Annotated in this window: 48 protein-coding genes (1 of these 48 only partly in view); 20 read left to right on the top strand and 28 right to left on the bottom strand. The window is 48.2% G+C overall.

Features of this window, described 5'->3' with window-relative positions; translation table 11 throughout:
- Window positions 1–2750, top strand: partial view of a translocation/assembly module TamB domain-containing protein gene (locus tag ACLR2L_RS01285; RefSeq protein WP_413365031.1) — the 3' portion only. The gene continues 937 nt to the left of window position 1, outside the view; only the last 2750 of its 3687 coding nucleotides appear in the window; its start codon lies beyond the left edge, outside the window; its stop codon occupies window positions 2748–2750.
- 11 nt (window positions 2751–2761) lie between these two features.
- Here ACLR2L_RS01285 and can read toward each other — a convergent pair whose 3' ends face one another.
- The 3 genes from can to ACLR2L_RS01300 are packed head-to-tail and all read right to left on the bottom strand — an operon-like array spanning window position 2762 to window position 4465.
- Window positions 2762–3349, bottom strand: a complete 588-nt coding sequence (gene can, locus ACLR2L_RS01290) for a carbonate dehydratase (RefSeq protein ID WP_413365033.1) — start codon at window positions 3347–3349, stop codon at window positions 2762–2764.
- Window positions 3350–3402: 53 nt separating this feature from the next.
- A complete protein-coding gene (locus ACLR2L_RS01295; protein WP_413365035.1) occupies window positions 3403–3969 on the bottom strand; it encodes a hypothetical protein in 567 nt (188 codons plus the stop codon).
- Window positions 3962–4465: an RNA polymerase sigma factor gene (locus tag ACLR2L_RS01300; protein WP_140957914.1), complete on the bottom strand. Its 504-nt coding sequence runs from the start codon at window positions 4463–4465 to the stop codon at window positions 3962–3964. Before ACLR2L_RS01300 ends, ACLR2L_RS01295 begins: the two co-directional genes overlap by 8 nt.
- Window positions 4466–4599: 134 nt before the next feature.
- Between ACLR2L_RS01300 and ACLR2L_RS01305 the strand changes: the two genes are divergently transcribed.
- On the top strand, window positions 4600–4878 hold the full coding sequence (locus tag ACLR2L_RS01305; protein ID WP_140957915.1) for a hypothetical protein: 279 nt from the start codon (window positions 4600–4602) through the stop codon (window positions 4876–4878).
- A 29-nt stretch (window positions 4879–4907) separates the two neighbouring features.
- Here the strand turns inward: ACLR2L_RS01305 and ACLR2L_RS01310 are convergent, their stop codons facing one another.
- The 4 genes from ACLR2L_RS01310 to proB all read right to left on the bottom strand — a co-directional run bounded on the left by ACLR2L_RS01310 (window position 4908) and on the right by proB (window position 8729).
- Window positions 4908–5852 (bottom strand): D-2-hydroxyacid dehydrogenase, encoded by a 945-nt coding sequence (locus ACLR2L_RS01310; protein WP_413365038.1) that lies wholly within the window; start codon window positions 5850–5852, stop codon window positions 4908–4910.
- Window positions 5852–6289 carry an acyl-CoA thioesterase gene (locus ACLR2L_RS01315; RefSeq protein WP_140957917.1) on the bottom strand — a complete coding sequence of 146 codons (438 nt, stop codon included), beginning with the start codon at window positions 6287–6289 and terminating at the stop codon, window positions 5852–5854. Before ACLR2L_RS01315 ends, ACLR2L_RS01310 begins: the two co-directional genes overlap by 1 nt.
- A 78-nt stretch (window positions 6290–6367) precedes the next feature.
- Window positions 6368–7618 carry a glutamate-5-semialdehyde dehydrogenase gene (locus ACLR2L_RS01320; RefSeq protein ID WP_140957918.1) on the bottom strand — a complete coding sequence of 417 codons (1251 nt, stop codon included), beginning with the start codon at window positions 7616–7618 and terminating at the stop codon, window positions 6368–6370.
- A 10-nt stretch (window positions 7619–7628) separates the two neighbouring features.
- Complete coding sequence (proB, locus tag ACLR2L_RS01325) at window positions 7629–8729, bottom strand: glutamate 5-kinase (RefSeq protein WP_413365041.1); 1101 nt, start codon at window positions 8727–8729, stop codon at window positions 7629–7631.
- Between the two features lie 222 nt (window positions 8730–8951).
- Here proB and ACLR2L_RS01330 point away from each other — a divergent pair, with 222 nt between their 5' ends.
- The 4 genes from ACLR2L_RS01330 to ACLR2L_RS01345 all read left to right on the top strand — a co-directional run bounded on the left by ACLR2L_RS01330 (window position 8952) and on the right by ACLR2L_RS01345 (window position 13692).
- A complete protein-coding gene (locus tag ACLR2L_RS01330) occupies window positions 8952–11426 on the top strand; it encodes a M1 family metallopeptidase (RefSeq protein WP_413365096.1) in 2475 nt (824 codons plus the stop codon).
- A complete protein-coding gene (locus tag ACLR2L_RS01335; RefSeq protein ID WP_181405117.1) occupies window positions 11416–11937 on the top strand; it encodes a DUF6702 family protein in 522 nt (173 codons plus the stop codon). The genes ACLR2L_RS01330 and ACLR2L_RS01335 overlap by 11 nt, the downstream gene beginning before the upstream one ends.
- Before the next feature lie 156 nt (window positions 11938–12093).
- A complete protein-coding gene (locus tag ACLR2L_RS01340) occupies window positions 12094–12372 on the top strand; it encodes a hypothetical protein (RefSeq protein WP_140957920.1) in 279 nt (92 codons plus the stop codon).
- A 6-nt stretch (window positions 12373–12378) separates the two neighbouring features.
- Window positions 12379–13692 (top strand): ABC1 kinase family protein, encoded by a 1314-nt coding sequence (locus ACLR2L_RS01345; protein WP_413365044.1) that lies wholly within the window; start codon window positions 12379–12381, stop codon window positions 13690–13692.
- A 3-nt stretch (window positions 13693–13695) separates the two neighbouring features.
- On the opposite strand, the gene ACLR2L_RS01350 is transcribed toward ACLR2L_RS01345, so the two are convergent.
- Window positions 13696–14004, bottom strand: a complete 309-nt coding sequence (locus ACLR2L_RS01350; RefSeq protein WP_413365046.1) for a DUF6482 family protein — start codon at window positions 14002–14004, stop codon at window positions 13696–13698.
- Between the two features lie 243 nt (window positions 14005–14247).
- On the opposite strand from ACLR2L_RS01350, the gene ACLR2L_RS01355 reads away from it, so the two are divergent.
- From ACLR2L_RS01355 to ACLR2L_RS01375, 5 genes are all read left to right on the top strand, one after another.
- On the top strand, window positions 14248–15093 hold the full coding sequence (locus ACLR2L_RS01355; RefSeq protein ID WP_140957923.1) for a DUF3014 domain-containing protein: 846 nt from the start codon (window positions 14248–14250) through the stop codon (window positions 15091–15093).
- A 459-nt stretch (window positions 15094–15552) separates the two neighbouring features.
- Window positions 15553–16842, top strand: a complete 1290-nt coding sequence (locus ACLR2L_RS01360; RefSeq protein WP_413365048.1) for an amidohydrolase family protein — start codon at window positions 15553–15555, stop codon at window positions 16840–16842.
- 56 nt (window positions 16843–16898) lie between these two features.
- Window positions 16899–17438, top strand: a complete 540-nt coding sequence (locus ACLR2L_RS01365; RefSeq protein ID WP_413365098.1) for a YqaA family protein — start codon at window positions 16899–16901, stop codon at window positions 17436–17438.
- Window positions 17439–17592: 154 nt separating this feature from the next.
- The gene (locus ACLR2L_RS01370; RefSeq protein ID WP_413365050.1) at window positions 17593–18054 is read left to right on the top strand and encodes a hypothetical protein; all 462 of its coding nucleotides are present in this window, start codon (window positions 17593–17595) and stop codon (window positions 18052–18054) included.
- A gap of 23 nt (window positions 18055–18077) precedes the next feature.
- Window positions 18078–18245 (top strand): hypothetical protein, encoded by a 168-nt coding sequence (locus ACLR2L_RS01375; RefSeq protein ID WP_181405118.1) that lies wholly within the window; start codon window positions 18078–18080, stop codon window positions 18243–18245.
- A 3-nt stretch (window positions 18246–18248) separates the two neighbouring features.
- Here ACLR2L_RS01375 and tusA read toward each other — a convergent pair whose 3' ends face one another.
- From tusA to rph, 3 genes are read right to left on the bottom strand one after another with little or no spacing between them, the layout of a single operon-like run.
- Window positions 18249–18500, bottom strand: coding sequence for a sulfurtransferase TusA (gene tusA / locus ACLR2L_RS01380; protein ID WP_413365052.1), 252 nt, complete (start codon window positions 18498–18500; stop codon window positions 18249–18251).
- Window positions 18490–19131: an orotate phosphoribosyltransferase gene (pyrE, locus tag ACLR2L_RS01385; protein WP_413365054.1), complete on the bottom strand. Its 642-nt coding sequence runs from the start codon at window positions 19129–19131 to the stop codon at window positions 18490–18492. The genes tusA and pyrE overlap by 11 nt, the downstream gene beginning before the upstream one ends.
- Before the next feature lie 14 nt (window positions 19132–19145).
- A complete protein-coding gene (rph, locus tag ACLR2L_RS01390) occupies window positions 19146–19859 on the bottom strand; it encodes a ribonuclease PH (protein ID WP_413365056.1) in 714 nt (237 codons plus the stop codon).
- A 200-nt stretch (window positions 19860–20059) separates the two neighbouring features.
- On the opposite strand from rph, the gene ACLR2L_RS01395 reads away from it, so the two are divergent.
- From ACLR2L_RS01395 to ACLR2L_RS01410, 4 genes are all read left to right on the top strand, one after another.
- Window positions 20060–20923 (top strand): YicC/YloC family endoribonuclease, encoded by an 864-nt coding sequence (locus tag ACLR2L_RS01395; protein WP_140957929.1) that lies wholly within the window; start codon window positions 20060–20062, stop codon window positions 20921–20923.
- A gap of 302 nt (window positions 20924–21225) precedes the next feature.
- Entirely contained in the window at window positions 21226–21531 is a 306-nt protein-coding gene (locus ACLR2L_RS01400; protein ID WP_255052178.1) for a helix-turn-helix domain-containing protein, read from the top strand.
- A 5-nt stretch (window positions 21532–21536) separates the two neighbouring features.
- Window positions 21537–22895 carry a HipA domain-containing protein gene (locus tag ACLR2L_RS01405; RefSeq protein ID WP_413365058.1) on the top strand — a complete coding sequence of 453 codons (1359 nt, stop codon included), beginning with the start codon at window positions 21537–21539 and terminating at the stop codon, window positions 22893–22895.
- Between the two features lie 175 nt (window positions 22896–23070).
- Window positions 23071–25701, top strand: a complete 2631-nt coding sequence (locus ACLR2L_RS01410; RefSeq protein ID WP_413365060.1) for a DUF2339 domain-containing protein — start codon at window positions 23071–23073, stop codon at window positions 25699–25701.
- Between the two features lie 35 nt (window positions 25702–25736).
- Here ACLR2L_RS01410 and ACLR2L_RS01415 read toward each other — a convergent pair whose 3' ends face one another.
- From ACLR2L_RS01415 to ACLR2L_RS01430, 4 genes are all read right to left on the bottom strand, one after another.
- Window positions 25737–26213: a GNAT family N-acetyltransferase gene (locus ACLR2L_RS01415; protein ID WP_413365062.1), complete on the bottom strand. Its 477-nt coding sequence runs from the start codon at window positions 26211–26213 to the stop codon at window positions 25737–25739.
- 78 nt (window positions 26214–26291) lie between these two features.
- On the bottom strand, window positions 26292–27788 hold the full coding sequence (locus ACLR2L_RS01420) for a tryptophan halogenase family protein (protein WP_413365064.1): 1497 nt from the start codon (window positions 27786–27788) through the stop codon (window positions 26292–26294).
- Window positions 27785–29362, bottom strand: coding sequence for a tryptophan halogenase family protein (locus ACLR2L_RS01425; RefSeq protein ID WP_413365066.1), 1578 nt, complete (start codon window positions 29360–29362; stop codon window positions 27785–27787). The genes ACLR2L_RS01420 and ACLR2L_RS01425 overlap by 4 nt, the downstream gene beginning before the upstream one ends.
- A gap of 113 nt (window positions 29363–29475) precedes the next feature.
- Window positions 29476–32475 carry a TonB-dependent receptor gene (locus ACLR2L_RS01430; RefSeq protein ID WP_413365068.1) on the bottom strand — a complete coding sequence of 1000 codons (3000 nt, stop codon included), beginning with the start codon at window positions 32473–32475 and terminating at the stop codon, window positions 29476–29478.
- A gap of 456 nt (window positions 32476–32931) precedes the next feature.
- On the opposite strand from ACLR2L_RS01430, the gene ACLR2L_RS01435 reads away from it, so the two are divergent.
- The 3 genes from ACLR2L_RS01435 to ACLR2L_RS01445 all read left to right on the top strand — a co-directional run bounded on the left by ACLR2L_RS01435 (window position 32932) and on the right by ACLR2L_RS01445 (window position 36945).
- Window positions 32932–34269, top strand: coding sequence for a GH1 family beta-glucosidase (locus tag ACLR2L_RS01435; protein WP_413365070.1), 1338 nt, complete (start codon window positions 32932–32934; stop codon window positions 34267–34269).
- A 13-nt stretch (window positions 34270–34282) separates the two neighbouring features.
- A complete protein-coding gene (locus ACLR2L_RS01440; RefSeq protein WP_413365072.1) occupies window positions 34283–35842 on the top strand; it encodes an MFS transporter in 1560 nt (519 codons plus the stop codon).
- Window positions 35843–35943: 101 nt separating this feature from the next.
- Window positions 35944–36945, top strand: coding sequence for a LacI family DNA-binding transcriptional regulator (locus tag ACLR2L_RS01445; protein WP_140957938.1), 1002 nt, complete (start codon window positions 35944–35946; stop codon window positions 36943–36945).
- 61 nt (window positions 36946–37006) lie between these two features.
- Here ACLR2L_RS01445 and ACLR2L_RS01450 read toward each other — a convergent pair whose 3' ends face one another.
- From ACLR2L_RS01450 to ACLR2L_RS01460, 3 genes are all read right to left on the bottom strand, one after another.
- Entirely contained in the window at window positions 37007–37417 is a 411-nt protein-coding gene (locus tag ACLR2L_RS01450; RefSeq protein WP_413365074.1) for a phosphate ABC transporter substrate-binding protein, read from the bottom strand.
- Between the two features lie 9 nt (window positions 37418–37426).
- Window positions 37427–38545: a hypothetical protein gene (locus ACLR2L_RS01455; RefSeq protein ID WP_413365076.1), complete on the bottom strand. Its 1119-nt coding sequence runs from the start codon at window positions 38543–38545 to the stop codon at window positions 37427–37429.
- Window positions 38546–38642: 97 nt separating this feature from the next.
- Entirely contained in the window at window positions 38643–40262 is a 1620-nt protein-coding gene (locus tag ACLR2L_RS01460; RefSeq protein WP_140957941.1) for a methyl-accepting chemotaxis protein, read from the bottom strand.
- 243 nt (window positions 40263–40505) lie between these two features.
- On the opposite strand from ACLR2L_RS01460, the gene ACLR2L_RS01465 reads away from it, so the two are divergent.
- Window positions 40506–40979, top strand: a complete 474-nt coding sequence (locus ACLR2L_RS01465) for a nuclear transport factor 2 family protein (RefSeq protein ID WP_140957942.1) — start codon at window positions 40506–40508, stop codon at window positions 40977–40979.
- On the opposite strand, the gene ACLR2L_RS01470 is transcribed toward ACLR2L_RS01465, so the two are convergent.
- From ACLR2L_RS01470 to ACLR2L_RS01480, 3 genes are all read right to left on the bottom strand, one after another.
- Window positions 40976–41605: an OmpA family protein gene (locus ACLR2L_RS01470; RefSeq protein WP_140957943.1), complete on the bottom strand. Its 630-nt coding sequence runs from the start codon at window positions 41603–41605 to the stop codon at window positions 40976–40978. The two genes, ACLR2L_RS01465 and ACLR2L_RS01470, sit on opposite strands and share 4 nt — an antisense overlap.
- Window positions 41606–41902: 297 nt before the next feature.
- Window positions 41903–43081: an HD-GYP domain-containing protein gene (locus ACLR2L_RS01475; protein WP_413365079.1), complete on the bottom strand. Its 1179-nt coding sequence runs from the start codon at window positions 43079–43081 to the stop codon at window positions 41903–41905.
- A gap of 134 nt (window positions 43082–43215) precedes the next feature.
- The gene (locus tag ACLR2L_RS01480; protein WP_413365081.1) at window positions 43216–43560 is read right to left on the bottom strand and encodes an MGMT family protein; all 345 of its coding nucleotides are present in this window, start codon (window positions 43558–43560) and stop codon (window positions 43216–43218) included.
- Window positions 43561–43582: 22 nt separating this feature from the next.
- On the opposite strand from ACLR2L_RS01480, the gene ACLR2L_RS01485 reads away from it, so the two are divergent.
- Complete coding sequence (locus ACLR2L_RS01485; RefSeq protein ID WP_413365083.1) at window positions 43583–44161, top strand: tRNA-uridine aminocarboxypropyltransferase; 579 nt, start codon at window positions 43583–43585, stop codon at window positions 44159–44161.
- Between the two features lie 12 nt (window positions 44162–44173).
- On the opposite strand, the gene ACLR2L_RS01490 is transcribed toward ACLR2L_RS01485, so the two are convergent.
- The 7 genes from ACLR2L_RS01490 to atpG form a co-directional block, all read right to left on the bottom strand.
- Window positions 44174–44779 carry a glutathione S-transferase family protein gene (locus tag ACLR2L_RS01490; RefSeq protein WP_140957947.1) on the bottom strand — a complete coding sequence of 202 codons (606 nt, stop codon included), beginning with the start codon at window positions 44777–44779 and terminating at the stop codon, window positions 44174–44176.
- 10 nt (window positions 44780–44789) lie between these two features.
- A complete protein-coding gene (locus ACLR2L_RS01495; RefSeq protein ID WP_413365086.1) occupies window positions 44790–45662 on the bottom strand; it encodes a hypothetical protein in 873 nt (290 codons plus the stop codon).
- Window positions 45663–45863: 201 nt separating this feature from the next.
- On the bottom strand, window positions 45864–46217 hold the full coding sequence (locus ACLR2L_RS01500) for a VOC family protein (protein WP_413365088.1): 354 nt from the start codon (window positions 46215–46217) through the stop codon (window positions 45864–45866).
- Window positions 46214–46639: a GFA family protein gene (locus tag ACLR2L_RS01505; protein ID WP_140957950.1), complete on the bottom strand. Its 426-nt coding sequence runs from the start codon at window positions 46637–46639 to the stop codon at window positions 46214–46216. Before ACLR2L_RS01505 ends, ACLR2L_RS01500 begins: the two co-directional genes overlap by 4 nt.
- A 205-nt stretch (window positions 46640–46844) precedes the next feature.
- Window positions 46845–47261: a F0F1 ATP synthase subunit epsilon gene (locus ACLR2L_RS01510; protein ID WP_140957951.1), complete on the bottom strand. Its 417-nt coding sequence runs from the start codon at window positions 47259–47261 to the stop codon at window positions 46845–46847.
- Between the two features lie 58 nt (window positions 47262–47319).
- Window positions 47320–48708, bottom strand: a complete 1389-nt coding sequence (gene atpD, locus ACLR2L_RS01515) for a F0F1 ATP synthase subunit beta (protein WP_140957952.1) — start codon at window positions 48706–48708, stop codon at window positions 47320–47322.
- Window positions 48709–48741: 33 nt separating this feature from the next.
- Window positions 48742–49442, bottom strand: a 701-nt coding sequence (gene atpG / locus ACLR2L_RS01520; protein ID WP_413365091.1) for a F0F1 ATP synthase subunit gamma, incomplete at its 5' end; no start/stop codon positions are given.

A 49442-nucleotide genomic window follows, 5' to 3' on the forward strand; every position in this document is an offset into this window, starting at 1 on the left:
CACAATTACAAACAAACTTGCTGGATAGCGAATTACCGCTGGCCTTACAACTCACCTGGCCAGAGCAGTCTTTGCAGCCCATTCAGGATATGCAACTGGCGGCAGGCGCGTTATCGGTTAGCGGCAGAATGGGCCAATACGCACTGGCGGGCAATACGGCGGTATCGGGTAAAGATATTCCCGCAACTAAAGTCGATATCCAGGCCGTATTAGGCGACCGCTCGCTGGTAATCAGTGCACTGAACGCAGATTTATTAAAGGGCACCATTACTAACAGTGGGGTGCTTTACTTTGGTGATGTACTCAGTTGGGAAGGTCTCACCCGAATTCAGTCACTTGAGCTAAACAGTTTGCACCCGCAAGCGCCCAGTATGCTGGACGGAATTCTGAAAACCCAGATTAGCATGACGAATCGCGGACCCAATGTGCTGGTATCGGATATTCAGCTGTCGGGTGTGCAATACGAACGCGAGTTTCAGCTTGAGGGCGATGCAGTATATTCTGCAAACAGTGATATTGTGGTTGGCAATCTCACCGCGCAACTGGCAGACAACGAAGTATCGGCCATCGGCCAGGTGTTCAAACAGCAGTATATCGATGCACTGGTAACACTGAATTTACCTCATCTGAGCTACCTCTACCCGGAAGTAAAAGGCGGTATACAGGGCTCGGTGAATATTGAAGGTATCTGGGACAATCCCACCATTCAGTCTGCGCTGACACTGCAGGATGTTGCATTAAGCCCAACCCTGAGTGAAGCCATAGCAAAACAAGGGCCGTTGAATGGCTCGATAGACATTGCTGGCAGTCTGGCAGAACACACCTTGTCGTCTTCTTTGCAGCTCCCCGATTACAACAGCGAGTTAAACCTCACTGGCGCCTGGCAGAAGGGTATCTGGCGCGGCCGTTTAAGCGACACGAAATTGGCTGTAGTAAACACCCGCTGGGAACTAAACTCAGACGTAGAACTGATGTTCGCACAATCACCGCTGCAATTTGAGATTTCCGCACATTGCTGGGAATCGCGTGAACACGGTGAACTCTGCATAAACGCAGCAAATTACAACCCGAAGCAAGTGTTGTGGGATGTCAGTGCCACCAACCTGCCGTTGGGCTTATGGGCGTATGAATTAGCACCTGACATCCTATTTGAACGAAACGATGCCACACTCTCGTTTTCCAGTCAGGGCAAGCTTGATGTGAAATCGCAAAAGGCTCAGGCCAAAATTACCGCTGACATTTCTTCAGAAGACTGGCGATTAGGGCCCAAAGGCGAAGTGCTGATCGCCGTTGATACGTTTGCTTTAAACGGCAACTGGGCCAACGACCAGCTCATTTTCGATGCCGACGTTAACAGCCCACAGGTCGGCGAAATCGCCGCAAACCTGACACTGTTGCCGCTGGCACAAACCCCCGGCATTGCCGGTACCGTAAATATCAATCACTGGAAACTGGCGCCATTTAAGTCTCTGCTGCCCAACATGAATGCACTGGACGGTGAGATCGATGGTGCTTTGGTATTAAACGGCGCACTTGCCCTACCGGAAATAAACGGCGAGTTAAGTATTCGCGATGGTCATATCGACAGTGACGACCTGCCGGTAAAAGTGAGTCAGTGGCAGCAAACCATTACCTTAAACGGTGATAATGCTACGTTTAATGGCCAGTACATGCTTGGCGACGGGGCTGGCACATTAACAGGTGACGTGAGCTGGCGCGATGTACCTGAAGTTAACTTTACGGTTGCAGGTGACGCGTTTACCGTGCAGTACGACGACAGCAAAGTAAAAGTATCACCCGATTTAACCGCGTACATCACACCGCAGAAAATCGAGATCAAGGGGTCGGTTGATGTGCCTTATGCCAGAATTAAAGTAAACGAGCTTCCAGCCAGTGCTATTGCGCCGTCAAAAGACGTACACCTGCGAGGTGAACCGCCGAGTGACGCCCTTATCGATCAAATTCACGCCAATGTTATGGTGACTATTGACGATGCAAAAACCCAGGAAGTCAAACTGGACGCGTTTGGCCTTACCGCGTCTTTAAGCGGCGGTATTCGGGTGCAAACACAACCTGCGTTAACCGGCTTTGGCGATCTGCAGATACTCAATGGCCGGTATCAGGCATACGGCCAAAACCTGCTCATTCGCACCGGCGAAGTACAATTTAACGGCCCAATTGATGAACCCATGTTGCTAGTGGAAGCCATTCGCGATCCAGATCTTACCGCCGACGACGTGGTAGCAGGGGTGCGAATAGAGGGTCCAGCCACGCAGCCTAGTGTGAATCTGTTCTCTGAACCCGCAATGGATCAGGCGCAAAACCTGGCCTACTTACTGAGCGGTAGCGGTAGTCTTGGTGGCAGCAATAGCGAAATGGACCAAAATGCTTACGCCAGCCTGTTGATAGGTTTTGGCTTATCCAGCTCGGAAGGCTTAACCAGCAGCGTAGGGGACGCCCTTGGGATTGAAGATTTCACGGTATCCACCACTGGACAGGGAGACAACACCAAACTGGCTATTTCGGGCAAAATAGCACGCAACTTAACCGTGCGATATGGCGTGGGTATGTTTTCTAATGAAGACAGCGGCGGTCAGGAAGTGGCGCTGCGCTATCAAATCATGAACAACCTGTATATTGAAGTAGTGCGCAGCCTGCACACAGCCGTGGATCTGTATTATCAGTTCACGCTTGGCAAGCGCGGCAAAGAAGATCAAAACAACCCTACCGCACCAGCACCAGCACAGTAACTGTTCCGGGCTTAGTATTTATCAGACAAATCGGTAATACGGCCATTTTTCAGGCTGTAAATCCAGCTATGGATCGACAAATCCTGATTGCGGGCCAGCGCATCCTTAACGATAGTGGTTTTGCGCACGTTACTGGTTTGTGTAAGCACGTTAAGCTCACATAATTTGGCTGAGCGTTCATTCTCTGGCAGCGCCTGGATATCGTTGTAGTGCAATTGATAAATATCGCGAATATGCCCCAGCCAGTTATCAATTAAACCGAATTGCTGGTCACTCATAGCCGCTTCAACACCACCACAGCCGTAGTGTCCACACACGATAATATGCTTCACTTTCAGTACGTCCACCGCATACTGCAACACCGACAGGCAATTAAAATCGGTATGGATCACCATGTTTGCTACGTTGCGGTGCACAAAGATATCACCTGGCAACAGGTCAACTATCTGATTGGCCGGCACCCGGCTATCAGAACAGCCAATCCACAGGTATTGCGGCGCCTGCTGTTTGGATAATGTTTCAAAAAACGTAGGATCGGCATTATGGGTTCGCGCCGCCCAGTGTTTGTTATTTTCGAGCAAATGTTTAATCGAGGTCATGAAACACTACCAACATATTGAATTGGCGGTGATTATACGCTTAAAAACCTGAGTTAGGTATCTAATACCGCCAACTGCTGATACTCGAGTTTAAACCGGGCAGCGCGCTTGTGTGCCCACACTGCCATAGCGGTTAATCCAATTCCCACTAATGCCAGAACCCATGCACTGCGGCGCAGATTGTCGAGGGTATAGTCTTCATAAGCCGCCATCAGGCCCAATATTGCCACTAATGCGACACCAGACAGCCAACAGGAATGAAACGTCAGGCGAGCAATTTTATGATTATTCAGCAGCTGTTTCTTAAGCGTGCCTAAATAGTGAGAAGTATCTTCAAAACGGGCTAACGCCGCATGACGGCGCAGCCAGGCAATGTAGGTGTAAAACAAAAAGGTGATCACCAGTAATGCCACCAGGCATCCAGCCAGCAATGATGATAACGCGTCCCAGGTAACCATCATTACCCATAGTGCAGGCACAAACCCCAGTAAATCAACAAACAGATATATGCGCTGAGCGCGCTGCTGGCGTTTCAGTCGTTTCGCTAAATCCAGCATGTCAATATGACTGGTAGGCTGCTGTTGCCATAGCGCCGTTAAATCCGGTGTTGCGTCAGGCATGTTGTAGCTCCTGTTGTAACTGTGTTTTTGCGCGCTGCAATAACACGCCTACGTGATTTTTGGTAATACCACATATCTCGGCAATCTCTATGTAGCTCAGACCTTCCAGTGTGAGTGTGAGTACTTGTCGCATCGCAACCGGTAAGGCTCGCACCGCTACCAATAATTGCTGAATATCGGCTTGTTGCTCTGCCACTTCGTGTGGCTGCATATTGGCCTGTCCGGGCGCAAACTCCCAGTCGTCATTGTCGTGTCCGGATACTTCTTGTTTCTTTACTTCTTTGCACACGTGCGTTACCGCCCGGTTATGCGCAATCTTCAAAATATAGGTTTTTAAAGACGCCTCGCCGTTAAACCGGGCCAGCCCCTGCCACACTGCCAGTGCAATCTCCTGCAGCAACTCCTGTTGCAGGGCATCGTTCGCTTCATAGCTCGACGCCACGCGACTAAGCAATGCCTGATGCTGGTTGAGGATATCCTTAAAATCCGCTTGCACTCACTGTCCTGATTTATCGTTGTTTAATGAAGTTATTACAGGTAGTCAGGTATTTATAAAAAAAATTACACATCGACTGTAATTTTTTTCCGCGCTCGCTGACTAGAGTAATATCCACTATACAGGAGCCCGCTATGACTACTTTGAACATTGTTACATTAATTTCGGCTGTACTGGTACTGAGCCTGGTTTGTCATTATTTAGATGCCAAATACCGCTGGCAATTAAGTGCCTGGTTTTGCGGTGAGAGCGTAAATCCGTTTGCCCAGGGTACGCATACCGTCGCAGAAAAGTCTGACCCCAAAGATGAAGAAATTGCAGCCCTTAAAGCGCGCATAGCAACACTGGAGGCCATTGTGACTGAACCGGCTTACGCACTAAACGAAGAGCTTAAAAAACTCAGTCGCCAATAATTACCATGCGGTCAATCCGGTGTACCTGGCTAAACGCCCTGTAAAAAGGCCGCCAGACTGCCTGCCGCCAGTGAAATTAAACGCTGGCGGGCTTCTTTAGCGGCCCAGGCATTGTGGGGCGTAATGAGTAAATTAGGTAGCCGAGCGGTTAGCAGTGGATGATCTGCTGGTGGAGGTTCACTGCTCAGTGTGTCTAACGCTGCGCCGCCAATGTGTTTATTCAGGAGCGCATCGAGCAAAGCGTGTTCATCAATCAGGCCACCTCGTGCTGTATTGATCAGCAATGCGCCTGGTTTCATTAGCGCAAAGCGCTGTGCATTCATCAATTCAGCCGTATCCGGACTCAGCTGACAATGCAAACTTACCACATCGGCACTGGGTAATAGCGTATCTAACGGCTCTCGACCTGACGAGCCACTGTCTGTGTATTGCGTGCCGGGTCTCGCCGCCACAGATACCCGCATGCCAAAGGCTTTGGCAAGTTCAGCTACGCGCTGCCCCAAGGTGCCATATCCCACAATAACCAAATGCTTGTTTGCCAGTTCGATAACCGGATTGTCGAGCAGGCAAAAAAACGGCGATGCTGACCACTCGCCCTGTTGCACCTGATGCATGGTAGGGATCGCCGATGTTGCCAGATTCAACATCAGCATAAGCGTGTGCTGAGCTACAGAATCCGTGCCGTAACCCGCCACGTTATTCACGGTAATACCGCGTGTTTTGCAGTATTCCAAATCCACGTTATTCATGCCGGTAGCCAGCACACCGATATACCGGCAACGCGGTGCTTGCCGCAGTATATCTGCACTGAGCACGACTTTGTTAACCAGGATCACGTCGGCATTGGCAATGCGCGGTACAACGGTATCAGCAGTCGTTACCGGATGGCAGGTTAACGAAATAGGCAATGCACGTAAGGCAGACAAATCAGCGTCCTGCCCCAGTGAATCACCGTCCAGAATGACTGCGTGCATCAAAGCGCTTCAATGATTCGTTCTAATGCACTTTTGGTGCGTGGCGGAATTTGCACAACGCGGTTGGTTGCGCGATCAACAAATACCTGCACAAACTGACCGTGCGCCACGCGCCGATGGTTGGTGCCAGCGTAAATTGACACACCGTAGGTTACCGAGCTACGGCCAATTTTGGCTACCCGCACCCCCACTTCCACATCTTCCGGATAGGAAATAGTGGAAATGAACTGGCACTGTGAACTCACCACATGGGCAATTACCGGGCTGTGCCTGAAATCCATACCTGCTTCATCGGCCAAAAACCGATTTACTGCGGTGTCGAAAAAGCTGTAAAACACCACGTTGTTTACGTTGCCATAGACATCATTGTCCTGCCAGCGCGTGGGCAGAGTTACTGCATAGGGATAATCACTCAGCGAAGGGGTTATATCCGTCATGTTTATTCTCATCCTTCAATGATGGTTTCAGCGTACCGCGTTGCTCGCGGCGTCGCTACGGGCAAAGTACGTTGATTATTATTTTCGGGTGTGTCCGTTACCCATTACCACAAATTTTTCCGTTGTGAGGGATTGTGCGCCCATGGGTCCGTAAGCGTGCAGTTTGCTGGTGGAAATACCGATTTCTGCACCTAATCCCAATTCACCGCCATCAGAGAATCGCGAAGAGGCATTCACCATGACTACCGCCGAGTTGATGTCGCGAATAAATGCGTTGGCCGTTGCGTAGTGCTGCGTGGCAATCACTTCGGTATGACCCGAACCATACTGAACAATGTGCTCAACCGCATCTTCATAGCTATCTACTACCCTTACCGCAATTTCCATTGCCAGGTATTCAGCATGCCAATCAGCATTGGTGGCGCCCACCGCGCCATGAAAATGCCTGATCGACGTCTCACAGGCGTGGATCACGGTATTGTGAGTTTTCAACATGGCGGCCGCACGGGGTAAAAACACATCAGCAATCGATTTGTGTACCAAACAGGTTTCCAGCGCGTTACATACACCGGTGCGCTGGGTTTTACCGTTTTCCAACAGCGCCAGGGCCTGCTCGATGTCGGCGTGCTGGTCGACATATAAGTGACAGACACCTTTGTAATGCTGAATAACCGGGATCTGGCTGCGTTCACTCACATACTGAATCAGCCCTTCGCCGCCACGGGGAATAATCAGGTCCACGTCGTCTTTCAAGGTCATCAGGGTATTCATGATAGCCCGGTCAGGATCGGGGACAACAGTTACGGCGGCAGCATCGATATGATGCTTGCGCAGCACATGGTGTAAGCAGGCTGCCAGGGCCAGATTAGAGTGCAACGCTTCTTTGCCGCCGCGCAGAATAACCGCATTGCCAGCCTTAAAACACAGCGCAGCCGCATCCACTGTTACATTCGGGCGCGATTCATAAATCATCGCAATAACACCCAGCGGAATGCGCATTTTGCCAACCTGTATGCCGCTTGGCATGGTTTTCATCTGGCTGATTTCACCTACCGGATCATCCTGATCAGCAATTGACGCCACCGCGTTGGCAATGGCCATAACCCGCTCTTCGGTAAGCGTTAACCTGTCTACCATAGCGGCATCCAGATGCACGGACTTTGCGTGCTCAAGATCCAACTGGTTAGCCGACAAAATATTGCGGGTTTGTTGTATCAGGTAATGACTGATGTCGTGCAGCACTTCGCGCTTTTGCTCCGGGCTAAGACGGGCTACCTGACGGGCGGCCTTTTTTGCCTCTTTGGCTGCTTGTCGAATCGAAAAGCTCATCGCGTGCTCCTTATTTCAATAACACCAAATCGTCACGGTGAACGACAACTTCGCCGTTATCGTACCCCAGAATGTCGCGGATACGCTGACTTTTCTCACCTTTGATTTTCTTGAGTTCCTGTGCGCTGTAAAGCGCCAGGCCTTTGGCCAGGGATTTGTCCTGGCTCACAATTTCAATGGCATCACCGGTTTCGAAGTTACCACTCACTTCGGTTATACCTGAAGGCAGTAAAGACGCACCTTTTGAAACCAAGGCTTTCTCAGCACCAGGGTCGACGTAAATTTTACCACGGGTTTTCAGCGTGTGTTCCAGCCACAGTCGGCGGGCAGTTTTTTGCGACTGCTGGGCTTTAAACAGCGTACCGGGAATGTTGCCATCCTGCAGTTCATCAAACACGTGGCCATTGCGCCCATTTACAATCAGGGTTTGAATGCCGCTGCGCGTGCATTTATCGGCGGCTTCAATTTTGGTACGCATGCCGCCGGTACCCACCGATGAGCCAGCCCCGCCAGCAATACTGTAAATATGCGGCGTTATTTCATCCACAACCGGGATCAATTTGGCCGTGGCGTCTTTGCGCGGATCGGCCGTATACAGGCCGTCGATATCCGAGCAAATAATTAACGTGTCGGCACCCGACACTAACGCCGTATAGGCCGCCAGGTTGTCGTTATCACCGACTTTCAGTTCGTTCACTGCTACCGTATCGTTTTCATTCACCACGGGTAATGCCTGGTGGTTTAACAGCTCACGCATGGTATTTTTAATATTTACGTAGCGTGTACGGTCGTGCAGGTCGTCATAGGTTAATAATACCTGAGCACAGGGAAAATCGAAAAACCGCTGCCAGTTGGCCATCATGTACATCTGACCGATGGCAGCCATGGCCTGCTTCTCAGAAATAGAAGCCGGATGCTGAATAGGCACTTTAGCCCGCCCCGCAGCCACACTGCCGGATGACACTAAAATAACCTCTTTGCCTGCCTCTCGGGCAGACGTAATAAAACGCGCAATTGGAAGAATATAGCGGCCACTGCATTGCTGGCCATCGGGCGCGATCAGCGCACTGCCAATTTTGATTACGGCACGCTGCCAGGTAAACCCACTCATTAGCATGAAGACAAAGAAAGTAACGGGGTTTCAAGAATATTACAAAGCGCCCACAAAACAAACAAAAAACCGCATCACAACAGCATGTATGGCTGGCTTTGCGTTAAGGCTGTTGCAATTTACGGCAAACGGCTGGCATTTGTGAATACATTAGAATTACACTACTTGTTTATCATAATAAATAAGCGTCATAACGACTAAGGATCATACATGAGCAATCGTATGCCCAAGTTGATCTGGTTAATGCCGGTGCTGTCTATGCTGACTTGCTCAGTAACTGCGAACGCTGCCATTAAACAGACGAAAGGGGATTTCGAAGATAAATTCCGTCAACTTGATGAAGTGCTTCCCACACCAAACGTGTACCGCAACGCGGCAGGTGAGCCAGGCCATCAGTACTGGCAGCAAAAAGTGGATTACGACATCGACGTAACCCTGGACGAAGCCAAACGTCGTATCGACGCGTCTGAATCTATTACTTACCAGAACAACTCACCGGATACCCTGAAATATTTATGGGTACAGCTGGATCAAAACAAATTCCGTCCCGACTCAATGTCAGCGCTAAGCGAAAACTTTGGCGGAATCGGTAACCGCGGCCCGGCAACATCCGCCCCCAGCGACAGCTCACCGGCTAAACTTTCCATGGAAGCCATTCGCCGTCAGCAGTTTGTAGACGATAACGAGCTGGGCTATCAAATTAAGAAAGTCACCGACGGTAGTGGCAAAGCACTGCATTATGTGATTGTTGGCACCTTGATGCGGGTTGATCTTGCAGCACCATTGAAGCCGGGCAAGAAAACCGACGTAAAAATTGATTTTGGTTTTAACATTGTTGAAGAAGATGCCGTATCTGCCCGTGCAGGTTACGAGCATTTCCCGGATGACAAGCGCGAAGGCGGCAACGACATTTTCCTGTTGGCTCAATGGTTCCCGCGTTTGGCCGCTTACACAGACTACGAAGCCTGGACCAATAAAGAGTTCCTGGGTCGAGGTGAGTTTACCCTTGAATTTGGTAATTACGACGTAGAAATTACCGTACCAGCCGACCACATTGTGTCGTCAACCGGTGTACTGAAAAACCCGAAGTCGGTGTTAACCAGTGAGCAACGCGATCGACTTGAGCAAGCTAAAAATGCCGAGCGTACCGTTTTCATCGTAACCGAAGAAGAAGCGCTGGAAAACGAAAAAGAAGGCACAGACAAAACCAAAACCTGGCATTTTGAAGCAGAAAACGTGCGTGACTTCGCATGGGCTTCTTCACGTAAGTTTATGTGGGATGCACGCGGTTATCACCAGGGTGGTAAAGACCAACCTCTAGTGATGGCGATGTCTTTCTACCCGAAAGAAGGTGGCGATCTGTGGAAGAAGTACTCAACCGAGTCGATCATTCACACCATGGAGGTGTATTCGCGTTTCTCGTTTGATTACCCTTATCCGGTTGCACAATCGGTTAACGGTCCGGTAGGCGGCATGGAATATCCCATGATCACCTTTAACGGCCCGCGTACCGAACTGCGCGATGACGGTTCACGCACTTATTCACTGGCTGAAAAACGCTTCCTGATTGGCGTTGTTATTCACGAAGTGGGGCATATTTACTTCCCAATGACAGTGAACTCTGATGAACGTCAGTGGACCTGGATGGACGAAGGTCTGAACAGCTTCCTCGATGGCGTTGCAGGCCGCGAATGGGATCCGGATATTCCATGGGGTGTTGAACCCCGTGACGTAGTGGATTACATGAAGTCCGACACACAAGTGCCTATTATGACCCAGTCTGACTCTGTTTTGCGCTTAGGTCCAAATGCGTACACCAAGCCAGCGGTAGCACTTAACATTCTGCGCGAAACCATTCTTGGCCGCGAATTATTCGACTTCGCGTTTAAAGAATACGCGCAGCGCTGGAAGTTCAAACGCCCCACACCAGCTGACTTTTTCCGCACTATGGAAGAAGCCTCAGGCGTTGATTTAGACTGGTTCTGGCGCGGTTGGTTCTACACTACCGATCACGTGGATATCTCCTTAGACAAGGTTTACAAACTGCGTTTGGACACTCAGGATCCAGATATTGATTTTGCGCGTGAGCGCCAGGTTGAGCAAGACAAGCCTAAGTCACTGACTGACGAGCGCAACGCTGCTGAAGGCAAGAAATTGTGGGTAGACCGTTATTCCGACATTACCGACTTCTACGATGAAAATGACCAGTTCACGGTAACCAACAAAGAGCGCAACAGCTACAAGAGCTGGTTAGACAAACTGGAACCCTGGGAGCGTAAGGCCTTTGAACGCGCGGTTAAAGAAGACAAAAATTACTATGTAATGGAGTTTTCTAATCTGGGTGGTCTGGTTATGCCTATCATCCTGGAGATGACTTATGCCGACGGCACTACCGAACAGTTGCGTATTCCAGCTGAAATCTGGCGTCGTACCCCTAAAGCGGTGAGCAAACTGGTGGTAACCGACAAAGACAAAGAACTGGTAAGCGTAACCGTTGATCCACGCTGGGAAACTGCCGACGTTGATGTGGAAAACAACCACTATCCACGCCGCATTATTCCTTCGCGTATTGAAGCGTATAAGTCTAAACCAAGTTCAGCGAAGGTTCGCCGTGACATCATGCATGACATCAAAACCGAACTGAAGACCGACAAGAAAGACGGTGAAGACGAGAAGAAGGAAGGCGATGACAACTAAGCTGTCGCGCATTTCTGACGTGGTTAAGGCAGGGCTTTATGCCCTGCTGTTATGTGTTTCAAGTTCACAAGCCATAGCGCATCAGCAAAAGGCCGCGATCACCACTGTGTTGTTCAACCCGCGCACAGAAAATATTGAGGTGATGCATCGCTTTAATTTGCACGATGCCGAACACGCCGTAAAAATGCTGTTTAAAAAAACCGCCGACATACTGGATGACCCGGCCACGCAGGCCGAGTTTGCCAACTATGCTGCAGAACGCTTTATGCTGTTAAATGCCGCAGGCGAACCGCTTAAGCTGTCTTTGATTGGGTTTGAAACAGAAGGTAAATACTTTTGGGTTTATCAGGAAACCGATCAGCCACCTGTTCTGAAGGGGCTGAGAGTGCGTCATGACGCACTGCGTGATATCTGGCCAAGCCAGGTAAATACGCTGAATGTGGAAGGCAATGGCGATCTGAAAACCTTAACCTTTACCGACAATGTGGCGTTACTGGAAGTGCACTTTTAAAGCCACGCACGTCAACACTTAGAGAGTTGTTGTGTAGCGGTCTTCCGCTACACAAACCTGCTTATTTCGCCTCACCATTACCTGTTCAGACCATTGTCGCAATTGACCCCGTGCCCCTGAGTACGTCATTATGCTAGGTAAAAAAGGGCATAATGTATGACTGATACCCAACAACCTGCCAACGACACCGCAAACAACAAGAAAAATGTATTGTGGGTGTACCTCTCTGGCGCAATGGCAATCACTATTGTAGTAATGATGTTCATGCCTAATTCCGGCATGGGAGGCTCCATTATCGCTATTTACGGCCCCATGCTGTGGTGCGGCATTTTTGCTGCGGCGCTGGCACGCTACAACGAACGAAATGGCTGGATAGGATTTGCGATAGGCAGTGGCATTGGTATGCTGCTACAAGTGATCTCTCAGATAGTGTAGCGGGACATGTCCGACACGCCGAAATCCCGCCCGATACCCAGTTCGCGTTTATCGCGCATGACGCGTATAGGCGCGCTGGCGGGAAAGATAGCGGGCAGCGTGGTGTCTCAGGGTGCAGCTAAGCTACTTTCGGGCCAGCGCCCTTCGCTTTCGGATTTAGTACTCACGCCCAGGAATATCCAGCGTATTACCGACCAACTTGCCACGTTGCGCGGCGCGGCGATGAAATTAGGGCAATTAATTTCAATGGATGGCGGAGAGTTACTTCCTCCAGAATTAAGTGCCATTCTTGCGCGTTTGCGCGAAGATGCCGATCCTATGCCAAAAGCACAGTTACAAGCAGTACTTGACGACGCGTGGCAGCCAGGATGGCAAGACACATTGCTGTATTTTTCCTTTGCCCCAATCGCCGCAGCTTCGATTGGCCAGGTACATAAGGCCATTACGTTTAACGGCGAAACCCTTGCCATTAAAGTGCAATATCCCGGTATCGGCGACAGCATAAACAGCGATGTAGACAATGTAGCGAGTATTATTAAGCTATCCGGGTTATTGCCTGGCACACTCGACATCAAGCCACTGCTATCCCAGGCAAAAGCGCAATTGCACGACGAAGCAGACTATCTGCGCGAAGCGGCGATGCTTCGCCAGTACAGTAAGGCATTGGGTAACCATCCGGATTTTGTGGTGCCCGACGTTTTCGACGAATTTACCACCGCCACCACCCTCGCTATGACCCACATTAAGAGCGATCCGATCATCACTCTGGCGCAGGCCCCGCAAGCCGTGCGCAACCGGCTCATGACTGGCCTTTTTAGTTTGTTTTTTGATGAAGTGTTTTCGTTTCGCCTTATTCAAAGCGATCCCAACATGGCCAACTACCGCTATATTGCCGAGTCGGAAACCGTTGCACTGTTAGATTTTGGTGCGTGTCGCGACGTACCAGAGGCGGTGTCTAAAGGTTACCTGGCACTGCTAAGAGCCATGGCCAAGGATGATATGGCGGGCGTAGCCCAGGCCGCGCTGGATATAGGGCTAATGCAAACGACCCACAGTGAATCGCAACAGGCAACCGTAGTGGCGCTCGGTAAACTAGCATGCGAAGCATTGTATTGCGACGGCCCGTACGATTTTGCTAATTCGGACCTGCTCACCCGGGTACAGGCACTGGGTATGAAACTTAGCTTCGATGAAGACTTTTGGCACATTCCGCCGGTGGATGCTATTTTTATCCACCGAAAATTAGGCGGCTTGTATTTGTTGGCCAAACAACTCAATACGCAAATTGACCTGCGCGAAGCCGCCAGCAAATGGCTGTAAAATTTAATACGGCATATCCATACTAAACGGCAAGGCCATCGCGTGTGCCGCTTTGGGTGGATTACCTATCATCTCGTCATAGGGCGTGTCGTGTTTCATATACGATTTATCCACTGAACAATGTGCAAAGAATTCCCGGATATGGCCTGTGCTGTAAAAGCGCATTGGTTTGTCTGAATCATCGTAAACCAAGCCAGTTTGATTACCACAGGTAAGTTGCACCAGGTATACATTCATTTCAAACGACTGCACTTCCAGCACATCAATTGCCCAGACATCTGCTTCCAGGTCTTTTCGCCAGAATTTATACATAACTCACATTTCCGGTTAGTTGGTGATTGTGTATACGGCTGCACGGAAAAAATGGATGAAATGTAAATCAAACGGAAAAATCGTACCTGTTAACGGTTTACTCTTGAGGCCTGGCCTGATATTCAATAAAACAGTAAGCCGGTAATTTAAAAAAAAGAATAAAAAAACAACATTGAATTTCAGCGGATTGCCAATAACTCTGGTAGTATGAATTGAGCAACCATCAAATCAAGGTAGATATCTATGAGCGAGAATTCCGAGCAAAAGTCTTGGTTACCCTACGTCATTATCGGCGTGGTTGTGATTGTATTGCTGGCCGTTTTATTATGGCCTTCCAGTGAACCAACACCTGAGCCAGCCAAACCGATTGAGCCTCCTGCGATTGCGCAGCCAGAAACCATAGAGCCTGCAACCCCTGATGTCTTTGAAGCGGCCCCTGCACCCGAGCCGGTGGTGATCGATCCTAATCAGGAAATCGACCCCATGCCACAGTCTGCACCGGAGCCACAACCACTGGATATCAGTGATGTTGCTGTGAAAAGTGCGTTGGAAACCATTGCTTCATCACCCTTGATCAGTCGTTTACTGGTTAATGACGGTCTGCTTCAGCGTTTTGTTGTATCGACGACCAATCTGGCTGATGGCGATATGGCGCCGAACCATCGCTTATTAACCCCGCCTGATCAGGAATTTCGTGTGTATACACAAGCCGATCGCAAGTGGATTGATGCAGCCAGTTACAAGCGGTATACGCCTTACGTTGATGCACTTGAATCCATGAGCAACAGTGATCTGGTAAAACTGTACACGACTTATCTGGATGAGATTCAGGCTAAATATGCCGAAATTGGCGATCCAGACCAGTCATTTACTGAAGTCATGATTAGCGCTATTGATACACTGCTGGATACGCCAGAAGTGAAAATGCCAGTGGAAGTGTATACTGATTCGGTAATGTACAAGTATGCTGACGAGCGCCTGGAGAGTTTGTCTGGGCCGCAGAAACAATTGCTTCGCACCGGCCCCGATAATATGCGCCGTATAAAGGCGAAACTGCGAGAATTGCGCGACGCGCTGTCATCGCTCTAATCCTCTAAATTCAATTACAAAAAAAGCAGGTTACTTCAAAACCTGCTCTTTTTATGCTTATTAAAGGGCATTTCCCCATAGCCCGCCGGACTATTCTGCTGGTTAGATTGAGTTATCTGAAAGCGTAGTTAACGGGCATTTAATGCCGCCGTTTTTTTTGGCGTTCTGGTTATAAATAAGCGCGCCGACAGGCGCTGTACCGAGGTTTCCATAAATACGACTTCCTATTTGATTAGAAAGCCAGTATTGCTGAATTTCCTGCCGAGCACTATACACAACGTTGCCGGTTATAGCTGATATTCGCCTTATAAAGCTCCATGTCTAACGAAAAAAAGCCTGTGTTTTTTGCCTATCTGAACAACTTCACATAGAGTTATTTCTATTCCCTGGCGTTGATGCTTTCACCGGTATTACAGGGTAAGTACAACCTATTAATTACAACAACAAAAGAGAAGAACAATGAAATCCTGGTTAAAAACACTCACCCTGACAACGACGCTGTTGCCCCTGGGAATGCTACATGCCGCCACAGTAATTCATGCCGGAAACGCATTCACCGGCACCAGTGAAAAACTCACCGGCCCGGTATCCATAATAGTAGATGGCAACACCATTACCCGTATCGAAAAAGGTCATATCGCAGCAGGCGAGGGCGATACGCTGGTCGATTTATCTGACTCAGTTGTATTGCCTGGCCTGATGGATATGCACGTCCACCTGAGTTTTCAGCAAGGCGGTACGGCTTCATACCTAAAGCGCTTTACTCAAAACGAGGCCGATTACGCCCTAATGGCATCGCACTATGCGGAAAAAACCCTGATGGCCGGGTTTACTACCGTACGCAACCTTGGCGATAGCTACAACGAAACGGTGGCACTGCGAAATGCCATTAGTAACGGTATTGCTACCGGCCCACGTATTTATACCGCAGCCAAGTCCATCGCCACCACCGGCGGGCATGCCGATCCAAGTAACGGTATGGCCAAGCTCATTGCCCCGCATGTGGGCCCGGAAGAAGGCGTAATCAATGGCGCTGATGAAGCTCGTCAGGCCGTAAGACAACGGTACAAGGATGGTGCAGACACCATTAAAATCACCGCAACCGGCGGTGTACTGAGCGTCGCTAAAAGCGGTCAGAACCCCCAATTTATGGATGATGAGCTTACAGCCATTGTTGAAACTGCAAACGATTACGGAATGAAAGTTGCCGTACATGCCCATGGCAAAGAAGGCATGGTACGGGCAATTAAAGCGGGCGTGACCTCTGTTGAGCACGGTACTTACATGGACGACGAAGTGATGAAGCTGATGAAAAAGCACGGTACTTACTACGTACCTACCATCCTCGCAGGCAACTTCGTGGCCGAAAAAGCCAAAATAGACGGCTATTTTCCTGAGATTGTTCGTCCCAAAGCCGCGGCAATTGGTCCCTTAATTCAGTCAACCTTTGGCAAGGCTTACAAAGCGGGGGTGAACATTGCGTTTGGTACCGACAGTGGCGTATCCGCGCACGGCGACAACGCACAGGAATTTACCCTGATGGTAGACGCTGGCATGCCACCTGCAAAAGCCATATTAAGTGCAACCGTTAACACCGCCAAACTGTTGGGCATTGACGATACACTCGGTACGCTGGAAGCCGGTAAACTGGCTGATTTAATTGCAGTTAAAGGTGATCCATTGGCCGATATATCCGTGCTTGAGCAAGTACAGTTTGTAATGAAAGACGGTAAAATTTACAAACAATAGGGCAGTAAGTACCAGTGAAAAACGCCAAACGGGTATTAAAGCAAAAGACCAAGGCAATGATTGAGTCACGCAATATGTTGCGTGGTATTACCATTGCCTCGTTTTTAGAATCAACCATTGTGCCTATTCCTCTGGAAGCGGTGTTGATTCCTTTAATGCAGGCCAAACGCGATAAGCTCTGGCATATTGCGTTGATGGCCACCGTTGGCTGTATTATTGGAGCCCTGTTTGGTTATGCACTGGGGTATTTTCTGTTTGACGCTATAGGCGATTCCCTGATTGCGCTGTTTGGCAGTGAAGCACAGTTTGAGCGTGTTGAAGCACAAATGGCTACTCAGGGTTTTTGGTTTGTACTAACGTTGGGCATTGTGCCCATTCCCTTTCAAATTGCTATGCTGGCTGCAGGCGCCACCAAGTATTCCCTGGCACTGTTCTTACTGGCTACCGTTATAGCGCGGTCAATTCGGTATTTTGGGCTGGCGTTGGCAGTTAAACTACTTGGTAATCAGGCCGAGCAATTTATCCGACGTTATCGCACCAAAGCCATGATTGGTATCACGCTGGTGTGCGCGGGCCTGTGGCTGGCATTGAACTAAGCTACTTTATACTTCTACACGGCCCTGTTCGCTTGAGCAAGTTTACAACACACAAAACTCATTTTAATTAATACCCAAAATCGCAATTGATAATAATTATCATTTAGATTAAATTAATTGTATTACGCTGCGATTCATAACAAAGGAGGCCTGCATGCGTACACAATTATTGTGCCCTGTATATCGGAAATGGCTGCGACTTCATCCTGATCATGCCAGACAGGCTCGGCAGATATTGCGCAAGCAAGCACGCGATTATCAACGTAACGGCGATCTTCAAAAAGCGTTTACGTTCAATCAGCTGGTTTGGGAAGTCGCGCAGTCGGTGCTATTGGCATTGCGACCAATTGACCAGCATGATAGCGAAAGCCAGAAAGATCTTTTGTTTTTTGCTGCATCTGCCATAGCAGTCGACCGCTGCGCCAGAGCTAACAGCTCGGTAAACACAACGCCAGGCCATTCTGCTGAACATTCGGTAATACAGGATACTCAGCAACAATTGGCAGCCCTGATGCCTTTGTATGCCAGCGAACCCAGGTTGCTACACATAATCGAGAAATTAATGGGTTGGCTACGATCAGGATCACCCCATTTAACGCCCACCCTATTGCATTAGTTAACACCACAGAGAGGACGTGTATGAACCCACCAGAACCGGAGTTTGTAAGTGTGAAAATGCGCGTGAGTGTGTTAAAGCGCTTATTGCAAGGTCACAACATCCATTTGTGTGACGTGCACGGTACGTCGGCAAAGCAGAAACAATGCCTGCAACAGTTGCTGCTGCAGGCAGTATCAGAAGCGAAATAGCGACTACACGCCTTTCTTAATGAGATAGCGGTAGGGTAGAGATTCGGTGTCTGAGGCCAGCAAAGTATGCTGCATAAACCGGCAGAAACTGGGAATATCCCGCACAGTAGCAGGATCATCAGCAGTAACACACAATGTTTGGCCGTCTTCCAGTTTACGCATAGTCATACGCAGCATCATCACAGGCTCCGGGCACCGTAATCCCAGTGCATCCAGTGCCTGATCGGCGTTATCAAAGTTACTGCTAGATGCCATAGGCTTCGCGGTAGGCCTTAATAGCTGCAATGCTATCGTCATGGCCACCTGATTGTTGCAGGTAAGCAAGTACATCTGCCAGCGTAACAATCGATACAACTTTAGTACCGTAGTCGCGCTCAACTTCCTGAATGGCAGACAACTCGCCTTTGCCTTTTTCCTGACGATCCAGTGCAATCAATACACCCGCCAGCGTAGCACCATTGGCTTCAATCAGCGTCATAGACTCGCGAATTGCAGTACCCGCTGTGATCACATCATCCACCAGCATAATTTTGCCTTCCAGCGGACTGCCTACCAACGTACCGCCTTCGCCATGTGCTTTGGCTTCTTTGCGGTTAAAGCAGTAAGGTACATCGTTATTGTGGTGATCAGCCAGTGCAACGGCCGTGGTGGTTGCAATAGGAATACCTTTGTACGCCGGGCCAAACAGCACGTCGAATTCAATGCCTGCGTCGGTTAGTGCCGCAGCGTAATAACGCCCCAGTTTAGCCAGGTCGCCACCGCGATTAAATAAACCCGCATTGAAGAAATACGGGCTTTTGCGACCAGACTTTAAGGTAAATTCACCAAATTTAAGCACGCCACGGGCAATGGCAAACTCAATAAATTCTTGTTGGAATGCTTTCATTAAACCAGCCTGCCTTAATTTAATGCTGCTTTTTGAATGTCGAATAGTTCGCGCAGTCCGTGCTTGGCAATGTCGAGAAGCTCCTGTAACTCGTCGAAGGAAAAGGGTTCACCTTCAGCGGTACCTTGCACTTCGATTAGTTTACCGGTTTCGGTCATTACTACGTTCATGTCTGTTTCAGCCGCAGAATCTTCTACATATTCCAGATCAGCAACCGGGGCACCTTCATAAATGCCCACCGACAGCGCAGCAACCATAAATTTAAGCGGATTTGCTTTAATAATGCCCTTGTTACGCATGAAAGTAAGTGCGTCGACCAATGCCACACAGGCACCGGTGATAGACGCCGTACGCGTCCCACCATCGGCCTGGATAACATCGCAATCGATGGTAATGGTGTTTTCACCCAGTTGTTTTAGATCGACTGCTGCACGCAGAGAACGTGCAATCAGACGCTGGATTTCAAGTGTACGGCCGCCTTGTTTGCCGCGAGACGCTTCGCGCTGAGAACGTGTATGCGTGGCACGAGGCAACATGCTGTATTCAGCCGTGATCCATCCTTTACCCTGACCCTTCATAAAGCGCGGAACGCCTTCTTCCACCGTTGCATTACACAACACTTTGGTATTTCCGAATTCAACCAGCACCGAACCTTCTGCGTGACAGGTATAGTTTCGGGTAATGGTGACTGGGCGAATTTGACTGGGGGTTCTGCCGCTTGGGCGCATGGTGATCTCCTGAAGTTCCCAATATGAGTGCATTGAATATTAAAACGCGCATAGTATAGCGTAAATGGTAGCGGAAAATGAACGGCCATGCGCCGATGTTTCATGTGAAACACAGCATTTCCACCAAAGGTTAGGGTTAACGTACGCTATGTAGTATGATTAACCACAGTAAAATCTACATTATGCCAATTGGATACAACATGATTTACAGCATGACGGCATTCGCGCGCAGCGAAGTTAAAAAAGAGTGGGGCACGGCAGTATGGGAAATACGCTCGGTGAACCAGCGCTATTTAGAAACGTACTTCCGTTTACCCGAACAGTTTCGCGGGTTAGAGCCTGTATTGCGCGAGCGCTTTCGCCAGCGCCTGCAACGCGGCAAAGTTGAGTGCGCATTGCGGTTTGCCGCCAATGACTCTGCTGTAACCAAGTTAAGTCTGAATGAGCAGTTAGCTAAGCAAGTTCTGCACGCTGCCGACTGGGTGCAATCACACGGCCAGTCTACCGGGGTTAATCCACTGGATGTGTTAAAATGGCCCGGCGTAATTGCCTCTGAAGAAGCCGATATGGACGCCATTCAGGCCGACATGCTGGAAGGTTTGGATAAAGCCATGAACGACTTTATTACGGCGCGCGGGGCTGAGGGTGACACGCTTAAATCACTCATTGAACAGCGCCTTGATGCCATTGAGGCAGAAGCTGGCAAAGTTGCCCAACGCATGCCGGAAATCCTGATCTGGCAACGGGAAAAGATTCTTACCCGCTTTGAAGAAGCCAAACTGGAACTCGACGCCGCACGTGTAGAACAGGAAATGATCCTGTTGGCACAAAAAGTCGATGTGGCAGAAGAGCTGGACCGTTTAAATTCACATGTAAGCGAAACCCGAAAAATCCTGAAAAAAGGCGGCGCATGTGGTCGCAGACTCGACTTCATGATGCAGGAATTCAACCGCGAATCTAACACGCTGGGTTCTAAATCTATTAGTACAGATATCACACAGTCAGCCGTTGAGCTTAAGGTGCTGATTGAACAGATGCGTGAGCAGATCCAGAATATTGAATAACGCTTCAAGCTGATTCATGTCGTTAAACATATCCATAAAACCGCCGTTTAGGCGGTTTTATTTTTTCAGGCTGTTGATTAGGGGCTGTGCCACTCACCGTATTGGGCTGAATTATAGTCGTGCCTATACGATTGGCATCGTCCGGATACTCACAACATCACACTAAATAAATCACCGATATTGGTTAATTATTTTTTTGAAATTGACGCAGACTCATAAAATCACCCTTAACGGTGAATATAATTGTTATTCGTAGATTTCACGCTATAATCACCGATACTAATGAATATTAGAGCAGGGCGATGGCAAAGAAAGTCACTAGTTCAAAAATGCCTGAGGCAGAATTTATTGAAAACGCGCATGTTTTGGGACAACTGATTAAGGCAAAGCGCACAGAGATGGGCATGAAGCTCGCCGATTGCGCCGCACTATGCAATGTGGGTATCAATACATTGTCTCGCATAGAAAATGGCAATGATAATTGCACCCTGGCTGCTCTATTTGCCGTGCTACATGGACTGGGTATCAAACTTACCTCACCGTTGCTTTCACCTGAATCTCTTAAAAAGCAGGATGACTCAAGTAACAGTGATAACGAGTGGGTATAAAAACCATGCCAGCAGATAACATTACTCCACCATCAGAATATACGTTGCTTATCCAGTTGGCAGCTCGCTGTATTGGAAAACTAACCCTGGATAAAAGCACCAACCTGCTCAAACTTGAATACGAGCAGGATTGGCAGCAAACAGGCTTTCCACTCTCTCCTGCACTGACGTTAAATAATGTCCATTCTCCCGAAGTCGCCTACAACTATCTCGACAACGCACTACCCGAAGGAGAAGCGCGCAAACTCCTGTCTGAGCACCTCGGCGTCTCTGAAAAGAATGTCTACTCCCAGGTGCGAGCCATCGGCAATGATTTGGCGGGAGCCTTCTCATTTAAGGCAAGTAAACAAAAATCATACAACGCATCAGAAACAACTGGTCCGCAATTCAGAGTAATTGAACCTGACGAACTAACCAAGCGCCTGGCCAGCAAGGAAGATATTGGTCTGTTAACATGGGACGACAAACCACGACTGAGTGTGGCTGGCGTACAAGACAAGCTCAACATATTCATTAACGAGCAGGGGAAACTTGGGTTTGGCGACGGGACGTTATGTTCAACCCATATACTCAAGTTTGAAAAGCACAATTGCCCCAATCTTGTTCTCAACGAATACTTCTGCATGAAACTGTCTAAGGCAGCAGGCCTGCCTACCGCAGATGTACAATTTACTCGCTTCGAACAATACCCTGCACTGATTGTAGAAAGGTTTGATCGTAAATATGCACCTGAACAATCAAAAGTGTTTCGCAGACATGTGATTGATGGCTGTCAGGCACTGAACCTACCACGTGACTACAAATACGAGCGAAACTTAGGTGATGGAAGAGATGTGCGACATATTCGGGATGGCGCAAGCTTGCGCCGACTCTTTGAATTAGCACATACAATGACATCGCCTGTTGAGAGTCTTCAATGGCTCATCAACTGGCAGCTGTTTAATGTAATGATCAGCAATTACGACAGTCATGGTAAAAACGTCTCGGTGTTTTTTGATAAGCACAATAATCGATTTACGCCTGCGTATGATTTAGTCAATGTTGCCATGTTCCCGCAGTTCAAACATATGCTCGCAATGGCAATAGGCGATGAGTTTGAACCGACAAGTATAAACGCATACCAACTGGCTGATTTCGCAGAAACCTGTGGAGTGAACAAAAAGCTTTTGAGCCGCCAGTTAAGTGATTTGGCTGATAACGTTATCGCCATACTGACGCAACAGCCATTTATTGAGACAATAACGCAAGAGACGCACTTCACCGAAGACGACCGACATTACATGGCTGAGGTGCAAGCGCACATTCTCGCACGAACACAGCACCTTAGATCACAAGCGCCGGACATACCGAGTATCGAAGTATGAGAGCGAACAGTTGCTTTAGCTTCACGCTAAATACGTGCAAACTTCTGGAAACCGTCACAGGTATTCGTACATCAGCTGAAAAAACTATCAGCTCCACCGCCATTGCATATTGCTTAAATTTCACGCACAGTGATACCTCATAAAAAAAGAATAAGAACAGGAACCTAGGCCAGGTATGGAAACTGAACTCTTTTCAATTCTGTTTAATGTATTTTTACTTGTTGGTGTGTTGTTTGCGTTTAAAAGCCGTCAGCAAATCAGTACGTTGCTGCAACAAATTGGTTTACTGCAGAAAACCGTAGAATCACAATCCCGGCAAATCGAAGAATTAAAGCAACAAATCAAGTCAGCACCCTCTGATCCCGTACGCGATGTGGCAAAACCTACGCCAGCAGTACCGCAAGCAACCGCTTCGGTGAATACTCCACCACCGGTATCAGCTAAACCTGCTGCGCCATTGAAATCACCAACTACGCCGGCAAAGCCTGCTAAGCAAGTGCCCAAGACGGTAAGCACGTTCGACTTTGAAGCCTGGCTAAGAGGAAATGGCATTTTTTGGTTGGGCGCAGCCGTGCTGGCTATTGGCGGAATCTTTTTGGCTAAGTACTCTATTGAAGCCGGCTTGTTGCCGCCATCGGTCAGGGTAATTCTGGGGGCATTGTTTGGCTGCGCTCTCGTGGCCGCTGCAGAGCTGGCCAATCACTTCAAAGCACGCCTTCGTATTAACACGCCTTATATTTCCGCAGCGCTGGCCAGCGGCGGCGTGATCACCTGTTTTGCGATGGCACTGGTGGCGTTTGATTTTTATCAGTTTATTTCGGCCAATGTGGCGTTTGGTGTGTTAGCCATTATTTCGTTGGCATCAACCTATTTAGCACTGCGATTTGGGCCGGTGCTGGCAGGCATTGGGATCATTGGTTCTTATGCGGTTCCCGCACTGGTTTCAACCGGCTCCAATAATGTATTTGCCTTGTTGTTGTATGTGGCATTTGTGTCGCTTTCTGCGGTTTGGGTAGCTGAATATGTTAAACAGCGCTGGGTGTGGTGGCAGGGTTTTGCGGGGCACTTTATCTGGTTTGCTATTGCAACGGTGATGGCCTCCACCAGCGACGTGTGGATCCTGTTTGTATTCACCTTGGTTTCGCTTTATTTGTTTGTATTGTCTGGTGTATTAGGCTGGGCATTAACAGGCACCATGACAGCGGCGCTATCAGTAAAAACCCTGCTGATGCCCAGAAAGGAACAAACGGGTGTCGTGTTGTCACTCTGGTTGTTGTACGTTTTTATTATGCTGAGTAACCCCAATGATGTACTGGGGTGGATAAACTTGCTGTTGGCAGATGTTATGCTGGTAGCGGCTTTCCGACACAGTGCTCTGGATACCTGGCCGTTCTTTATGCTCTTATTCGCGCTGCTTTCCTATGAAAATATGCACGATCTGACTTCTTTCGAGGATGGTTTATTCCCCTTTAACGGGCGTTATTTATTCGCGCAGTTGGTTACCTTATCGGGCATTGCCTTTAGTGTGTTCATGTTGGTGCGCTTTGCCGATCGCCCAGCTTATTTGCTCCTGTTAGTACTCACGCCGGTAAGCATGTTGGGGGTAAGCTATGTTACCGCCCCCGTTGAAGCTGAAACCTATTTGTACCCGCTTTGGGCGTTGTATATGGCACTCATTGGAGCAGGCGCATCGATTGCAGCGGTGAAATCCCGCGTACCTATCCGCCAGGTTACCTATCTGATTCTCGCCAACTCTATGCTGGCACTGTGCTTTACCATGTTGCTGTCAGCCAGCACGTTAACATTGGCCATTACCGTGCAGGTAGCGTCAATGAGTTATCTGAGCTGGAAATTCAAAGTGCGGATCCCGGACTGGTTGTACAAAGCCGCCTTGTTGGTGGTGATTTGCCGGTTAACCCTGTCTCCCTGGGTAGCGCACTACAAACACGAAACCATTCTGGGTATTCACTGGACCCTGGTTGTGTATCCAATGGCTCTGGCCCTTGTTGGTTTTGCGATCAAATACAACCCATCCACGCCGATGCGCGCATGGCTACAAGGCGTTATGCTGCATATTGTGGCGTTGCTGGTGACCACCGAAACCAGCTATCTGTTAACCGGCGATTACCCGGATTTTGTAAATCTGAGCTACACAGAATCGATATTGCTTTCGCTGAACTGGCTGGTGCTCTCTGCCGTATATTTCTGGCGAAGCCACTTGTCTGGCTCGCTAAGCGGGTTGTATCAAAAAGCGGGGCTTGCCCTGATGGCCCTGGCCACCTTGCTTCAGATGGATATCTCCCTGCTGCATTCGCCTTTTATCACACAGCAATTTGTAGGTGAAGGCTGGGTAAACTGGCTGTGGTTACAGTGGCTAATGCCCGCTGTGGTGCTGGCTATTGTGATGAAGTTTCAGTTGCTCCCAAAACAGTACAGCAACGCCATACTGAGCGTGATTGCCGTGCTTGGCTTCCTGTTTATCAATGGTGAAATTAGAGCCCTGTTTAACCTTGGCTACCTGCGCCTTGGACCTCCCATCCAGCAAGCCGAACTATATACCTATTCAGTAGTGTGGCTGGCTATCTCTACCCTTACCATTTACCTGGCCCAGCTTCGTGAAAACAGTGCGCTTGTTAAAGCCGGGTTTATCGGGCTGGCGGTAGTGTTGCTAAAAGCGTTTGTAGTAGATATGGCCCATCTTGAAGGGCTGTTTCGTGCGTTGTCGTTTATTGGCCTGGGATTGTGCTTAGTCGAGATTGGATGGCTGTTCCAGAAGATGCAAAAAAACGAACCTGAGCCTGTCTAGTCCCTTTTGAAAATCCGTTTTTTGGGATGCAAGCTTCAGGCTTTCGACAGCAGCATGTCTACATGAGGAATACCGTCTTCCAGGTAGTCCTCTGACTGGCGCGTGAAACCAAAGCTTTTGTAAAAGGCTTCCAGATATACCTGCGCGCCAATCTGAATATCTTCACCCGGCCAGGCTTGCTCACAGCCCTTCAGCGCTTCGGCAACCAGGGCATGGCCCAGCTTCTTACCTCTGGCAGACTCAGCAACGGCTACCCGACCAATGCTAACCTGCGGATAGCTCACCCCTGGCGGCAGCAAGCGTGCATAGGCCACCAGCTCTGGCTCAGAATGAGCATCACCCAATCGCTGATAACCCAGCAAATGATACACATGCTGCTTGGTATCTTTGTCGTCCAGTTCCGGATACGGGCAGTTTTGTTCAACCACAAACACATTGGTGCGCAGCTTTAACAGCGCATATAGCTGATGGGTAGTAAGCGATGAAAACGGCAGTAACGTCCAGGTGATCATGGTGTATTCGATAAAGGTAAAACAGAAAGGCCGATTAAAACAAACTTACCGGCCTTCAGGCAATCACTGCGTAAACAATCACACGCCCAGATACTGTTTTAAGAAATCGCCGTGAGCAGGTAGCGCTTGCACCTGTTGAGATACATGCTGATGCAGGCCGTTCATAAAGCGGGTTAGCTCTTCAATGCTCATTTCGTCTGCCACCCGGTGATACTGCTCAGGTACTAACCCTTGACCCAACATCACCTGCGTCCAGGAATCGACCCGGAAAATATCCCCATCGTCCAAAAACACCCGGCCGGTTTCTTTAAACAGATTGATTTTGTGGGTCAGAGAGTCGGGGATCGCCATGCGCTGGCAGTGTTGCCAGAATAGCGAGTCATCCCGATGAGTGACTTTGTAGTGCATAACAATGAAATCGAGGATCGCAGCCATTTCACTGTTGTACTTGTTGTTGTATTCGTCGATAGCACTTTGGGTTACCCCATCGAACGGAAACAAACGCAGCAGACGAATAATACCGGTCATGATCAGGTGAATGCTGGTGGACTCCAGTGGTTCAATAAAGCCACTGGCTAAACCCAGTGCCACGCAGTTTTTATTCCAGCCAAGGCGACGTTTGCCCGGGGTAAATTGGATCACTCGGGGTTCGTTAATTGGGTTGCCGGTTACCTGATCCATCAGGGTTTGCTTAGCCTGATCATCACTCATGTAGCGACTACAATACACCAGCCCATTGCCTACGCGGTTTTGTAGTGGAATTTGCCAGCGCCAACCAGCTTCATGGGCAACGGAACGGGTAAAGGGGGCGGGTGCTTCAACGCTTTCAGTTTGCATGGCAACCGCGCGATCGCAAGGTAACCAGTGCGACCAGTTTTCATAGCCGGTATGCAGTGCCTGTTCAATTAACAAGCCCTTAAAACCGGTGCAGTCGATAAACAGGTCGCCGGCCAGAGTGCGGCCGTCTTTTAGGGTTAACGATTCAATGTCTCCTGACGTGACATGCATATTCACAGTATCGATGTCGCCCTCTACGTGGGTAACACCGAGCTTTTCAGCAAATTGCCGCAGGAATTTGCCGTAGGCCACCGCATCGAAATGATACGCAAAGTTAATCGGCATTCTGTCGCTCATGCCAAACTTGTATTGCTGCGCGGCTTTTAGTTCAAAGCAGTAATCACCGAACGCTGAGCCCAGGCCTTCCTGCTGTGCCCGCATCCAGAAATGGTGAAATTCACCTGCCCAGCATTCGCGGCCAGTTACACCAAAGGAGTGGATATAGGCATGATCAGGTTCGCGCCAGTTGGCAAACTCAATACCCAGTTTGAAGGTGGCATTGGTAGCGCGCATAAAGGCTTTTTCGTCTATGCCCAGCAATTTGTGGAAAGTGCGAATAGGCGGAATCGTTGCTTCCCCCACTCCAACAATACCAATGTCTTTCGACTCCACAAGGGTAACATTCACAGACTTGCCAATTAATCGAGTCAGGGCAGCGGCGGCCATCCAGCCTGCCGTTCCACCACCGGCTATGATCACCTTGTTCACTTTATTGGCGGATATATCAGGCTTGTTCATAACGGCGCTCCGGATGAGTGTTGATAGCGTTCGCGGATGGCGTTGAGTAACGCCCGGTTATCGGGTAATCCCTGGCTAAATTGCAAAAGCGTAGCCTGTAATTTTTGAGAAATCGCACCAGCGCGATTTAGCATATCGCTGGCATCGGCTAGCGTGGGTGATTGGGTTTTAAAACCCATGCCGTATAACACAAACTGGTAGCTGGCAGAGGGAAATATTTCTTCGTTTTGCACTATGTCGTAGCGTGACGGCGGCTGATATTGCCACAGCGATAATAAGGTTTTCAGTGAGTCAGGCCAGGTTGCCGGATCGCGATGGGCATTCCAGTAAGCATCGTTGATGCGCTGATTAATGGCATAGTGAAGTTTTACAAAGTCGATGACTCGCGCCCAACGGTAAGCAAAGCGTTCGTTATAGCGGGCCGCGAGAATACGCATGTGATCGCGATTTTGCGGGAATTGCTCGCACAACATACGCACTCCCAGTTCCACCATGGCAACGGCCGACGCTTCGAGCGGTTCAATAAAGCCGCTGGCCATTCCCAGCGAGAGGCAATTGTGAGTCCAGAACTCAGTGCGATAGCCGGGTGAAAATTGCAGCTGTCTGCACGTTGCCTGCTCCACCACATCGAGTGGTAATCGCTTGGTGAGATACCGCTTTAAAGACTGCTCAATATCGTCTGCAGACGCGAAGTCACTGCTGTATACCATGCCCACACCACGGCGGTGTTGCAATCCAATATCCCAGCTCCATCCCTGCGGATGCGCGGTGGCAAGGGTAGTGGAGGCAATAGTATTGTCCTGCTCATGGTAGGGCACCTGTACTGCCATCGCAGAATCGTTCAGTAAAATGTCTTTTACCGAGTGCCACGGCACACAATAATGCTTGCCTGCCAGTAATGCTGACTGCCCACTGCAATCAATAAACAAATCCCCTTCAAGGGTTTGCCCGCATTGGGTGGTTAGGGCTTTGATATCGCCATTGTGGTGGCTGACCACCTGCTCGATGTGTGCTTGTACATGGCGTACACCTAACTGGTTAACGCAATGGTCTGACACCATTTCGGCCAGCCTGGTGGCGTCAAAATGATAGCCGTAGTTCAGCACATAGGCATAGTCGGGGGTGGCTAACTGCTTGGGCGCTTTGTGCTGCTCACACAGCTCAGGTTGTACACTGAAAGCGCGATCGTATGGCTTATTACTGTGAAGCGCTTGCCAGCAAGCGTGCACATCAATTTCGGTGTAGCCTGCCGGATTGGTGAAGGGATGATGATAACGGTCGTGCTCACTGCCATCGCGCCAACCAACAAAAGTAGAGCCTTGTTTGAACGACGCCTGGCAATGGGTGATGAATGCCGATTCCGACAAGCCAATTTCACGGAGTGTGTCGCGAAGTGAAGGCCAGGAGCCTTCTCCTACGCCAATGGTACTCACGTCCGGCGACTCGATCAGGGTGATCTCAATGCCCCGTTGACGCTCGCCCTGTTTACCGAGTTTGGCTGCCAGCATACCGGCGCACAGCCAGCCCGCGGTGCCACCACCCACAATCACAACCTGTTGAATAGGTGCATTCACTGCTGCATCCCCTTCACGTAAATTCTGTATAAACGTGACCTACTTTAACGCAAAAATGACGCAGGGGGGTCACTTCCCTGCGTCATTCCACTTATTGCTATGAGTAAAGGTGTTTAGAACTTGTAGCGTACGCCAACGGCATAACGCGCACCCAGTTCATCCAGTCTCCATAGCATGGCACTCGTTCTGCCATGACGGCGGGCATTTTCTTCAGTAATGTTGATCCCTTCCAGTGACACGGTCAGATCTTCGCTGAAGTCATAAGACACGCTGAAGTCGATTTGTGAATACGCTTCGGTGTAACCCGGCTCGTTCACATACTGCGATGTGGTATCCAGGAACTTGTCACGCCAGTTGTAAGCGATACGTGCCTGAATGCCTTCTTTTTCGTACATCAGGATCAGGTTAGCGGTATCACTCAAACCAACCAGTGCAAACTGGGTTACCGACGGATCAGCGTTGTTGTCGAAGCCGATATCACCTGTAACGGTGGTGTAGTTACCCATTACGCCAAAGCCACTCTCGCCAAAGAAGTGCTGTGCCGCCAACTCGAAACCATAGATGTTGGCCGCGCGGTTGTTCACTGGCTTAGAGTTAATGAAGGTCATTAACGGATCATCTGCATTTGGCAGCACATCGTAAGCGGCTTCAAACTGCTCGTCGGTCATTGACGTGTAGTCCACACCGTTTTCCATGGCGGCAACCATGTTGAACAACGTGGTATCGCTTAATGGAATGCCTAAGCGCTCCAGTTCAGCGGCAGCAGCCTGGGCACGTGGGCCGGCAGTCGCGTCGCGCAGACCAAAGATGTTCTCTTCAACCTGTTCGTTACCAATAAAGTTCTTCACGCGCTTGTCGTAGAAACCTACTGACACATAGCTGGTTTCGTCGAAGTAGTACTCGAAGGACAGATCCAGGTTGTCAGATTCCAATGGTACCAGCGCCGGGTTACCCGAACTTGCTGTAGCCGTTGCACCGCCAGTTAACAGGGTAGGGCCGCTAGGTGGAGATACCGTTGCTGCAGCACTCAGGTTGTTATACGTTGGGCGAGCAATGGTTTTGCTGTAAGAGAAACGCGCAATCATGTTTTCTGCAACTTCGATGTCGAAGTCTAACGCAGGTAAAATGTGATCGTAGCTGGAATCTACGCTTACGTCTTCCATGGCGCTACCAAAGCGCACGTTAAAGTCGTTGTTGCCTTCCCAGGCAATACCACTTGGCAGACTGATGTTCGCAATAGAGGTCACATCGGTATTTTCGTAACGTACACCGGTTAGCAAGTTATACGGCATGCCTTTTAACTCGCCGTCCAAATCAATTTCGAAGTACACCGCAGTGATGTCTTCTTTGATGGTACGGTTAGTCGCAAACGGGTTGTCTGCAACTAAGTTAAAGCCGTATTCAGAAGCAGCAAAGGCACCCAGTTCGGCTACACTGCCGGTAAAGCCCTGAGAGAAAATACCAGAGGTATTAAAATCGCTGAACTCTTTTGCCAAATCCAATGGGGTAAGGATACCGGCTGGCAATTCACCTGGGTTTTCGATACCCCAGTTACCCATAGTGTGACGGGTCAGTGATTGCAGCGACGTGCTTTCCATTGAACGTGATTCGATACCAAAATGCACGCTGCCAGAATCTAATGCATAAGCACCGTCGATACGCGCTTGCGTGATTTCAGTGTCTTGCAGTGAATAGTTCATATCCAGAATTGACGTACCCACATCAGCCTGGTCCAACACACCGTTTGGATTCAGGTTGCCACGTGATACATCGTCGTAATCCACCAGCATGATGGGGAAGTCACCGCTGAAGTCAGCGCCTTGTCCGCGCACAACGTTTGCCCCCAGGCCAAAGTTGGTCCAGGTGCCGTAAGGTGCGTCAGGACGGCCTTCTGCAGATGAGTTGTGGAAATCAAATTCCAGTGTTAAGTCGTCGTTAACAAAGTATTCGATGTTCAGACCGATAGACTTGTTCTCGTTTACCTGATTCAGTTCCTGCATAGCAAGACCTAAGTCACGAGGCAGTAAGTCACGACGTTCCTGTGTAATGTGAATAGGTGTTTTTACCGTTTCGTCATCGAACGTTAGTTCGGTGAAGTAACGGTCATCCATCCAAATCGACTGTTCAGCGCGTGCTTCAAACAGGTCTTGTTTTGAATAGGTATAGTCCAGCGTGGCAACCATGTTGTCACTTGGCGCATATTGAAAAGTCAACTGAGCGTTGGTTCTTTCACGCTCGCGATCAGCCATGAAATAACGCAAGTCAGATGGGATCGCAAACAATTGGCCCATCGCTGGCGCGTTGTTTAACACAACTGCGTCACCGCTGGCTGGGTTAGATGGATCAGGTGATTGAGGAATTGAGCCATCAAACGGATTAACACGCCACTGGTTTACAAACGCACCCTGAGACGCGCTGTCACGTTGTTGGAATGATCCAGAGAAAGTGAAACCAAATTTTTCGTCGTCGCTGACGAAGTTGATCATACCTGATACTTCAGGTGTTACATCATCGCCAACGCGATTGGTAGTATCGGCCAGGGCTTTCGCGCCCACACTGGCTGTAAACCCCGTTTCCGGTGCGTCGAACGGACGTGCAGTGCGAATGTTAATTGACGCACCAATACCACCGGTTGCAATGCTTGCACGGCCGGTTTTATACACTTCCACCGCGCGAACACTTTCTGACGCCAGGTCAGAGAAATCAAATGCACGAGAGTTAGGTGCACCACCGCCACCTGGCAACGCAGAACCAGGCATGGTTCTGCCGTTAAGCGTTACCATGTTAAAGTCAGGACCGAAACCACGCGCGGTCACCTGGTTACCTTCACCGTTGTTACGGCTAATTGAAATACCTGTAATACGTTGCAGTGATTCTGCCAGGTTGGTGTCTGGGAACTTACCGATATCAACCGCAGAGATAGCATCGACTACCCCGGATGAGTCGCGCTTGATGCCCATTGACTCCTGAACACTACCGCGAATACCGGTTACCTGAATAACTTCTACGTCATCCTTTGCTTCCTGCGCGTGTACCGGAAACAGTAAACCTGATCCCAGTATTAACGACAGACTGGTCGCAATTTTGGTTTTCTTAACAATTGTGTGTGTCACCGTCTTTCTCTCTTCTTTGTTGTGCTTGAAATTTACGCTTTCAAGAAAGGGCTTTCCCCAACATATCAAGAGAAGCCCTCACCCATCAAGAAAGCGCTTTCTCAAGCTATAAGATCACCAACCAAAGATCAACATATTTTTTACATTACCAAAATTTCGTAACGCAATTGATTAACAAAACACATGACAAAAGTAGATTTTTATAGTTCAAATACAGATAAATAGCGGGATTCAGCGTTTACCTTGATTGAAAATGATTTTAGTAAATAAATATTTCAGCAATGAATATTTTTACAAGAATTATAAGAAAGCGCTTTCTCAAACTATTTTGTTTGTGCTATAAACCAAACACATTTTACGCTGCCCAAATAATTATCAGTTTTACCGGTGGCATCACTACTAACCGCTTAGGTACACCCCCAACGCTGTATCAGGCTCTTAGGAACAACCAACATCATGAAAACAATTAGTCTTCCGCTGAACAGTGCACTTCGCAACCGTTCTTTTTTGTTTGGTACCGCCACTTCGTCTTTTCAGATCGAAGGGGCAGCAGACAGCCGATTGAAATCGATCTGGGACACATTTTGCGAACAAGAAGGTAAAATTGCAGATAAAAGTGATGGTTTGGTAGCTTGCGAACATGTAGCCCGTTACAAAGAAGATGTCGACTTGTTACAAGAACTCGGCGTTGATGCTTACCGGTTTTCAATTTCATGGCCACGCGTCATTCAGGAAGACGGCGAATTAAACCCTCAGGGCGTACAATTTTACATTGATCTGTTGGACGAACTGGCAGGGCGGGGCATTAAAGCGTTTGCCACCCTTTATCACTGGGATTTGCCTCAGTACCTTGAAGATCAGGGTGGCTGGTTAAACCGAGACACCGCGTATGCTTATCAGCAGTACGTAACAAAAATCACTCAGGCGTTGGGTAGCCGTGTTCACGCCTATGCCACGTTTAACGAACCGTTTTGTTCTGCGTATCTCGGCTATGAGATTGGAGTACACGCGCCGGGAAAAACCGGCAGAAAGCGCGGGCGCTCCGCGGCACACCATATTTTACTGGCGCACGGACTGGGTATGCAGGCACTGCGTGAACACGCCCCACAGGCATTAAGCGGGATCGTACTTAACTTTACGCCATGTTATCCGGTATCAGGTTCTCCGGCTGATCGTCTGGCCACCATTTATGCCGATGAATATATTAACCAGTGGTACATGCAACCCGTTATGGAAGGCAGTTATCCACCGGTAATGGATAAGCTGGCACCTGACGATAAACCAGCAATTCAACCAGGTGATATGGAAACTATTTGCCAGCCACTGGATTTCCTGGGGGTTAATTTTTATACCCGGTTAACCTATTCAGCGCCCAAGCAAGACGGTGAGCTGTACATTGAACATGCGCATCTGGAGCCCAAAACGGATATTGGTTGGGAAATTTATCCTCAGGCGTTTTATGATCTGCTTACATCGCTGAATTCCCGTTACGATTTGCCGCCCATTTATATCACCGAAAACGGCGCGGCCATGGCGGATAAAGTAGAAAATGGTGAAGTCGCCGACAACGACAGAATCGATTACTATGAGGCGCATTTGCGCGCGCTTTCGGATGCGATTGATGCGGGCGTAAATGTAGCAGGGTATTTTGCCTGGAGCTTAATGGACAACTTTGAATGGGCAGAAGGTTACGCCAAGCGATTTGGGATAGTCTATGTTGATTTTGAAACCCAGACCCGGTTGTTCAAACACAGTGCTCACGCGTATAAACTGCTGTTAGCTCAGCGTACCTAAAGGAGCAGACGTCATGTCACAGTTGCTTAGTGTAAAAGAAAAAATCGGATATGGGCTGGGAGATGCGGCCGCCAATCTGGTATGGCGTGGTGCATTAGCCTATTTAGCCGTGTTTTATACAGACACCTTTGGTATTAGTGCTGCGGCAGCTGCTATGTTGTTTTTGGTGGTGCGACTATCCGACGGCGTAACCGACATCATTATGGGCATGATTGCCGACCGCACAAATACCAGAATGGGTAAGTTTCGTCCGTGGATATTAGCGTCTACACCGTTTCTGGGATTATTCATGATCCTGTGTTTTACCACTCCGTCGCTTTCAGACACAGGTAAACTCATTTATGCCTATATCACGTATATTGGGCTAACCCTTGCTTATACCGCGAACAACGTGCCTTATTCAGCCTTAATGGGCGTAATGACCGCTGACGACCACGAACGCACCAAACTCTCCGGGTTTCGTTTTGCCGGCGCATTCCTGGGTGGTTTACTGGTAATGGGATTTCTACCCATGTTGGTTGCCTATTTTGGCGGAAATGGTGAGAACGATGCATTGGGATATCAATACACCATGTATGTTTTTGCAGCCCTGTTGGTAGCGCTTATGCTTATCACGGTATTCACCACTAAAGAACGCATTGCGCCCCACCAGCAGTCAGGTAGCAGCCTGGGGAAAGAACTCAGTGACTTATCCAAGCAACTGCCCTTTATTCTCATTCCGCTGTCTGCCATTACTGCCTTCTTTTACTACCGCAACTGGGCAACCGGTATCATCTTTGCGGTAGTGATGGCGTTAAGCTGGTGGTTTGTGAAAAAGCTGGTGGCACGCCCTGAATCGCAGAATTCGCGCTCACAACAAGACATTATTGACCTGTTAACCAATAAGCCGTGGCTCATTTTACTGGGCATGGGCTTTTTAACCATGATGTTTAACGGCATTCGTTATGGTGTTATTGCTTACTACTTCAAGTATTTCCTGAATGACGCCGCGCTTACCGGGCAGTATTTTATTGTGTTGCTGGTGGTATCGATTGCTGGTGCGTTTGCTACCCCCTGGCTGGCCAAACGCTTTGGGCGCAAACAGTTGTTTGTTGCTTCTTTGCTGATAAGCAGTGTGATCACCATTGGTATTTACTGGGTTCCAATGGGTGAGCAAGGCATATTACCCTTATTTATTCTAGGCGGTGCCGCCGAGTTCTTTGCTGCCATTATGCCTACGCTGTTTTTCTCGATGTTGGGCGATTCTGCCGACTACAACGAGTGGCGTACCGGACGCAGAGCAACTGGCCTGACATATTCTGCTGGCTCGTTTGTTCAGAAAACTGGTGGCGGCTTTGCAGGCGCATTGGTGTTACTGGTACTGGGTGCTTATGGTTATGATGGGATGGACGCGACAACCATTAGCAATGCGCTGCCCGGCATGCAATCGCTGATGAGTTGGATCCCGGCACTCTTTGGTTTCGCAGGCGCCGCACTGATCCTGCTATACCCACTCACAGACAGTAATCAAAAGGAAATGACAGAAACGCTGAGTGAACGCAGAGCTGCGCAAGAAAAAGCGGCGGCGATTTAAGTAAACGCAAATTAGTCTAAAGATTAAACCTGAATACGGGCGCTTTACAAACACATTGGACGTCGTAAACTGCCCTTTAGAATAATAAACAGAGAATCAGTGTGGCGACTATTTACCAAGTAGCGGAGCGGGCCGGCGTTTCGCTTTCCACGGTTTCGCGCGTCTTGAACGGGCGGAAAACCGTAAACGAAACACTGCGGGCAAAAGTTGAGCACGCTATGCGGGAACTCAATTACCGCCCCAGCTCAGTTGCCCGTTCTCTGGCTACCAGTCGAACCGATAGTATTGGTATATTGGTTTCAGAATTAAACTCTCCTTTCTTCGGCGACTTAATGCAAGCCGTAGAGTCCACGCTACGCGAAGCGGATAAACATGTGATCATTACCGTTGGTCACAATAATCTGGAAACCGAAAAAGACGCCGTAGAGTTTTTAATTAGCCGCAACTGCGATGCTCTCATCATGCACGTAGAAGCCATGAGCGACGATTATCTGCGCGAAGTTAACGCCAACCGCGTACCTATTTCCGTTGTTAACCGGCAAGTGGAAGGACTCGAAAACGCCTGCGTATGTTTAGACAACGAACGCGGCGGATACCTGGCTACTCAACACCTCATTGAACTGGGTCACACCCGCATTGCCTGTATTTCCGGTCCTTCCAAAGCCCGCGACGCTCAGTTGCGTTTGATGGGACACCGACGGGCGCTGGCCGAAGCTGGCATCCCTTGGTCGGAGCAACTTTATTATGAGGGGCGCTATCAGGAAGAAGACGGCAAGCAGGGCCTGCAAACGCTGTTGTCCAGAAATAAGCCATTTACGGCACTGGTGTGCGCTAACGACTGGATGGCCTCAGGCGCAATGAGCTGTGCGCGTGATTTGGGTATGAACTTACCTTACGATCTGTCAATCATTGGTTTTGACGATGCGGTATTTGCCCACCATGTTTATCCGCGTTTAACAACGGTGAAAAACCCGATTTATGAAATGGGCGAAATGTCGGCAAGACACATTCTCAATGCAGTCTATGGCCAATCATTGTCGGTAAAAACCCTGTTTGAACCTAAGCTGATTGTGCGTGAATCAACGATCTTCCTAAAATCCTGACAAATGCTTTCGCCTTGTAACTAACACGATAACAGGGGTTGCCCCCTGTTATCAGTAATCGCTAAAGACTAAAAAGCACTTTAACTGAGCCGTCCACTGAGCCTGCATCCACAAACCCAATGGCATCTGCCGAAGATGCTACCGTTTTAAGTACTTCAGCATCGTTTCCCAGTTCTTTAGGCGGCCGCCCGCCACCCGTGAACGCCAGTTTTGCCCAATAAGCTTTGAACTGACTGGCATTTCGCGACAGTACTTTATCAATAAACTCGTCAGCCGTGCCGCCACTTTGCATGTACGGCGTCATCGTTTTGTCTTTACCTAAGTAAATCTGTGCGACTTTTTCCTGATCCAACGCATCAGCAAAGCCCGGATTTACCACTACCGCAATAGCCGCTTGCGCCGAAGCACTAAGCGTAATTGCTGCAGTGAATGTCAGGCTGGCTACTGTTTTTTTAATAGAAAAATTATGCATTATCAACTCCTAAAAAACAGTGACTAATGCCATTTCAACAGCGCCAGCGTTGCTACCGTCCAGCTGTTCAGACACAGTATATTCAAACTTAAATGCCGCAGAATCATGGAAGTCCCATCGCACGCCAACCGAATAAAAAGGCAATTCAAAATCGCGCTCGTCCAATACAGCTTTCGTCGTTTGGTACAGGAAATCCAAACCGGGATCGACACCTAACGGTACAGAGTTAATGGCCTTGCGATATGGTTCATTCACATCTTCACCCACGGTCGCATGTACCATATAGCTACCAAAACGCTTACCTAAAGACACCATCCAGGGCTTATAATCACCCACAATGGTTTCATCTACTGTTGAAGGGATATATTCCGCCAGGAACAGCCAGTCCTGGTTGTCGAAAATAACCCCCACTTCAAAAGCGGTTGAACTATCGTTGTTTATATCCAGTTCGTTACCCACTGCAGCAAAAGGCGTTGCCTGCCACGCAGAGACCAGCTCACCAACCCCAATATCCCCGGAAATATCAAACTGTAAATAGCTGGTTCTGAATGTCCACCAGCCATAGTTCACACTGGCAACGGCACTAAAGATGTCTTCAATTTCAAACGAGCCGGTATCGGTAGAGAAATCCTCTTTACCGTAATACAAACGGAAGTTCACCATTGCATCGCCAACCGTAAAATCGTGAATGGTTGAGATACCATCGATTGAGTCAAACGGGGCCTTGTAAACTTCTGCTGGTGGCGCTATCCAGTGATAGGCATAGGACACATCCAGATAGTCGGAATACAGGTACATAGGAATTCGCTGACGACCGGCCTGTATGCGCCAGGTTGGTGAGATTTCATATGACAGGAATGCCCAGGTAAATTCCGGCTCCCAGTCATCACGGCCGCGCGAACGAATTTGTGCTGTCGCACTTAACCCTTCACCCAGATCTGAATATGCCTGCAGCGCAAAGAATGAATGTTCTTTGAAGTCGATGCTGTCTTCGTAGTCTCTAACAATTGCATCGCTGTCGGTAGCTGTGCCACCAACAATGCTGGCGAAGCCACTTAAGTTCACTTCTGCATTTGCGTGGATCGGCAACGCACCCGCGAACAATGAGGCAAGTAACAGTTTTTTCATAGTTAAATCCCGCGTAAGTATACGTAGTTTTGATGTTTAATTGAACGCTGTGTTATGGCTTACCCGTTATACCCGGGCTTCAAAATTGATTTTTCTGCTACACCTTAAACTGGCGGGCGATCCCTTCCAGACTCTTCGCCAGATTGGCCAGTTCACTGCTGGCAGACGCTAGTCTTACTGAGTTTCTAGCGGTTTCATCGGTTCGTGCGTAAATTTCGTCCACATAACCCACAATTTGCTCCGCCACGGCTTGTTGATTGTCGGTAGTGCTGGCAATTTGGCCGTTCATCGCACTGATCCGCCCGATAGTGTCGGCAATCACGTTCAGGCTTGCGCCGGCTTTGTTGGCCTCGCTTACACTGCTTTCTGCCTGCTGGGTACCGGAGCTCATTACCTGAACAGCCGATCTGGCTGCACTTTGCAATTGTTCTATGGTGTTTTGAATTTCTTCGGTGGACTTTTGTGTTTTGGAAGCAAGCGTTCTTACTTCGTCTGCTACTACAGCAAAGCCCCGGCCTTGTTCACCGGCACGGGCTGCTTCAATGGCGGCGTTTAAGGCCAACAAGTTGGTTTGCTCGGCTATGCCTTTTATCACATCCAGAACCACACCTACCTGATTAGAGTCGTTCTCCAGTTTTCGAATTACCTGGGCACTGTCGTCTACATTTTTTGCCAGCGACTGAATACTGCGTACGGTACTATTAACAACCGATTGGCCCTGGTTGGAAGCGTTGGTTGCTTCATCGGCAGCTCTTGCCGCTTCAGCTGCACTCTCGGCCACTGCTACAACCGAATGATTCATATCATCAACCGCATTTTTGGCCTTGGTTGCGGCCCCTTGTTGATCAGCAATATTTTTATTGGTGGTGTCGGTTAGCTGACTCAGGTTTTGCGCTAAATCCGACAGCGGCAGTGTAGTTTGTACTATGTCTTTTACTACTTTCTGCAATTTCTCCATAAACAAATTGAAGTACCTAACCAGATCGCCCACTTCATCTTGTGCATTGGTTTGAATGCGAATGGTCAGGTCGCCGTCTTCCTGTGCAATGTCGCGCAGTGATTTCACAACCCGAGTCAGGTTGCCACGTATTTCGCCGGTAATAGGGTAGGCAGTACCAAACAGAATAAGTGTAGTAACGATGCCCATAATAATACCCAGCCAGAATAAGAATTCCTGGGCACTGTTATATTCAGAAAAGGCTTGTTCAAATGCACTTTGCCGGGAGGCAATAAACTGATTAACCAGACTGATTGCGTTGTCGTAATTCGCGTTCATTTCTTCCAGCTTATCACTCAGAGTCGAGAAATCCGCAGTTTCGTTGAGAATTGATGCCGTAACGCTAACGGCCTGATCACTATAGGCACTAAAGGTAGACTGAAGTTTTGTTACATCTGCAGACAATCCAGGATCAATGCGCCGAATAGCCTGTAAATCGTCCAGTACCGCTTCTACTTTTTCCTTTGCAATCCCAATCGCTTCTGTATCACCAGTAGTCACAGAAGAAGCGAGCGTATCGCGCACTTTTTCCATGTTGGTGAGCACCGATGTACTCAATTGAAGCGCAGGAAAATCCACACTTTTGGCAACCTGCAACTGACTGGCATTTTGCGCAGACACGGTGCTGTTGATCACAACAAAAGTAATAAAACTTACGGCACCAATGATGGGAATTAAAAAGATTTTTTGCGCAACAGACAACTTCAATAGAAAGTTCATTGATTACAGAACTCCGTGTAAATCATGCAGATTAAAATACGAATGACAGGGCCTGATCTCAAAAGTTAGTTTATATACGTGTTTTTGCAAGTATTTTGCTTTGAGACTTCAAATTCGATTGATATGTCGCAAGGGAATAGAATTTTGCTGAGGTAAATTTCTGACACCAGGACAACGCTTACGGCTACTTAGATACTGTGTTACGGTATTATTCAGGATTATCAGTCAATTCAACAATTACTTATGCGAATTATCATATATTTATGTGCGTTATGTTTTGCCTGTTCTGCATGGGCTGAACGAACCGTTGAACAAACTCTCGACGCATTACATGCCGCTGCGTCTGGTGCGGATGCAGTCACTTACTTTGATTTATATACCAGTAACGCTACGTTTATTGGTACCGATGCGTCAGAAAACTGGTCGATTAGTGAGTTTAAGCAATATGCCATGCCGTACTTTTCACAAGGCAAAGGCTGGACCTATACCCCGGTTTCACGAGACGTGTTTTACGCTAAAGATAAGCAGGTAGCCTGGTTTATGGAAATTCTGGACAACGCTTCGTATGGAATCACTCGGGGAACAGGGGTGTTAGAGCGAATAGACGGAGAATGGAAGGTGGCCCAATATCACCTCACCATTCCTATTCCCAATGCCCTGGCAAAATCAGTGGCAGCACAAATCGAAAAACTGGCTGCCACTACACCAGATAGTTAATTAGTGATCGGCTGAATTGACAGCTCAACCCTACGGTTTATCTGTCGGTTAGCGTCGCTGGTATTAGGCACCTTGGGCTGAAACTCGCCCATGCCTACTGTTGTCACCCGTTGTACATTCACGTTGTATGCGGTTAGCAGATTTTTAACCGCATTTGCCCGGCGCTCAGACAATTCCTGATTGTAAGATTCAGAACCTGTGTCGTCGGTGTGCCCTTTAATCAACAACACGGTTTTTTCGTATTTGTTGAGTACCACTGCAACATCGTTCAGTACCGGATTGAAATTTGGGCTAATTGCCGCACTGTTGGTAGCAAAGGTAATATCGCCAGGCATGATCAGATGCAGCGTATCGCCTTCACGTACTATATCCACTCCCGTATCGGCCAATTCTTCGCGCAGGGCCTCTTCCTGTTTATCCATGTAATTACCAATCGCACCACCCGCAATGGCACCCACTACGGCACCCCAGGCATAACGACTTTTAGCATTATCGCCTGTAGCTTTACCTAATAATGCGCCGGCCACGGCACCAATTGCAGCGCCTTTTTGAGTATTGTTACTGTTTGCACAACCACCCGCCAACAAAGCAGTAGCCACCACACTCGCAATCACTAGTTTTTTCATTGCAACCTCAATATTTGTCGTTCGTACCTGAATAGAGCAATCAGCGTTCCAATTGCTAACTTTACGGATAATTTAACTAGGCAAACCTGAATAAAGCCTGACTATCAGTGGCCTGTAGCGATATTTACTATTGTGAATGCGGTAGAACAAGAGAAGGTAGCAGTGCGTTAGTGCCGCAAATTTTACACTAAGATTGTAATTTATTTGCGACACTATTAAGCCTACTGATGCTGCACGGGATGCTTAGCGGCATATCCGATTGCCAACGGTCACTGCCTGCAAACACCGGCTCAGCAATCAGGGCAAAACAGATTCATGAAAGAATCGGTTGATATCAATATTATAGTCAGACGCCACCACCGCTTTGTCTATTTTAATTCGGTCATCGGTTGCAAGGTTTACTTCTTTAGGCGGCAGATAGTGATTGCCAGCGGTGGAATAAAATACGCGAACACAAGGCCGTAATGGCTGTTTGTCATTTTGCTTTATGACCAGCGCAACCTTGTTGTTAGACAATTCAACCAGACTGCCAACGGGGTAAATTCCCATGCAGCGGATAAACTGCTGAAGCAGTCCTTGATCGAGTTTATCCTTACTGTCTTTTAACAGTATTTGTAGTGCCTTTTGACTCGACATACCCGGTTTGTAGCAACGATCGGCAGTAAGTGCATCGTACATGTCTACTATGGCTAACATGCGGCCTTGCCTAGTAATTTGATCTGCACTTAACTGCGAGGGATACCCCAAACCATCTAATCGCTCGTGATGTTCACTTACCCACTTAATAAGGGTTTCATCAATTCTCATTTGATGAAGAAACTCAACGCCGTAAGTAACGTGTTTCTTCATTTCTTCCATTTCTCCATCGGTCAGTCGGCCGGGCTTATGTAAAATGGCATCGTCTACTTTTATTTTACCGAGATCGTGAAGTAATCCACTGTAAGCCAGTCTTTCAATTTCCTGCTCCTCCAGCCCAAGATAGCGGGCAAAATTGGCCAGTAAAATGCCTACGTTAAGTGAATGCTCCAGCAAATAAGAGTCTTTTTCGCGAATTTTTGTCATGAGCAGCAACGCATCCGGATTGCGGTCCAGCGAACCTACCAATGCAGTAGATAATTCCTTCGGTACATAATCATCAAATTGGGTACCATTCTGGATGGCTTTATAAAGACTATCCTGAATCTTCAGACCTTGCTGATAAAGCTTTGCGGCCCGCGCCAGTTCATCGGTTAACGGGACTGTAGTTTCCAGATGTTGGTGTATGGGGAGTGCCTGACTGCTCGTGCTATTACCCGACTCTACGTCAGTCTCAATAACCACGCGCAAAATACCCTTGCGCTTAAGTTCATCAATCGCAGCCTGACTGGTTACCCGCCCACGACTTTTAATTTGTACTGTGCCAGCCCGTTGTTCAGCAATCTCGAGCACGTACATACCCACTTCTAATTGTTCAATCCCGATCGTAATCACTGACATGCGTTTTGCTTCTTATTATCTCAACGGTCTTTTCGATTGCTGATGACGGCATTTACGATATCTGATAGCAAACTATAAACAGATACGGCAACAGTTTGGTCTGCATCCGTCATTTCATATTCATCAATACTCATTTAAAAGTCTAGCTGGTAAAGTAGCGTTGGTAAATCTGGTTGCCACTGGTAGCACTTCATTTTAATTTTGTGATTTATTACTAACACCCCTTCTTCCAGGAGCCGGGCAATTTGTTCGTTGGCGAGCTTGCTATTTACAGGAAACGCAATTTGCCCATTACTTCTCACCACTCTATACCAGGGTACAGGTTCGTTTTGAGGAACGTCTTTTAAACATCTTCCTACCAGCCTTGCCCGTCCAGGCAAGCCAGACAAATCGGCTATTTGACCATAAGCGGCCACATTACCGGCGGGGATCATTCTGATGGTATGCCATATTCGTTCGGCTGGGGTAAAATCAGACATCGTACATTTCGCTGAGAGTGTTATGCGTTTAAAGTGTCATCGATGCCACTATCCTTTGAAAACCTGTATTTGTAAACATGTTACACCCGTTTTCAATCGAACCCGGGTAATAGTATTGCAGCATCCCGCAGAAACGAAACATGCCAAAAATACTGTCAGGTTACTGCAGCTTGCTCTCCAGAATGTGGATTGCTACACAGGTAAAACCGCTGAGGATTTTGCGCCACTGGCCAAGCAACTGACTACAGACTCTGCAACAACGGTAGTTCTTTACCCGGTTCAGGAGGCTATAGAGTTAACTAGTACTCACTATCTACAAAATCCATTAAAAATTGATACACTGATTATTATTGATGGCAGTTGGAAGCAGGCATACGGTATTTACAAACGCAATCCATGGTTAAATCAATTCATGTTTTGTTGTTTGCCCGACGATATAGAAGGACAGTATGATATTCGCAAAACCAGTGTGTCTAATGGGCTGTCTAGCCTTGAGGCTGTAGCATTGGGTTTGCAAAGTCTGGAAGGGGCCGATACTTCACCACTGTACCGGCTCTTTGATGCTTTTAAGCAGCAGTGGTCCCTGCATACTGAAGGCTAGTGGCTGATTACCCTAACAGCTGTATTGCATGGGCATATACCCTCGATGGTCCTCAACCAATGCTAACCATCGCCGAATACCAGGATATACCGATAGGTCAAAACCACCTTCATGAGCTACATGGGTATAGGCATACAATGAAATATCTGCCAAAGACAGTTGTTCGCCCACCAGGTAGGGGGTTTCGTTAAGTTGCTTCTCCATCACCGCCAGCGCTTTGTGACCGGCAACCTGTTTAGCCTGATACTCTGCTTTACGGTTTTCTGGCAATCCTAAAAATACATTGATAAATCGGGCAACAGCGATGGCTGGCTCATGACTGTACTGTTCAAAGAACTGCCACTGCAACATTTTTGCGTAATCAAACGCTTTAGACGGAATCAAAGCCGATCCAGTTGCCAGATAGTTAATAATGGCATTAGATTCACTCAAACACCGTCCGTCACTTAATTCCAGTACTGGTATTTTACCTAACGGATTCTTATGTTTGAACGCTTCTGTTTGTGTTTCTCCCTGGAGAATATTTACATCAATCCATTCGCAACTTTTACCCAGTAATGCCAGTACAAGCTGGATTTTATAACAGTTACCGGAACGGGCATCGCCATAAACCTTCATGAGTCATCCTTTACTTAACAAACCATGCCATAAACAGCCAGGTGGCCGGCACGCCAGCTGACACGATGAATATCTTTACATTTTGTACAATTTCTTTGGGCCAACAACTAAACTGGCGCATGTCTTCCAGCTGTTGATTGAGCTTATACAGCTGATTTGCGCTTGGTTCGTTGTTTTTACCATTTCGCCTGTCAATCAGTATCTGCTCAATCGCAGCTTCTATACAACTGATGTTTTTTGCCCGGTATTTACGCATCAACCTTAGCGTTTTTATTACTGGCAAAAACAACCATGTAAGCATAAATGTAATCATCACTAATAATATTAGTAAGTCAATAACGGGGACAGGTTTACCCATCCAAAATATCGGTACCAGCATTAACATCATTAATGCCAGACTCACATTGCTTAATCCTAAATCACATAGTGCCTTGCAATGACTGAAGTTTGTATCCTTGGTAATACTGGGTAGCACTAAATGGCGATGCAGATAGCGAGTGAACGACGCCGACTGCATAATAAATAGAAACAGAAAGAACCAAAAGGGCACAGCTATGGCGTTGAGTAACATGATAGCGGGCTTTAAATCCAGTGCCAGCAGTCCCTCTGTAACAAGGTAAATCATAGTTACTGAAACTGCCAGTGTGCTGGCAATAACCACTTGGGTTACCAGCTTCTTTTCAAGGCGTTGAATATGTTGAGGATACTCATCGATGCGTTTAACGCGCACCAGGAAATCGGCGATACGTTTACCGGCACGTCGGTGCATAATGCGAATTGCCAGCCATAAATAGCCGATGATGAGCGGCATCCCCAGCGCTGCATTAAAATCCCTTTGTGAACGCTCGTCCACTACATACGCCAGATCCAAAGATCCAGCCACATAGTTAAGACTCAGGCAAACTATTACAAATAGTAAAGGCGGCAACCAAACATGTATTACTACGTTGTTTTTATTCATTAGATTGGTTGTGTCAATTAAGCGACAGCTATTATACACCCCAAAAATTAATTGGCACAGCGCGTCGGCAATACACTTTGTTAATGAATGTGTATTGCTTTTTTTCCTTAACCCTGCGACGCTTTATTTATCTGACCAAACGGCAAATTCATTGCCACTTGGCTCGGTAAAATGAAACCGTCTGCCGCCAGGAAAGGTAAATATTGGCTTAATCACGCTTCCACCTGCGGCTTCAACGGCTTTTTGTGTAGCCTCGAGGGTAGGTGAGTAAAACACCAGTAAAGTTGCACCTGACGCAGTTAATGACGCCATATCTGCTTTGTAAAAGCCGCCTGTAATGCCCTTATCCCTGAACTCACAATAAGCGTCGCCATAATCGGTGAATGTCCAGTTAAAAACAGACGCAAAGAACGCCTTGGTAGCAGGTATATCCTTACAGGGCAATTCCACGTAGTTAATCAGTGTGTCGCTGCTCATACTGGTTCATCTCCCTCAAATTGCGCCATTACCTCTGCGCCTGTCATGCATATAGTGGTTTGTTCAAAGCTGTAATAGTTGGGCTTGCTTTCAATAAATATTTGATGAGATAACTGCATAGCTGGTTGTTGTGGAAACAGTCCAACAGGCAAATAGTGGGTGTTAGTTGTCTTTAAACGGTAAAAGAGGTGCGTGCCGCAATGACTGCAAAATCCGCGCTCTGCCCAATCTGAAGAATCATAAACTTTAACGGTGTCACCGGTAAGCTTAACAGTGTGACCCTCTATCGCGAAAAAGGGGCTGCCAGCCCATTGTCTGCACATATCACAGTGGCATACGCCAATATCCAGCGAAGTTGCGATAGCTTCAATCTTAACGCCCTTGCACAGGCAGGTAGAGGTAAGTAAGGTACTGGTTTCCATACACGTTCCTTTGTTGTCATTTTTTTCTAAAGCAATTTACAGCGAATACTGCTGTATTGCTTCCCTATGCACAGTTTCTGACATCAAACCAAAGCCGATACATGTATATTTATACAGACAAATTAAAAACACCAGTTTTTTATTACATTATTTCAGACATAAAAAAACCCAGGATAACCTGGGTTCTTTATTTTGATGAATCTAATTACTTGCGCAGTTTTTGAATTAATCGCAACTGGGCAATGGCTTCCGCCAGCTCGTGAGCGGCTTCAGCATAATTAAAGTCAGCACCTGGATTAGCGATGTGCTCTTCTGCACGTCGTTTAGCTTCTTCAGCAGCCTGTGCATCCAAGTCTTCTGCTCTTACCGCAGTGTCGGCCAGAACAGTTACGTTGCCTGGTTGTACTTCAAGTACACCACCCGCTACGTAAATAACTTCTTCTTCACCGTGCTGTTTAACCAAACGCACCATACCAGGCTTAATTGGAGTGATGAGCGGCGCGTGACCAGGGTAAATACCCAGCTCACCTTCGCTACCGGTCACCTGGATAGTTTCAACGAGGCCAGAGAAAATCTGCTTTTCCGCGCTTACTACATCTAAGTGAACTGTCATTGCTGCCATGTAAACCTCCTAAAGGATACGCAAGCGTTATGCGGAGCTGATTAACAGCTCCGTACCATTACGCTTTCTTCTTGGCCTTTTCCAGCGCTTCGTCGATAGAGCCAACCATGTAGAACGCCTGCTCAGGCAGGTGATCGTATTCGCCTTCCAGAATGCCTTTAAAGCCGCTGATGGTATCTTTCAGAGAAACATACTTACCAGGAGAGCCTGTGAAAACTTCTGCTACGAAGAATGGCTGAGACAGGAAACGCTGAATCTTACGAGCACGTGATACTACCTGCTTGTCTTCTTCAGACAGTTCGTCCATACCCAGAATGGCAATGATGTCTTTCAGCTCTTTATAGCGCTGAAGTACAGTTTGAACGCCACGCGCTGTGTCGTAGTGTTCCTGACCGATTACCAGTGGGTCCAGCTGACGTGAAGTCGAGTCCAGTGGATCTACCGCTGGGTAGATACCCAGTGATGCGATATCACGAGACAGTACTACCGTTGCATCCAAGTGAGCAAAGGTGGTAGCTGGTGACGGGTCGGTCAAGTCATCCGCTGGTACGTATACCGCTTGGATTGACGTGATTGAACCAGTTTTGGTAGACGTAATACGTTCTTGCAGAACACCCATTTCCTCAGCCAGAGTAGGCTGATAACCTACCGCTGAAGGCATACGGCCTAACAGTGCTGATACTTCAGTACCTGCCAGAGTATAACGGTAGATGTTATCTACGAAGAACAGAACGTCACGACCTTCGTCACGGAACTTCTCTGCCATCGTCAGACCAGTCAGAGCAACACGTAAACGGTTACCTGGTGGCTCATTCATCTGACCGTAAACCAGCGATACTTTATCCAGTACGTTTGACTCGTTCATTTCATGATAGAAGTCGTTACCCTCACGAGTACGCTCACCAACACCCGCGAATACTGAGTAGCCGCTGTGTTCGATAGCGATGTTACGGATAAGCTCCATCATGTTTACGGTTTTACCTACACCAGCACCACCGAACAGACCAACTTTACCACCCTTGGCGAATGGGCAAACCAGGTCGATTACCTTGATACCAGTTTCAAGCAGTTCAACCGAGCTAGATTGTTCTTCATAGCTGGGTGCTTCGCGGTGAATAGACATACGCTCTTCTTCACCGATTGGGCCCGCTTCATCAATTGGGTTACCCAGTACGTCCATGATGCGACCCAGAGTAGCTGTACCTACTGGCACCATAATTGGGTTACCAGAGTTTTCAACTTTCAGACCACGACGCAGACCGTCGGTAGAACCCAGAGCGATACCACGAACGACACCGCCACCTAATTGCTGTTGCACTTCCAGGGTTAGCCCGGACAAGTCACCTTCGGTAACTCTAAGTGCGTCATATACCTTTGGAACCGCATCTTGTGGAAACTCGATGTCCACAACGGCGCCAATGACTTGGACGACCTTACCTTGACTCATAATTTGTCCTCATTATCTTTTCTAAACCTTTGCCTACACCGCTGCTGCACCACCAACAATCTCACTGATTTCTTGTGTGATTGCGGCTTGACGGGCTTTGTTGTATACCAATTGAAGTTCATCAATCAGGTTGCCTGCGTTATCGGTTGCGGCTTTCATTGCAACCATTCGAGCAGCTTGCTCTGACGCGGCATTTTCTACAACACCCTGGTACACCTGGGACTCAATGTAACGAACCATCAATGCTTCCAAAATAGGTTTTGGATCCGGCTCGTAGATATAATCCCAGCGATGCTTTAACGTTTCGTCTTCAGACTTTGGCAAAGGCAATAATTGATTGCTTACAGGCTGCTGTGACATCGTGTTAACGAAGTCGTTGAAAACCAGAAATACTTTATCCAGTTTTCCTTCATCAAAGGCTTTCAGCATGACGCGAACTACGCCAACTACGTCGCTGATTTTAGGTGCATCACCTAAACCTGATTCTGCGGCAAGCAAAGTGCCACCAAATCGGTTGAAGAACGCACAAGCTTTTGAACCTAGCGCTGCAAAGTCCACTTCGACACCCTGGCTTTTCCAAGCTTTTACTTCCTTGGTAACCAGTTTAAACTCGTTGGTGTTCAAACCACCACACAAACCACGGTCGGTGGATATCACAATGTAACCGACACGCTTGACTTCACGCTCTTCCAAATAAGGATGGCGGTATTCAAGGTTACCGTTAGCAATGTGAC

Source organism: Alteromonas sp. AMM-1, assembly GCF_047290655.1.
GTDB classification, from domain to species: domain Bacteria; phylum Pseudomonadota; class Gammaproteobacteria; order Enterobacterales; family Alteromonadaceae; genus Alteromonas; species Alteromonas mangrovi.

What these genes read in the sequence shown, in the direction of transcription:
- ACLR2L_RS01490 (WP_140957947.1), bottom strand. Translation starts at nt 44,779, where the DNA reads ATGAAGGTTTATGGCGATGCCCGTTCCGGTAACTGTTATAAAATCCAG.
- atpD (WP_140957952.1), bottom strand. Translation starts at nt 48,708, where the DNA reads ATGAGTCAAGGTAAGGTCGTCCAAGTCATTGGCGCCGTTGTGGACATC.
- ACLR2L_RS01340 (WP_140957920.1), top strand. Translation starts at nt 12,094, where the DNA reads ATGACTGATACCCAACAACCTGCCAACGACACCGCAAACAACAAGAAA.
- ACLR2L_RS01355 (WP_140957923.1), top strand. Translation starts at nt 14,248, where the DNA reads ATGAGCGAGAATTCCGAGCAAAAGTCTTGGTTACCCTACGTCATTATC.
- rph (WP_413365056.1), bottom strand. Translation starts at nt 19,859, where the DNA reads ATGCGCCCAAGCGGCAGAACCCCCAGTCAAATTCGCCCAGTCACCATT.
- ACLR2L_RS01345 (WP_413365044.1), top strand. Translation starts at nt 12,379, where the DNA reads ATGTCCGACACGCCGAAATCCCGCCCGATACCCAGTTCGCGTTTATCG.
- ACLR2L_RS01310 (WP_413365038.1), bottom strand. Translation starts at nt 5,852, where the DNA reads ATGCACGCAGTCATTCTGGACGGTGATTCACTGGGGCAGGACGCTGAT.
- ACLR2L_RS01295 (WP_413365035.1), bottom strand. Translation starts at nt 3,969, where the DNA reads ATGCCTGACGCAACACCGGATTTAACGGCGCTATGGCAACAGCAGCCT.
- proB (WP_413365041.1), bottom strand. Translation starts at nt 8,729, where the DNA reads ATGAGTGGGTTTACCTGGCAGCGTGCCGTAATCAAAATTGGCAGTGCG.
- ACLR2L_RS01435 (WP_413365070.1), top strand. Translation starts at nt 32,932, where the DNA reads ATGAAAACAATTAGTCTTCCGCTGAACAGTGCACTTCGCAACCGTTCT.
- ACLR2L_RS01335 (WP_181405117.1), top strand. Translation starts at nt 11,416, where the DNA reads ATGACAACTAAGCTGTCGCGCATTTCTGACGTGGTTAAGGCAGGGCTT.
- ACLR2L_RS01330 (WP_413365096.1), top strand. Translation starts at nt 8,952, where the DNA reads ATGCCCAAGTTGATCTGGTTAATGCCGGTGCTGTCTATGCTGACTTGC.
- ACLR2L_RS01370 (WP_413365050.1), top strand. Translation starts at nt 17,593, where the DNA reads ATGCGTACACAATTATTGTGCCCTGTATATCGGAAATGGCTGCGACTT.
- can (WP_413365033.1), bottom strand. Translation starts at nt 3,349, where the DNA reads ATGACCTCGATTAAACATTTGCTCGAAAATAACAAACACTGGGCGGCG.
- ACLR2L_RS01360 (WP_413365048.1), top strand. Translation starts at nt 15,553, where the DNA reads ATGAAATCCTGGTTAAAAACACTCACCCTGACAACGACGCTGTTGCCC.
- ACLR2L_RS01455 (WP_413365076.1), bottom strand. Translation starts at nt 38,545, where the DNA reads ATGAAAAAACTGTTACTTGCCTCATTGTTCGCGGGTGCGTTGCCGATC.
- pyrE (WP_413365054.1), bottom strand. Translation starts at nt 19,131, where the DNA reads ATGAAAGCATTCCAACAAGAATTTATTGAGTTTGCCATTGCCCGTGGC.
- ACLR2L_RS01420 (WP_413365064.1), bottom strand. Translation starts at nt 27,788, where the DNA reads ATGAACAAGCCTGATATATCCGCCAATAAAGTGAACAAGGTGATCATA.
- ACLR2L_RS01320 (WP_140957918.1), bottom strand. Translation starts at nt 7,618, where the DNA reads ATGAGCTTTTCGATTCGACAAGCAGCCAAAGAGGCAAAAAAGGCCGCC.
- ACLR2L_RS01500 (WP_413365088.1), bottom strand. Translation starts at nt 46,217, where the DNA reads ATGAGCAGCGACACACTGATTAACTACGTGGAATTGCCCTGTAAGGAT.
- ACLR2L_RS01405 (WP_413365058.1), top strand. Translation starts at nt 21,537, where the DNA reads ATGCCAGCAGATAACATTACTCCACCATCAGAATATACGTTGCTTATC.
- ACLR2L_RS01475 (WP_413365079.1), bottom strand. Translation starts at nt 43,081, where the DNA reads ATGTCAGTGATTACGATCGGGATTGAACAATTAGAAGTGGGTATGTAC.
- ACLR2L_RS01440 (WP_413365072.1), top strand. Translation starts at nt 34,283, where the DNA reads ATGTCACAGTTGCTTAGTGTAAAAGAAAAAATCGGATATGGGCTGGGA.
- ACLR2L_RS01510 (WP_140957951.1), bottom strand. Translation starts at nt 47,261, where the DNA reads ATGGCAGCAATGACAGTTCACTTAGATGTAGTAAGCGCGGAAAAGCAG.
- tusA (WP_413365052.1), bottom strand. Translation starts at nt 18,500, where the DNA reads ATGGCATCTAGCAGTAACTTTGATAACGCCGATCAGGCACTGGATGCA.
- ACLR2L_RS01315 (WP_140957917.1), bottom strand. Translation starts at nt 6,289, where the DNA reads ATGACGGATATAACCCCTTCGCTGAGTGATTATCCCTATGCAGTAACT.
- ACLR2L_RS01400 (WP_255052178.1), top strand. Translation starts at nt 21,226, where the DNA reads ATGGCAAAGAAAGTCACTAGTTCAAAAATGCCTGAGGCAGAATTTATT.
- ACLR2L_RS01465 (WP_140957942.1), top strand. Translation starts at nt 40,506, where the DNA reads ATGCGAATTATCATATATTTATGTGCGTTATGTTTTGCCTGTTCTGCA.
- ACLR2L_RS01460 (WP_140957941.1), bottom strand. Translation starts at nt 40,262, where the DNA reads ATGAACTTTCTATTGAAGTTGTCTGTTGCGCAAAAAATCTTTTTAATT.
- ACLR2L_RS01415 (WP_413365062.1), bottom strand. Translation starts at nt 26,213, where the DNA reads ATGATCACCTGGACGTTACTGCCGTTTTCATCGCTTACTACCCATCAG.
- ACLR2L_RS01410 (WP_413365060.1), top strand. Translation starts at nt 23,071, where the DNA reads ATGGAAACTGAACTCTTTTCAATTCTGTTTAATGTATTTTTACTTGTT.
- ACLR2L_RS01450 (WP_413365074.1), bottom strand. Translation starts at nt 37,417, where the DNA reads ATGCATAATTTTTCTATTAAAAAAACAGTAGCCAGCCTGACATTCACT.
- ACLR2L_RS01480 (WP_413365081.1), bottom strand. Translation starts at nt 43,560, where the DNA reads ATGTCTGATTTTACCCCAGCCGAACGAATATGGCATACCATCAGAATG.
- ACLR2L_RS01305 (WP_140957915.1), top strand. Translation starts at nt 4,600, where the DNA reads ATGACTACTTTGAACATTGTTACATTAATTTCGGCTGTACTGGTACTG.
- ACLR2L_RS01470 (WP_140957943.1), bottom strand. Translation starts at nt 41,605, where the DNA reads ATGAAAAAACTAGTGATTGCGAGTGTGGTGGCTACTGCTTTGTTGGCG.
- ACLR2L_RS01350 (WP_413365046.1), bottom strand. Translation starts at nt 14,004, where the DNA reads ATGTATAAATTCTGGCGAAAAGACCTGGAAGCAGATGTCTGGGCAATT.
- ACLR2L_RS01365 (WP_413365098.1), top strand. Translation starts at nt 16,899, where the DNA reads ATGATTGAGTCACGCAATATGTTGCGTGGTATTACCATTGCCTCGTTT.
- ACLR2L_RS01485 (WP_413365083.1), top strand. Translation starts at nt 43,583, where the DNA reads ATGCGTTTAAAGTGTCATCGATGCCACTATCCTTTGAAAACCTGTATT.
- ACLR2L_RS01395 (WP_140957929.1), top strand. Translation starts at nt 20,060, where the DNA reads ATGATTTACAGCATGACGGCATTCGCGCGCAGCGAAGTTAAAAAAGAG.
- ACLR2L_RS01375 (WP_181405118.1), top strand. Translation starts at nt 18,078, where the DNA reads ATGAACCCACCAGAACCGGAGTTTGTAAGTGTGAAAATGCGCGTGAGT.
- ACLR2L_RS01505 (WP_140957950.1), bottom strand. Translation starts at nt 46,639, where the DNA reads ATGGAAACCAGTACCTTACTTACCTCTACCTGCCTGTGCAAGGGCGTT.